The organism is Lysobacter rhizosphaerae (genome assembly GCF_054779795.1).
In genome coordinates, this window is record NZ_BAAGXO010000010.1 from 1 (window position 1) to 56607 (window position 56607).

Consider the following 56607-nt stretch of genomic DNA (forward strand, 5'->3'; position numbering starts at 1 on the left):
TCCTCCTGCGCGTCTAACGCCTGAATTAAGCCGAGCCGCGAAGCGGCTTCGGCTTGAATGAATTGTTAGACCGCTGGCCGTTAGCCGCAACCATCTTGTCCCTCGAAACCATCGGCAGCGTGGACCCAGACGGTCTTGCCATTTGCCAAGCGAACTTGAGCCCACCATTCGGACTTCAACTCTCGGGAGAGAGTACCCCAACAATACTTTTGGTCAGTGCACCGCTCGCCACCGGTTCCGCCGTAGGGGCTGAACCCTAAGTCCTCCGTGAACCTTTCGCCGTTGTACCAGACCGAGAACGCGCCCTCTCCGTAGTAGGTGTAAACCATGAGCTTGTCGCCGGGCTTGTATGGCGGGTGGCTGCGGCTAACAACAAAGGGCTGGCCAACGGTGCGGACGTACCCAGTTGACGCCGTTACCTCTGCACCTGGTGGGATAGTAAGCGTTGCACGCTTTGCGCTTGGGGAGGCAAATGCGGGGGTGGCTTTGGTGGCCGTCCAGCGGCCGTATTGACAGCACTCGAAGGGGCACGCGCCCTCATCTATGAACACCTTGGGCGGCTGTTCCTGTGCAGCGACACCAGCGGCAAATGAGAAAAATAGGATTGAAGCTGCAATTGATCGAATCATCTCAGTCACGTCCCTGATGAGTTGTGCAGCTGTCTAACGCCTGAATTAAGCCGAGCCGCGAAGCGGCTTCGGCTTGAATGAATTGTTAGGCGTTACCCGTTGAACTGGTTTACGCATGCTGGCTTGACTGACCTGGTGTCGGAGATTGGCTTGAGGACCCCTGCCTCCTCACGCATCACCGAGACATGGCACATTGACTCGGTCTGGTCGAAGGCCACCAGGTAGCTGCCGCCAGCCTCGGGCACAAATGTTTGGGTGAGCGTGCAGGTTTCAGTATCCGTAAAGCCCATGGCACCGGCTTGGTATGCGAATGTGACCACCGCCGCCTGACCTGCAGGCATAACGCGGCTCACGCCCGAATGCGGGTCGCCCTTTCCCTGTACTGCGGTTGTCGTGAACGTCGCCAGCCTCGTCCCGTTGGGACTTGGCTGGCAGCTTTCAGAGGCGAAGTTCTGGACTAGCACCCACGCGCCCGTGCGGATGCCGGACGCTGCAAACGTAACGGTCGCGGTGGCACCAGAGGTGGGCGGTGAATAGTGCGTAGCACAGCCCGCCAGCAGGACCAGGCCAATCGCTAGTACAGCCTTTTTCATCATTCCCCCTGAATTGTTGGTGTAACGCCTAACGCCTGAATTAAGCCGAGCCGCGAAGCGGCTTCGGCTTGAATGAATTGTTAGGCGGCAAGCCGTTAATGCGCAACGACCTGATCGCCGGTGTCTGGCGGAAATGTGTGCACGACGATAACGATCCCATCGAGTAGCGCCTGCTCAAAGTACTCAAGCCCACTCTCCGTGTCTGTCAGGTCGTCGCGCGTTACCCAATTAACGTCGTCGATAGCGTCGAATTGCCATCCGGCCTCTCGGACCTCGACTGTCGCGACTGCAATTGCGTCAGTCTCAGTCTTGGAGGTTGTGTACACATTGATATAAGCACCGCCAAACTCGAAGAACCTTTCGGACCCAGGGAGTGGTGACGCTTCAACTGTGACAACGTAAATGCCGTCCATGCCGCCTAACGCCTGAATTAAGCCGAGCCGCGAAGCGGCTTCGGCTTGAATGAATTGTTAGGCGCCTGCAGTAGGCCGCACGAACGCTCGCGCGATCCACATTGCAGCACCTGAAAGAAGAGCGCAAATTGCCAGAAAAATGGCGAGTGCGATGCCAACAATGGGCGGCTGATATAGGAGCCATGTAACAAGAAACTCGAGCCCGCTCAGAAGGAAGCACGCTGCCGCCAGGACATACCCCGCCTTGCGCCGCAGAGCCATAAGTGCCGCCGAGACAAGAAATCCAGCGCCGATAGCGCGAACAAGAATGTTATCCACCGTGAAGAATGGACTGCCTTCTGACGCCCCCAAGACGAGGTCAAGCACACCAACGCACATTGTGATTAGAAGAACAACTGCAAGGACGAGCCAGTGATACCAACGTGGGCTGTGCACTTTTGTCTCCTGCGCCTAACGCCTGAACTAAGCCGAGCCGCGAAGCGGCTTCGGCTTGAATGAATTGTTAGGGCTCACCTGCATGCGCTAAGCGCCCCGGTCTATGTCGATGATGTGGCGTGGCTGGAACCAGAGCTCCATGCCGGCTTGAATAGCGTCCGTGCAGTACGGGTCATTGTCTAGTGCGCCCAGATACCAATCGTCATGCCGGGCCTTAACGAGAACCCACATGCGCTCCCCGTGGTCCACGAGCTCGCCAGAATCATTCGGCGCCCGAATGTAGAAGCGGATCTTGACGAGGGATCCTGGCTCAAGGGACTGACGCTCGGCGAGCGGCGGAATCCAGAATGTTTCCGGGCTCTCCTGGTGAGCCACCTCGCCGTCATCTATCAGCCAGCCGTCGGCCTCTATCGATGTCAGGTGCGGATTGGTCACTAGTGAGCCCTAACGCCTGAATTAAGCCGAGCCGCGAAGCGGCTTCGGCTTGAATGAATTGTTAGCGCCCAGCCTTTGAGCGCCAGTACTCGAGGGCTGATCGTCTTGCGCCGATCTTAACGGGGTCACACCAGACTAGGTATCTGCGGTTCAAGTAATAGAGACCGTACGCCGGGATTGCGGTTAGAACCAGAAGCAGCCAAGGGTATGAGGAGACGATCGTCTGAAACGCGGGAATTTTTACTAGTTGCCAAGTGGTTATAGGCGCTACTAGCAGCGATGCAAGCAAGAAGAAGAATGAAAAGACCAAATATCGATAGGTCCAACGAGTAACAAGCTTTGGGCTATCGATTGACTCAGTAGACAGCTTCCACCTGGAGATGTGCCGCATGGCGATAAGGCCAGCGCAGCCGGAGATGAGAATGTGGCCTACAACGAACTCACCAAAGCTCATGGGCGCTAACGCCTGAATTAAGCCGAGCCGCGAAGCGGCTTCGGCTTGAATGAATTGTTAGATTGCGCCGCCATAACGCTTGGCGCGCCAACTCTTGACCTGCAGAACTATCAAAACCGTAAGTGAGCAGAGAGGCCACCAGGCTGCGCCAGCAATCCACAGGCCGAGGTCGGTAGGGATGGGCCAGCCGTCCGGCGAGCCCTGAAGGGTCGCGTAGCCTTGATCCTCAAGCACCTCCAGGCCTACTACCGTTGGGAAGTAAAGCAGCATTCCAAGCGGAGGCAGCAGTCGGACGGTAAGCCACAAAAGGGCAAGCAGTATGCCGCCGCTGGGCAATGAGATGAGTGCTTGACGAGCGATTGCCTTCATAGCGCGATCGAACGCCTGAATTAAGCCGAGCCGCGAAGCGGCTTCGGCTTGAATGAATTGTTAGGCCCCACGCCGAGATCTTTCTTGAAGCGGTAGCTAGTAGCCTCATACCCGACAGACTCGTAGAAGCCGTGGGCCCGCTCCAAGCGAAAGTTGCTGGTGACCTCAACCAAGCCACAGCCGCGCGATGCTAGAAGCGCCTCAGCAGCGGTTACAAGGACGCGACCGATACCCAAACCACGATTGTCCTGTGCCACGACAAGTGCGGAAATCCTGCCGACCGGCATCGGTCGGTGCAGTACCGGCATGACATTAGTTGTAATGACTCCCGCGATGCGCCCCTCAAGGGTGGCAACCAACGCCATGTCCTCTGCTGCGCCGAGGCGATCCAAGACCTCATGCGGCGAGCACGGGAAGCCTAACTCACCAAAGAGCTCAGACAACGCAACTGAGTCCCCTGGCTCGGCGGGTCTTACTTTTGGCAGCGAATCAGGTTCCATAGGGGCCTAACGCCTGAATTAAGCCGAGCCGCGAAGCGGCTTCGGCTTGAATGAATTGTTAGGCCTCACGCGACCACCTGTCACGCTCGGCCGGACTCGCCGCTGGCCCCCAGCCGTGCTCATCTGGATGATGCAGCGTAATGGCTCTGGCTAACACCGCGTCGGGGCTCAGTCCGGAGCGGCTAGCTGCCTCCGAGAGGTACTTGGCCACGATTAGCGGGCTCCAGGCGGCATACAACTGAGTAGCCGTGACCTCGCGGGCAGCGGTCAGTAGCTCACCTAGACCCTGCACTGAGTCGAGCGGGATAGGAAGCGGGTCGCCGAGGCCTGTGATCCGCAGACGTTCTACCTGTGCATCCCATGCGACTACAGACTCTGCAGTGACTGCGTCCTCCAGGTGTTGGCAGAACGCCTCTATGTCTGGATGGGAAATTTCACGGACGCTGCAAAAGTGACGCACGCATTGAGCGGCAGACCAGGATGCTGCTCTTACGGACGGCTGGGGCTTTTCCATGAGGCCTAACGCCTGAATTAAGCCGAGCCGCGAAGCGGCTTCGGCTTGAATGAATTGTTAGGCCACATGCCGAGGTGCCTCCAATGCGAGCATTTGTCTGCTGGGTCGATGTACTGCCCTCGCCAATCACCAATAAGAGGATCCCAAGCCCGCTCACCCATCAAAATGTGTCCGTCGATAAGCGAGAAAGTGACTGAGTAGTACTCGTTTGTGGCGCGGCGAGGGTCGTACTTACCGCTATCGAAGGTTAGTGATACGTAAGCCGGCAGGCTGCCGCGCGTGTGGTACCAAGAGCCGCTCGCTTGGAGTTCTGTGACGCCTCTTAGCTTGGCCAGGATGCACTGATTGAGCGAGACGTTGAAGCGTGGCGATTCAAGCGAGACTCGTGTCAGTGTCGTGGGGTTTCCGACGGCGCGAGAGATGGTGACCCGAACGGGGCCGTACTTGGCAGGAAGGTCGCCCAAAGTGCCATCTGCTTTGATCGGCAAGATGCGATCTTGGTGGGCCAAGGCCACGCCTGCTAAAAACCAGAGCATCAAGATCGCAGCAAATTTTCTCATGCGGCCTAACGCCTGAATTAAGCCGAGCCGCGAAGCGGCTTCGGCTTGAACGAATTGTTAGCCCTCTGGCCCGCTGACCTTGGGCATTGATTGCCAATAGGCGCCGAGAACGGAAAGGGGCTTGTCTGACGTGATGCGCACGGATCTTATGACAGTTCCCTCCGGGGCTTCAGCATTGCCAGCACTTGAACGGACAGTTCCGCGCTAGATGAAATGGCGCCATGCAAGTCCCAGGCTTGCCCAGCACTGCTAAGGTGATACTCCTGCCCGCTATCGGCAGTGAGCGTGGCTGAGATATTTGCCCCTTGTAGTAGGGACTCAAAGTCTTGATCCATTTGCGCCTGCGGCGCGGTCGGATAGTGCGTTTTCAAGACAACGCAGGCATTCGACATGCCTAGTGCCTTCATTTGCTCTTTGCTGGTAAAGGTCCGTCCTTGGGAGTCGAGATCAAACGGCCGCGAAGTAAGGGCGACTGTCTCCCATCCAGCGAAGCCCATCGCTGCTGTGTCCAGACGATCGCAGCCGGCTACCAGCATAAGAGGCAAAAGAATTAGTTGTCGCATCACTGTCCTCAGAGGGCTAACGCCTGAATTAAGCCGAACCGCGAAGCGGTTTCGGCTTGAATGAATTGTTAGGTGTGCTCGCTGCGGGCTGGGAGCACGGGGCCTTTCTGCGCGGACGTGTGTCGCAAACCTTTACTCCCTTAAAGTAGCTTACCCATTGATCCATTGCGGCCACGTCAGGAGCGCCATGCCATTGTCTAAAAAGGAAGTAACTTGAGTCCCTGCCAGAAAGAAACAACCACAAAGCCGTAGTTGATGAACCATCGGGTTGAGCGCACTCCCCGATCCACAACGAACGGTCGTAGCCATTCAACTTTGAATCCTCAAGAACTCGACCGCTGAAGCTAGCGCAAGACTCCCGGCCGCCCTTGAAATTGATCTCCCTAAAGCGAGTTGGCGGGTACCCGCCGCCGCCACGCATAATCACCGTTCGTGCGCGATCGGCACTCTCTTTCTTTCTCCAGTCAACAATCTCATTTCGGCCCTCAGTAGACTGCGTGGCAAGCCACACACCATCGGGCAACGGAAGTGGTTGCAGAAGATTTTCCCCGTCATGGAGTTGACCGGCAGCCCGGAAAGACAAGGACAAGGCCAAACATGCGGTTGTGATTAGCAGTACTGGAATCCTCATTGCACACCTAACGCCTGAATTAAGCCGAGCCGCGAAGCGGCTTCGGCTTGAATGAATTGTTAGCCATCGCCTACTGAAGCATGCGGTGACTATGGAAGAACTTTACGACACGGTAGAACGCCGGCGCAGACTTAGCCTTGCCGCCGAGCGGCAAGTAGATGGCGGAGATAGCACAGGATGCCATGGCCGCTATCAGAAGCGCCGGGAACACGAACACCGCAGAGAGCAGCGACCAGCCAGTCATCATTGACTCAGTAACAAATAGCAGGCCTTCCCGGTATGAGACTAAGTGGCTGGAGCACTGGCGATTCGAGAGCCACAGAAGCAAAGCGGTGAGAAGCGCTCCCGAAGCGGATGCGCCCCAGGCCAAGGAACTTCCGGAGCGCCACGGGGCCAGCAACAGGAAAGGCGCAGCTAGAAGCAGCCCGACGAATACGCCGAGATAGAGGTTGGGGAAGAGCCCGAACTGAGGACGATCGCTCATGCGATGGCTAACGCCTGAATTAAGCCGAGCCGCGAAGCGGCTTCGGCTTGAATGAATTGTTAGATTTCCAGCCGAGAAAATAGGCTGCAGGAATGAAGTAGAACGCCATCCAATGGCCGGAGAATCCTCGTGCCTCATTCACTTTGAAGGAGGAATACTCGGCAGCAGAAATCTCGCGGATGACCCGCCCGTGATCAAGCAATAGATATTTGCCGTCGCGGATTGCGGGGGAACCGCCATCGGTGCCTGCAATGAACAATGCGAAATTGATAGTTGCGTAAACGAATATGACGATGCCCAGAACAACGACCCAGCGAGGAAGACCTGCTGATATCTGTGATAAGGAGGGAGGGCGGCCGCCAAAGTCCCTGCTGGCGAAGAGAACGAACGGAGTAAAAACAGCAAATATGCCGAAGTGTAGGAGCCACACGCCAGGAAGCTGGGCTTTAACATTGACGCCAAAGAGTGCCGCAGCGTGCACAAGCGACGACGCCACGAAGCCCATGGATGCGACGGTGCCGATTAGTGGTCGGATGTAATTCATCATGGAAATCTAACGCCTGAATTAAGCCGAGCCGCGAAGCGGCTTCGGCTTGAATGAATTGTTAGGCCGCGCCATAGGAGCCCGCAAGATGCAAATGGATGAACCAAAGTATTGGCACTGTCCAAAGGGCGAAGGCCACGATGAGAACGGCAAGATGAGAAGAGGTAAGGCCGGAAGCCAGTAGCGGCCGCAGCCGAATCCGATATACGGCAACGGAAAAGCTGACTAACGATGCGATGAGCAGCAGATCGGCGACAAGCAGATTGGTCTTGCACAGGGTCAGCAAAATGCCTGCGGCGCCAATGTAGCCGCCAACCATGCGGAGCAGTGCCTTAGGCGCTGACGTTGCCACCCTTTCAGGCGGAGGTGAGGCCTCCGGCACATAGCGCTGGCGGGCGCGATCAAAGAGCCAGGCGCAGAGAAACATGCAAGCGAAGCCGGTTGCAAGGTACAAGAGTGGTTGATCAACTGAAGTCATTGGTGCGCGGCCTAACGCCTGAATTAAGCCGAGCCGCGAAGCGGCTTCGGCTTGAATGAATTGTTAGGGCCCACACCGAGGCCCCTCAATGACCAGCTCATATTTGCCGAGCGCAGACATAACCGCTGCAAGTGCGTTCTCGTTCGTTGGCGTGACCAAGCTTGATGTCATCGAAGCTGACGGGCTCAAAGTAAGTGCCGAACAACGCCAGAGAGCAATCGCTCAGGCCGAACAGCGAATCTCACAGGCCGTTACGGACTTGGCACATTCGTGACATGCGTCATGGTCGCAGGACCGTTCCTGCTATTTTCCAGTTTGTATTGCTGCCACCGGACTCGGCATCAGGCGACCACTTAGGAGGACGCGGGCATTGCGCGTCACAGCCGGCACCCGCGGATGTCCGCTAACGGCCAGAAGCGGACATCCGTGCGGGCTTTATTCGAGCCAGGCTGATTCATCCTCCGAGGCATCACGTCCGTGCAAGTCGCTCACGCAGGAATTCGATGAAACGCTGTGTCTTTGCAGGCAGCAGGCGGGTTTCGGTCATGGCGTAGACGGGCATCGGCCTGCCTTGCCAGCTGGGCATGATCCGCCGCAGCTTTCGGCTGGCCAGCTCATCGGCGACGATTTCTTCCGGCATCAGCACGATGCCCTGATCGAGCGTCGCCAGGCGTCGGATCATGCCGACGCTGTTGAGCGCGAACCGACTGCCTATCGTTACCGTGGCGGTCTTCTTGCCGTCGTGCAATATCCACGAACCGGTCTTCCCGATGTTGAAACACTCATGCCGTTCTAGATCAGCTGGCTTGCGCGGTTCGCCAGATCGTTCAAGGAGCCGGGCGAGGCATAGAGGTTGGGGGTGAGAGAGGCGAGCACACGTGCGATCAGTTGCGAGTCCTCCGATTCGCCCATGCGAATCGCCACATCAAAAGGTTCGCTGACCAGATCGACCCGGCGCGGCGTCAGGTCGAAGTCGAAGGTAATGCCCGGATAGAGTGCGGCAAACTCGGCGATCAGCGGCGCTAGGTAGGTCACGGCGAAGTCCACTGGCAGCGACGCACGCAGCACGCCACTAGGCTGGGCGAGCATCTCGCCGAGTTGCTCGTGCGCCAGTCGGGCCTCATCGACGATGCGCTTGCTTCGCTCGAAATAGATCTGGCCAGCCTCCGTCAGTTCGATCTTGCGCGTCGTGCGGTGAAGCAGGCGCAGGCCAATCGCCTTCTCCAGCGCATTGATCCGCCGAGACAAGGTCGAGTTAGGGATGCCCAGCGCGTCAGCGGCCGCGCGAAACCCCCTGGCTTTGACGACCTCCACGAACAAGGCCATGTCATTCAGCAACTCCATTGACTGCTCCATCTGTGCATCAATGTTCTTCAAAATACCATGTTTATCCCGCCAGTGAGGCGGAGCATGATGCCTCCATTGAACTTGGAGCACTCATCATGAAGCGAGACGACAGCGTGAATTGGCATCGCCGGGGTGCATTCGCCGGCGATTTCGAAGGCAAGCAGATCGCCATCATCGGTGGCACCGGTGGAATCGGCCGCGCCTTGAGCCGCCATCTGGCCGCGCTCGGCGCACGCGTCATCGTCGTGGGGCAAACCTTCCGCGATGCCGGCACGTCCGGGATCACATTCATTCAGGCCGACCTGAGCCTGATGCGCGAAGCGCAACGCGTTGCCGCGGAGCTGCCGGCGGAGACGCTGGACGTCGTGATCTTCACCATCGGCATCTTTGCAGCGCCGCAGCGCCAGGAAACCGCCGAGGGTATCGAGCGCGATCTGGCCGTCAGTTACTTGAACCGGCTTGTCATCCTGCGCGCCATCGCGCCGAAGCTGGGCACGAAGCGCCCCAAGTCGCCGATGAAGCCGCGCGTGTTCCTCATGGGTTATCCCGGCAGCGGCCAGATCGGCACGCCGGACGACCTCAATGCGGAGAAGTCTTACAAGGCGATGCCGGCGCACATGAACACTGTTGCCGGCAACGAGATTCTTGTGATCGACGCGGCCAAGCGCTATGCCCACGCCACGTTCTTCGGCCTGAACCCCGGTCTCATCAAGACCAACATCCGCGACAACTTCTTCGGCAAGGACTCGCTGAAGTCGCGCCTGATGGAAACACTGATCGGCTGGTTCACACCTACGGCCGACGCCTACGCCGAGCGGATCACACCATTGCTGCTCACGCCGGAGCTGGAGAGCCATAGCGGCGCGATGTTCAACAACAAGGGCCAAGCCATCCTTCCGTCGGCGGGGCTGAGCAATGAACACATACGCAAGTTCATGGGCGCATCAGAGGCATTGGTAGCCCATGCCGGCATCCAGGGCACCGCCTCGTAATCGAGCCGTCGTCCCTCTCCCCTCATTCGGAGTATTCCACCTTGAGCAAACTGTTCGATCCCGTCCGCGTCGGTCGCTATTCCCTACCTAACCGCCTAGTCATGGCGCCGATGACCCGTTCACGCGCACAGTTCGATGGCACGCCGGGCGAACTGGCCGCCACCTACTACGCGCAGCGTGCAAGCGTTGGGCTGATCGTCTCCGAAGGGACGCAACCGTCCGAGGATGGCCAAGGCTACCTGACCACGCCGGGCATCTATACCGACGCGCATGTAGCGGGCTGGAAGCAGGTCACTGATGCCGTTCACGCCAAGGGCGGCCACTTCTTCATCCAGCTAATGCACGCAGGGCGCATGTCCCATCCGGACAACACTGCGCACCATCGCCAAGGCGTCGCGCCGTCGGCAATCGCGCCTGGCTCGGGGATGTTCACGGCGAAGGGTATGCAGGACATTCCGGTGCCGCGCGCCCTTACTACCGAGGAAGTGCGTCAGACCGTCCAGGACTTTCGTTACGCGGCGCGTCGCGCGATCGAGGCCGGCGTCGATGGCGTAGGCATCCACGGCGCGAACGCGTACCTGATCCAGCAGTTCTTCGCCCCCAGCGCCAATACCCGCACGGATGAGTACGGAGGCACGATCGAGAATCGCGCCCGCTTCGCCATCGAGGTCGCTACCGCCATCGCCGAAGAGATTGGCGCGGATCGCACCGCCATCCGCCTGTCTCCGGGCACCTCGATGTGGGGCATTGATGAAGGCGCCCAAGGGCCGGATCTGTACCGTTACCTGGTCGCCGAACTCGACAAGCTGGGGTTGTCCTACCTGCATGTCATGCACCAGGGCAACGAGCCGCTGTTGGCCGACATCCGCAAGCTGTGGAAGGGCGCGCTGGTCTTGAACCGCCCGGGACGCCCACGCGAGCAGGTCGGCGCCGACGTAGCTTCCGGTCTGGCCGACTTGGAAGCGTACGGTCAGATGGTGTTGGCGAACCCTGATTTCGTCGAGCGGCTGAAGACCGGTGCGCCCATGAATGACGCGCGACGTGACAGCTACTTCGGCGGCGATGAGCAGGGCTACACCGACTATCCGACTTTGAAGCAATAGACACCTGAGGTACGCCTCACGCCCCCCGTGGCAGCGCCAAGTTCATGCTGTTTCGCGGGCGCGCCGCGCCCCCCACCGCACCTCGATCCAAGGAGGCCACATCATGGCTTTCGTACGTTTCAATGCTGAGAACGCGGCCCTGCTGCTGATCGACCACCAGGTCGGCACGATGAGCTGGGTGAAATCCATCCCCTTCGAGGAGATGAAGCGCAATGCGCTGATGCTTGCCAAGACCGCCAAGATCCTAAAGCTGCCGGTCGTGCTGACTTCCAGCATGGAAGGGCATGCGCAGGGGCCGTTGCTGAGCGAGCTGGAAAGCATCCTGCCAACCGAGTTCGCCGCCCGCATCAAGCGCATCGGGATCGTTAACGCAATGGAAGACGAGAGCTTCGTTGCGGCCGTCAAGGCGACCAAGCGCAAGAAGATCATCATTGCCGGTGTCACCAATGACGTTTGCACGGTCTTCCCGGCGCTCACCCTGGCGCAGGACGGTTATGACGTGCAGGTCATCGCCGATGCCGGCGGCTCGCCAAGCAAGATGGGCGACGAAATGTCTCTGCGCCGCATGGAAAGCCATGGCGTTACGTTGTCCAGCACAAACCAGGTGATCGCGGAACTGGCCGGCGACTGGGCCACCCCAGAAGGCGGCCAGATCGTGCAGGAAGTTGTCACGCCAGCCCTACAGTGATTCTGCTCCAGTACGCGGGTTGACCGATCCCCGACAAGGGTGCCAAGAACTGAAAGGGAGACCAATGATGGTCAAATCAGACCAACGCCCAGTCGCCGTAGTTGCCGGGGTCGGCCCTGGAAATGGACTTGCACTGGCCAAGCGCTTTGCCAAGGCGGGATATGCGGTGGCCCTGCTGGCACGCGATGCGTCCAGGGTCGACTCCATCGCTGTCGACATTGACCATGCACGGACCTACTCGTGCGACGTCGGCGACTCGACATCCGTTCGCGACACCTTCACCGCGATCCGCCAGGAAATGGGCGAGGTCGATGCGCTGCTCTACAACGCCGGATCGGGAGTGTTCGGCGATATCGACTCGATCAGTCCGGACCAGTTCGAGACGGCCTGGCGGGTCAATGCCTATGGCGCGCTGCTATGTTCGAAGGAGGTCATCCCGGCAATGAAGGCGCGGGGACATGGCGCCATTGTTTTTATCGGGGCTACTGCGTCCTTGCGTGGCAATACGATGACGGCAGCCTTTGCTCCTGCAAAGGCTGCTCAGCGCAGTCTGGCGCAATCGATGGCCCGATCTCTTTGGCCCAAAGGCATCCATGTCGCGTTGGTGATCGTCGACGGCATGGTCGAGAAGCCGGGGATCGAGGCTCATGTTGGCGACAGGCCGCTCGAGGCCCTGATCGACCCGGCGGCACTTGCTAATACGGTGTACGAGCTAACAGAGCAGGATCCGCGCGGTTGGAGTTTCGAGGTCGAGGTCAGGCCGGCGCTGGAGAAATGGTGAACCGGACCGCGATCTGCGGAAGTGTTGTCGAGAACAGGCATCCGACCGGGCTAGTAGGGACGGCGTTGAATGTCCGCTTTGGGTCGAAAGCGGACACAAGGAACGCATAAACGAGTTATGGGTTAAAGATGTGCTTGTCGCCACGGCCTGTGCCTGCAATTCGCCTGGTTTTGGAGGGCCCAGGCAACTCTCGTCATCCGCATCTAGGGTGGGTGACCTGTCTACGAACTGGCTTGCCAACCGCGGGGATACCAGCCGGGATACCGCTACAAAATCACATTCGCAATAAACAATGGAATCATAGGCTTATTTTCCATATTAGATTCCCTCCCCGGCCACCATTAAAAACATCAAGCCCCGCAATGGCTCACGCCAGTGCGGGGCTTTTCGTTTTCTGTGACCTCTAGCTGGCGGGACCTACTGATGCGCGTGAGCTTCGGCGTGCGTCAACGCGATGCGGTTTGCTCCGTCAGGATGTCGAACGCGCCGTTGCTTGTTCCTTCAGAACCGCCGGACGGGAAGACGGACGTAGATGGATCTACGTCCGCCCGATCTACGAGAGTCCACATTCCGTGAGGTACCACGCGGGCAGCGCGTGCGCGGCGCCCTGCCCGCTGGGCCGTCTGCGGTCAGCGCTTAAGCCAGCCGACCAGCTCAGGGTCGAGCAGCTTGGCGACGAGCTTCTCGTCCGGGAGGTTCGCAAACTCTTCCGGATCGGTCGCCATCACGACGCCCGTGTTTTTGAACTCCTTCGCGATCTCCTCGACGAACTCGAATTTCTCGTGCTCGCAGGCGCCGATGAACAGGAAGTAGACCTGATCGCCACGAGTTTCCGAGGCCCGCAGGACCTCGCGTGTACGGCGCTTGTCACCGTGGTAGTTGCCCGGATCGTTTTCGCCGTCAGTGACGAACAGCACGATGGAACGCTTCTTCGGACGCGGGCTCTCGACCTCCGCCTTGCGCTCGGCCGTCATGCCAAACACGCGTTCCCAGAAGCGTGGTTGCTTCACCGGGTCGCGACCGGGCGGATAAGGCATCCAGCCCAGCACGCGCAAGCCCTCCTCGAGCGGGTAGCTATAGGTGGTACCGCCCTTCCAGCCGGTCACCTGGTCGACCACATGGTCAACGATGTAGTTGCGTGCGTTGCTTTCGTCGATGGTGCCGAGATGGCGCACCGAGCGCTCGCCACCGCTGAAGGTGATGAGGTCGAACTTTCCATCCGGGTCCAGCACCTTGGCGAGCGGCACGAAGCGCTCCAGCAGGATGCTGGTCGTGCCTTCCTCGTGCTCGTGTTCGAAAGAGGCCGATACATCCATCACGACGATGAGCTCGGCCTTGATGCCAGGCGCGACGCCGGCCTTGTCGAGGGAGAGGCGGAAGGCGGCTGTCGACTTGTGGAGATCGAGCGCGAGTCGTTGAGACATGGATATTCCTAGATGTTGAGCTGGCTGAGGAGGTCCCGAAGCTGGTAGCTCATGTCACGGACTTCGGTGGGCGAGGCGCCCTTGGCGGAAAGGAGGGTGAGCAATGCGGACATTCCGGCGATGCAGCCGGGTAGCGATACCAGCGCTACATTCTGGATGGCGGCGATCAGCTGCAGCGGTTGCTGGAGCTGCATGCGGTAGATCGGGCTGCTCTGGCGCATCTGCGCAAGGGTGGCGTTCAAACTCATGCTGCGCTCGGTGAACAGTTGTGCCAGCTCGGGCGCCCTCGCAGCGAAATGCCCGGACAGGAACAGTGCGGCGAGCGCGGCGGATTCGATCTCGACCTCGATCCGGCCGATGGCATCGGCCTGCTGCTGTAGGCGTTCCTTGAGTTGCAGGAGCCGGTCGATCGCCGCTCCAGTGCGTTCGAGCAACAGGCGCAGCTCGTCCAGCGCGGCCGACAACTCGCGTGGCGTATCGATGTCGTTGCTCATGGCCTTCGCCACGCTGCCGAGTAGACCGCCCTTGCCGTGGCCACACACAGCCATCAGGTCGATCGCACCCAGGATCGCGGTCATGCGGCTGACCCAGGCGCGCGCCTGCTCGACCACGGGATCCTGCGCGAGCGAAAACGTCCCGGTCACGCGTTCGCCATAGGCCTTCTGCGCTTCGTGACCCCACAGGACCGCCTTGCGCTCGCTCATCCGCGAGTCGACGACTTCGCGGATCATTTGCAGGGCCGCCTGGCACACCGGCGCCGGGGCATCGGGCGCCAGCACTCGCAGCCCGGCGATGTCGACCTCGATGCGTTGGCGGCGTACGCCTGCCACGACGGTCGGCGTTGCGATGCCGGGCGCAGGCGGCAGATCCGGGGCCGGCGACGAAGCCTTGCGCTCGCGCGAACGTTTCTTCGGCGGCTTCATCACCGTCGGCTGCAACCGACCCGGCTGCGGTGGCTTTTCCTCCGTCACGCGATCGCTCAGCAGAAGTTGCCCAGGGCTTCGTTGAAGTCGCCCCTGAACCCCACGCCGACCGGGACATATTCCCAGCCGCCATTGCGGCCGAGCATCACCGAGCCCAGTTGGACTACGTTGAACTCGCCAAACTCGTCGGACAGCTTGTACTTGCCAAGGACGGTTCCGGACTCGTCGGAGATGGTGACGATGCACACGTCGATATCCGCGAACGCCGCTTCATCGTCGTCCTCGCCGTGCTCTTCCTCGTGCGCATCGCCGTGATCGGCCTTGTGCACGGTGGCGAACAACGGAATCTCGTTGACCTCAGGCGGCACCTTCGACCCGTCGATCGTCAGAACTTCGGCCCGCAGCCCCTGGCGCCGGACGTCACCCGAATGTGAGAGGCCGCCGGACGGGGTGGCGAAGGAACCGTCCTCGTTGTTGCGCAGCACGCCGCTGCGCGACATGCGCGTGGTGTTGTAGGTAGACAGGATGTTCTCCAGCGCGCCCACCTTGGCTCCGCTGCCGGAATTGACCGCCTCCAGCGCGTGCACGTCGACGTCGTCCTCGTGCTCGGCCTTGCAGTCCCACTCGACCTGCACGCTGAAGCGCACGCCCTTGTTCAACGACAGTTGCAGCTTGCGGACAGGAGCCGAATCCGGCTTCTGCAGGTTCAATGTCAACATCAGGTTTCGATCCTTATTCAGAACGCAGCTGGGCGAGCGCGTTGCGCGATTGCTCGAAGCTCGCGCGGGCGATATCGAACTTCTCGTCGGTTTCCTTACGGGTCGCCTTGACCAGTGCGTTGATTTCGCGAGTCGAAACGATGATCGCCTCGATCTGCTTGGCCTGCATCAGGCGGTTGTCGCCCGGTGCGCGCGCGGCGGAAACGGCGACGTCCTTGAGCGCATCGCCGCGCAGTTTCGTCAGTTGCTCGTCAAGCTTGGCTTGGCGCGCCGAGATCTGCTGCACGGTCTTGACCGCAAAGGCGCCCTGGATGGAAAGCAAGGCCATCTTGATTGAAGCGAATCGCGAGGCGACGGTCGTCGCCGTTTCCTGCAGCGTGGCCACACCGGCGTCTTCCACCTGCTGGATGACCATGCTGTCGGCAGGAAGACGCGTATAGGTGCCTTCCAGCGCCAGCGCGCGGCTGTCGAGCAGGCGCAGTTTGTCTTCGAGCTCACGCACGCGCGCCTGCGCTACCAGGTCGGCAGGATCCGCCGCTGCCGCCTGCGCCTGCACATGGGCGCGTGCCTTGTCCACGAAGGCACGCGCGACCGCGGCCTGCACGGTGAACTCGCCGAAGTGCTCGGCATACTTCTGCTTGAGCTGCCCGAGGCTGGTGAGCTCGGTGCTGAGCACCTGCATTTCCTTGTTGAGCTCGCCCTCGAGCTTCTGCATCTCCATCGCAAGCGTGCGCGTACGCCCGGTGATCAGCTCGGACAGCTGGTCCATGAGGTCCTGTGCGATCTCGTCGGCGCTCTTGCCCATCAGCTTCAGCAACAGCGCGCGGAGAGTGCCAAGCAACCCTCTCTTTTCGCCACTCTGCACCTTTTGCAGGATCTCCGGCAGATTGGCGTCGTCGACACCCTTCTGCAGGCGACTGAACAAGTCGAACACCTTGGCCGCCGACTTCTTGTCCAGCCGGGCGAGCATGCCGTCCAGCGTCCTGCCCAGGTTCTGCTCGGCACCGATGCCGATGGTGGCGATCTGGCCCGGACCGATCGTCTCGAAATCGAGCGCGGCCAGGGCGGACTCGGCCTGCGGCAGTTGGTGTTCGCGCAGCACGATCGCGCCGGTGTTCATGGGCGTGCCGATCGCAACGGGCAAGGTCGGCGAGGACGAAACTACGGGATCCGAAACGGAATCAGGCGTCGTGATGGGCAATGACATCGTGGTATTTGCTCCCTGCACGGCCGTTGCGGCCGTCATTGGTAATTTTATACAGGATCCCTCGGACAAGGCCCGGCGGATCAGTTCGGGTCCCGGTAGGCCAGCAAACGCAGCGCGTTAGCCACTACCAACAGCGTCGAGCCCTCGTGGAAAACCACGGCCCAGCCCATCTGCAGGCCCAGCACTGTCGCAGGGATGAGCACGGCCACCATGCCCAGGCTGGCCCACAGGTTCTGGCGGATGATCCGGCGCGTCTGCCGGCTCAGGCCCACCACAAAAGGCAGGTGCTCGAGGCGATCGCCCATCAGCGCAACGTCGGCCGTCTCGAGCGCGACATCCGAGCCCGCTGCCCCCATCGCGATGCCGATCGAAGCGCTGACCAGTGCCGGCCCGTCGTTGACGCCGTCGCCCACCATGGCTACCTCGCCGTGGGCGCGAAGCGTCTTGATCGTCTCGACCTTGCCTTCGGGCATCAGTTCGCCAATTGCATGATCGATGCCCAAGCTACGCGCCACGGCATCCGCCACGCGCTGATTGTCGCCGGACAACATCACCAGCTTGGTCACGCCGAGCTTGCGCAAACGTTCCATCACCGCGCGCGCGTTCGCGCGCGGCACGTCCATCAAGCCGATCGCACCCAGATAGCGTCCGCCTTGGCGCACGACAAAGACCGTGCGCCCTTCTGCTTCGAGTGCGTCGATACGCCCGGCCAGATCGTCCGGCAGCGGATTGCCTTCGATCTCCGCGAACAGCGACCTCTTTCCCAGATGGACGGCCTCGCCAGAAACGCGCGCTTTGAGGCCCCTACCCGTGAGACTGGTCAGGTCAGTGGCGACCGGAATCGGAGCGCCTGCCAGCCGTGCGGAACCGTCGCGCACCACGGCACCCGCGAGCGGATGCTCGCTGAGTCGTTCGACGGCGACCGCGGTCGCCAGCAGTTCCTGTTCGGTCGCGTCGCCGTAGGGCACGACATCGGTGACGCTGGGCTTGCCTTCGGTGAGCGTGCCGGTCTTGTCGAAGGCCAGCGCGTGCAGGACGCCGAGGATTTCAAGCGGGGCGCCGCCCTTGACCAGAACACCGCCGCGGGCCGCGCGTGCGACGCCGCTCAATACCGCGCTCGGCGTGGAGATCGCCAACGCACAGGGGCTCGCGGCCACCAGAACCGCCATCGCGCGATAGAAACTCGCACTGAATGATTCATCGATCACCAGGGGAGCGCAAAGCAGCAGCCCGACCAGTACCAGGACGGCAGGCACGAACAAGCGCTCGAAGCGTTCGGTGAAACGCTGCGTGGGTGATTGCTGCGACTCGGCAACCTGGGCCAGTTCCACCATTCGCGCCAGCGTGCTCTGGTCGGCGCGGCGAGTTACTTCGATTTCGAAAACCCGCCCAGCATTGATGGTGCCGGCGAAAACCCGATGCGCGGCCGCCACCGGATCCGGCCGTTGGCGCGCTGCCTCGACATCGGGCACCGGCAACTTGTCTACCGGAATGCTTTCGCCCGTGATCGCCGCCTGATCAACGGAGCTCTCGCCCAAGATGACGAAGCCGTCGGCGGCGATGCGCTCGTCGGGCTTCACGATCACTTGTTCCCCAATCTCCAGGGATTCCACCGGCACCTCGACGAGCTGGCCTGCGCGTCGTACCAAGGCGGTCTCCGGGCGCAGTTTGCCCAGGGCTTCAACCGCGCGCCGCGCGCGGCCCATGGCGTAGTGCTCCAGCGAGTGACCGAGCGCGAACAGGAACAGCAACAATGCACCCTCGGCCCACCGGCCTAGCGCCGCCGCGCCGATGGCCGCCACGATCATCAGCGACTCGATCTGGAATCTGCGCGCGCGCAGGTGCTCCCATGCCTCCTGGACGACGCCCCAGCCACCGGTCAGGTAGGTCAGCGAATAGAGAACGATAGCGGCGATGGCGCCTGCACCGACGGCGCGCTCGACCAGCCAACCGGCGACCAGAAAGCAGCCGCTCAACAGTGCGAGGTAGAGCTCCCCGAAGCCATCTCCGTGCGAATGCCCATGGCCCTCGTGGCCATGGCCTTCGTGACCATGGCGATGTCCATGTCCATGCCCGTCTCCGTGCCCGTGTCCATGTCCATGTCCATGCCCGTCTCCGTGCCCGTGCCCGTGCCCGTGTCCATGTCCATGTCCATGTCCATGCCCGTCTCCGTGCCCGTGCCCGTGTCCATGCTGGTGGTGGCCGTGCTGGTCACCATGACCGTGCTCGTTGCCATCGTCATGGCCGTGGCCATGACTGGAGTGCTGGTCCGAGCTGTGATTTCCGGCGCCCATCGGGCCTCCTGTGCTTGTCCGTCGACCCCTTCGGACTGAAGGAGTGGTTGGCGAAACGTAGCCAAAGCAGTCGAGCAACACAATTACAAATCACGTCGATCTGCGTGTCGGAGGTCCGCTTAGGGTCCGCCAGGCCAAGCCAGCGCCCTTGGAAGAACCAAAGCGATGCAGCCCAATGCTGTGCCCCCGGCGCATCTGACGGCGCCCGCGGCCGCGTTCGGTCGTATGTGGAGCGCGAACGCTACGCGGCACGCGAGATGCGGGAAACGATATCGAGCGCGACTGCTTCGGCTGTGCGGATGCCATCGACGCCGGCCGACAGGATGCCGCCCGCGTAGCCAGCGCCCTCGCCTGCCGGAAACAGGCCGCGTGTGTTCAGGCTGTGGCCGTCCTCGCCACGCGTGATGCGCACCGGCGAGGACGTGCGGGTCTCCACGCCAGTCAACACCGCGTCGTGCATCGCAAAACCGCGGATCTGCTTTTCGAACGCGGGCAGCGCCTCGCGGATCGCCGCGATCGCGTACTCGGGCAGCGATGGCGCGAGATCGCCCAGGCGCACGCCGGGCTTGTACGAGGGCAGCACCGTGCCGAACGCGCTCGACGCTCGACCCTTCAGGAAATCGCCCACCAGCTGACCCGGCGCTTCGTATTCGCCGCCGCCGAGCTCGAACGCAACGGCTTCCCAGTGCCGTTGCAGCTCGATGCCGGCGAGCGGACCCTCGCCGTAGCGCGCGAAATCCTCTGGTGTGATGCCGCAGACGATCGCTGCATTCGCGTTGCGCTCGTTGCGCGAGTACTGGCTCATGCCATTCGTGACCACACGCCCGGGCTCGCTGGCCGCGGCGACCACGGTGCCGCCCGGGCACATGCAGAAGCTGTACACCGAGCGGCCGTTGCGGCAATGGTGCACGAGCTTGTAATCGGCCGCCCCGAGCAGCGGATGCCCGGCCTGCGCGGCAAAGCGGGCGGTATCGATCAGCGATTGCGGATGTTCGATGCGGAAGCCGATCGAGAACGGTTTCGCTTCGACGAACACGCCGCGTGCATGCAGCATCGCGAATGTGTCGCGCGCGCTGTGGCCCAGCGCCAGCACGACATGGTCGGCGCGCAGCTGCTCGCCGCTCTCCAGCGTCACGCCGCGCACGTGGCGCGTGCCATCGCGGTCGGTCTCGACCAGCAGATCGTCGACGCGCTGGCTGAAACGGATTTCGCCGCCGAGGGATTCGATCGTCGCGCGCATCTGTTCCACCATGGACACCAGGCGGAACGTGCCGATGTGCGGCTTGCTGACGTACGCGATCTCTTCCGGCGCGCCGGCCTTGACGAATTCGTCGATCACCTTGCGGCCGTAATGCTTCGGGTCGCTGATCTGGCTCCACAACTTGCCGTCGGAGAACGTGCCCGCGCCGCCTTCGCCGAACTGCACGTTGGACTCGGGGTTGAGCACCTTCTTGCGCCACAGGCCCCAGGTGTCCTTGGTGCGCTCGCGCACGGCCTTGCCGCGCTCGAGGATGATGGGTCGGAAGCCCATCTGCGCGAGCACGAGACCCGCGAACAAGCCGCAGGGTCCCATGCCGATGACAAGGGGGCGCAGCGGAAGGCTCTCCGGCGCGCGCGCCACGAACTTGTAGCTCGTGTCCGGCGTGCGCATCACCTTGCCGCCGTCGCCGGTGTGCGCGAACCCGTCGGCCTCGTCGTCCAGCTGCAGCCGCCGCAGGATGTCGCCTTCGCGCGGCGTGTCCACGTCGACCGAATAGATCAGCACGATCGCGCCGCGTCGGCGCGCGTCGTAGCTGCGTTTGGCGACGGTGTAGCCGGCCAGCTCGGCGGCGGCGATGCCCAGTCGCGCCAGGATCGCCTCGCGCAGCGCCGCCTCGGGGTGGTCCAGCGGCAACTTGAGATCGGTCAGTCGAAGCATGCGGTGTATCCGAGGGCGTGGGTTGATCGCCGTCACTTTGGGGCAGCGGCACGGGCACTGAGCGCGGTGAAGCACCCGATATCCGAGGATGATCTCGGGCGTACCAAGTCAGTGGATGAGCTTAGACGGGAGGACGAATGTCCGCTATGGGTCGTTAGCGGTCACTGCCAACTCGCCGTCGCGGCCTGCTGATCTACGATCGCTGCCGGGCCCAGTCATTCTCCGGCCCCGCTCTTTCGGATCAGGTTGATCCCCTCCCGATACGTCATGACCTCGAACTGCGGGAATCGGCGCTTGAACTTGCTCGAATCAAACAGGTTGTCCTGCTCGTAGCGCGGAAGCAATTCCCGGATCTCCCTCACTTGTGGCGAGAAAATTCCCGCAGCCGCGAAGGCCCACTTGCCGATGACCTTGTACGACACGGGCCTGTCGAATGCTTCGCAGGCCATGGTGACGAACTGCCTGTACGTCGGTCGCTCGTCGCAGCAAGGCAGGTGCCAGGTCTGTCCGTATGCATCGGGTGTATTCCCGAGGATGGCCAATCCCCGGCTCGCATCGGGGGTCCAGATCAGCGTGCGCCTGGTGTCGTCGCGCACCGGGAGACGCGGCGCCTTGCCAGCCTTCAACTTGTCGGTCACTAGTGCGTTGGTGAAGCTCTGGGTCTTGCCAGGGCCATAGAACTCGGGCGCGCGACCAATGAGCACCGGGATTTCACCGCGCGCCACCTCCTCCAGCACCATGGTGGCCATGTGCGCACGTACGCGGCCTTTGCGTCCGACCGGCGCGAATCGCGTCTCCTCCGTCAGCAGCCTGTCGTCCTGCGGGTACATGTAGGTGTTGTCGAAGTAGGCGAACTTCGCACCCGTTGCCCGGCATGCATCGAGGGCGTTCTTCAGCATCGTGGGGAACTGCTTCTCCCACAGCTCGGTGTCCGGCGGCAGTCCGGCAGTGAAGTAGACGATGCTGCTGCCCTCGACGGCCTTTGCGGTCTGCCTGGCATCGAGCAAGTCGGCGGCCACGACGGCATCGGAGACGTTGACCTTGCGTGGATTACGACTGACCAGTCGCAGGTCGCTGGTGTGATTGCGTTGCAACTCGCGCGCCAGTTCCACGGCGATCTGGCCGTTCGCGCCCAATATCGTTTGCATTGTTACCCCTTAGGCATCAGCAGCACGCCCCGCATCCAGTGCGGGGCGTGCTCTTTCGTATCTGCTTCGATCATCGTTGCTGCAGGAAGGCCAGCAGATCGGCATTGACCTGGTCGGCATGCGTGGTGGGGATGCCGTGCGGGGCGCCCTTGTAGGTGTTGAGCTTGCCGTTCTTCACCAGCTTCGCCGACAGCACGCCCGAAGCCTGGTAGGGCACGACCTGGTCGTCGTCGCCGTGGATCACCAGCACTGGAATGGAAATGCCTTTCAGGTCCTCGGTGAAGTCGGTCTGCGAGAACGCGACGATGCCGTCGTAGTGGGCCTTGGCGCTGCCCATCATGCCTTGGCGCCACCAGTTCCAGATCACCCCTTCCGACGGCTTGGCGCCGGGGCGGTTGTAGCCATAGAACGGGCCGGCGGGAACGTCGTAGTAGAACTGCGCCCGGTTCGCGGCGACCTGCGCCTGGAAGTTGTCGAAGACCTCCTTCGGCGTACCGCCCGGGTTGCCCTCGGTTTTGACCATCAGCGGAGGCACGGCGCTGATGAGCACGGCTTTGGACACCTTGTCCTGGCCGTGCCGCGCGATGTAGCGCACCACCTGGCCGCCTCCAGTCGAATGCCCGACGTGCATCGCGCCGCGGATGCCGAGCTTCTCGACCACCGCCGCCACGTCGTCAGCGTAGTGGTCCATGTCGTGGCCGTCCCAAACCTGGGTGGAGCGGCCGTGGCCGCGGCGGTCGTGCGCGACGACCCGGAAGCCCTTGTTCACGAAGAACAGCATCTGCGTGTCCCAGTCGTCGGAACTGAGTGGCCAACCGTGGTGGAAATGGATGACCTGGGCATCGCGCGGCCCCCAGTCCTTGTAGAAGATCTCGACGCCGTCTTTCGTCGTTACGTATCCCATTGGGCTTCTCCTATGCAGTGCATGGGCGGGTGGTCGTCGATCCCGAAGGCGGGTTGCCCGGATTCGGGTTTGCGTGCGGATGAAGCGACGGGACGAGGTCGTCAGGAGGTCGATCCGCAGCCAGGGGGCAGAGCATGTCCTCTGGATCGTTGCGCCACTGTATGTTTAAAGTAAGCTTTAAGGTCAAGCATCCCGGGCGGGCACCATGAAGATCGGTGAACTAGCGAAGCAGACGGGTCTTGCGGCCTCGCGAATCCGCTTCTACGAGAGCGCTGGCCTGCTCCATACGGTGGCACGCCAGGCCAACGGTTACCGCGATTACCCGCCTGAGACGGCCTCGGTACTGCAGATCATCGACAGCGCCCAACGCGCCGGCTTCTCGCTGGAGCAGATCCGCCACCTTCTGCCGCTCAGCAATGGCAGTTGGGATCACGATGAATTGCTGGTGGCGCTCAAAGCCAAGGTCATGGAAATCGAGGCGTTACAGGTGCGCCTGAAGCAGAACAAGGCGCAACTGCTGATGGCCATCGACAGCATCGAAACCCGACCGGACGCCATCAACTGCGCGGACAACCGGATACGCGTGCTGGATCGGCTGCGCGACAAGGGCGTGGTGGCATCGCGCCGAAAAGTGGGGCGTGATCGCTGATGCGGCTTTCACCGGCTTGACCTTCAACTGCAGTTGAAGCCTAGCGTATCGAGCCGTTGATACCCACTACGGAGAGCTACCGCAGATGACTCGACGCATCCTCCATGTCGTCAGCAACGTCGCCCACTACGACGACCCGTCCCATCCGACCGGCCTGTGGTTGTCGGAATTGACGCACGCCTACGACTTCTTCGAAGAGAAGGGCTACGAGCAACGCATCATGAGCCCGAAAGGCGGCACCTCGCCCTTGGAGCCTCGTGCGCTCAAGTGGCCGCTGCTGGACGCTTCCGCTAAAGCCTGGCTGGCGGACAAGGAGCGGATGGTCCTGCTGGAGAACACTGCCCGCCCCGACGAGATCGATCCGGCAGACTTCGACGTGATCTATTTCACTGGCGGACACGCGGTAATGTGGGACTTCCCGGACAACGCCGGGCTCCAGCGAATCACGCGTGGAATATACGAACACGGCGGGGTCGTATCCGCGGTGTGCCACGGCTATTGCGGCCTGCTGAACACGAAGCTGTCCGATGGCTCGCTACTCGTCGCGGGACGCAGGGTCACGGGCTTCTCCTGGCGTGAGGAAGTCCTCGCCGGCGTGGCGAGGGACATGCCATACAACGCCGAAGAAGAGATGAAACAGCGCGGCGCAAGATACGAGAAGGCATTCCTGCCGTTCGTCCCGAACGCTGTCGTCGATGGCCGCTTGGTGACCGGCCAGAATCCGGCATCGGCAAAGGTAACGGCGAAGCGGGTGGTCGATCTCCTGTGACCGCTTTGGATCGAAAGCAACTCAAGGTGCCCCTTACGTGGCGCGCCGCGGTTATGCTCGCCGCATCCAACAGGCGGAGCAGCGGCATGAAGGCAGGAGTTTGGACTAGCGGGTTTGCAGTCATGGCGGCGCTGCTGCTGGGCGCCTGTTCCCACGGCATGGTCCGCCGCGTCTCCGAGCCTTCCGCACAGATCCAGCAACTCACGGTGCGCGCTGACGGCCGCTGGGCGGTGGAACTGCGGATCGAGAATTACAGCAGCATCCCGATGCAGTTCGACTCCGTCGACCTCGCGCTCAACGTTGGCGGCAACGACGCGGGCCGCGTGACGGCACAGCCGTCGATGTCGATCGGCCCGGAATCCGCCGACGTCGTTACCACCGTCCTCGCTCCGCAGGCCGCCGGCAAGCTTGCCGTGGCCGACGCCCTCGCCGCCGGGCGCAGCATTTCCTACACGCTCATCGGCACCGTCGCCGCAACCCCGGATGAAGCCCATCAGCGCAGCTTCGAGGTCAAGCACAGCAGCCAGCTCAGTCCCGCACCGGGCCTGCCGGGCGTGCTGCGCTAGAAGACAATAACGCGGCTCGCCGCGTCCCCAGCATGGGTGGCGCAGCGGAACCAGTAACCACATTCGTTGCACGGCGAAGTGGCGCAACGGTGATGGAAGCCAGCTGAAGCAGGGTTGCCGAAACAGCGCCGGGGCGACGCAGACCACGCCACAGGCGAGCATCGATGTGGCCCTGCGGCGGGCGTGCGCCACCAGGCGTGCCACCCAGGTGTAATCTGCACACCCGGCCGCGACGCCCGTGCAGTTTCGTTCTTCGGTACTACGATGACCGAGTCCGAATTCACTCTGAAGGCCATGCCGCCGCGCTTGCCGCGCGAGGCGCTGGAGCGCCGGCACCTGCAGCGCGCATGGGACCAGGTCCATGACCGCGCCGCGATCGTGATCGTCGCGCCTGCGGGCTTCGGCAAGACCACGGTGCTGCTGCAATGGCGCCGCCGCTGGATGGAGAACGGCGCGCTGGTCGCCTGGCTCGACGCCGACGACCAGGATGAGCCCGAGCGTTTCACCATGGCGCTGCTGTACTCGCTGCGCACTGCCAGCGGGCGCCCCGTCGATCCCGCCGCACAGTGCACGGTCGTGCCCGGCGTGGAGGCATTGACGAACCTGCTTTCGGACGTCGCGATGCGCGGCACGCAGACCGTGCTCATGATCGACGACGGCGAGCGCCTCCCCGAAGCAGCCGTGCGCACCGTGCTCCAGTACCTGCTGATGAACGCGCCGGCGAACCTGCATGTCGTGATTGGTACCCGCCGGCAGCTGCCGTTGCAGGTTGCGGAGCTGGCGGCCAAGGGCCATTACGCGGCGTTGGGAGCCGAGGACCTGCGGCTGCGCCTCGAAGAGTCGATGGAGATACTCGAACGGCGGTTCGGACCGCGCCTGGGCGCCGACGATCGCGCCCGCCTGCACGAGGCCACCGAGGGCTGGCCCATCGGCCTGCAACTCGCGATCGCCGCGATCGAGCCGGAACCGGACCTGGCCGCCGCCGTGCACGACCTGTCGGCGCGACGCGGGAGGACGCAGGAGTATTTCGTCGAAACGCTGCTCTCGCGCATGCCTTCCGGGATGGCGCAGTTCCTGGAGCGGGTCGCGATCCTCGATCCACTCAGCGTTGCCCTGTGCGAAGCCGTCACCCAGGATCCGCAGGCCGGAGCCCACCTGGAATGGCTGGCGCGCGAGACGCCGATGGTGATGGTCGGCGAGCAGCACGACTACGTGCGCCTGCATCCGATGGCGCGCGATTTCCTGCTGGGCCGCTTCGAGCAGCTGCCCAGTGAAGAGCGGGATGCCCTGCATGCGCGTGCGGCGCGCTGGTTCGCCGCCGCGGAGCGCTACCACGAGGCCGCGAACCATGCGCTGGCGGCAGGCCACGTCGCCGACGCCGAGGCGTGGGCGGCGAAGTCGTTGTGGTCGCTCAGCACCCGGGGACAACTGGCGGAGGCGCGCGAGTGGCTGGAGCGGCTGCCCCGGGAGCTGTTCGCCGGCGATCCCAATTTGCGGCTGGTGGCTGCCTCCATCATGGCCTTCAGCTATCGGAATGCCGAGGCGCAACGCTTCGCCTGCACGGTTCTCGACGACCCGACGACGGGGACTCTGACAATGGTGAAGGCGCTACGCATCGCCGCAGGCTCGGCCGCCTACGCCGACCAGCTCGACAAGATCCCGCCGCTGCTGCCGCGCTGGCCACCGCGCGAGGCCACGATTTCCCCGCTGTACACGGTGACCAGGCTCAATGTGCGGGCACTGCTTGCGCTGCATTCGGGCGAGACTGTGCAGGCACGCGAATGCATCGCCGAGGCCACCGGGCACGGCGACACCGGCTCGCTGCGGCTGGCTGCTGGAATCGGACGCATGCTGCTCGGCCTGAGCCACCTCTGGGACGGCGATGCCTACCAGGCCGAAGCCGTGCTGCGACCCGCGCTGTCCCGTGCCGAACGCGAGGATGGCCGGCGCAGCATGCGCGCTAGCCTGCTCGCCGCGGTGCTGGCCGAAGCGCTGGTGCACAGCGACCAGAACGAGGCGGCGCAGGCATTGCTGGCCAACCGTATCGACGTGCTCGAGCGCAACGGCTTCCCGGACACGTTGTTGTGCGCATACCGCAGCCTCGCCCGCATTGCGCTCAGCCAAGGCGACGAACGGCGCGCGCTGGGCGTGCTCGACGACCTGTGCGCGCTGGCCGAGCGAGGCCACTTGCCGCGCCTGCGCGTGCATGCACTGGCCGAGCAGGTGCGCATCCATGCCCTGCGCGGACACATCGAGACCATCGCGAGCCTGGTGGATGCGCTGGTCGCGATGGAACCGGTATTCCTCGAGCCGCCGCTGCGCTGGTTCCAGCCGCAATACCGACTGGTGGTCGCCATCGCCAAGGCCCACGCGGCGATCGTCCGCTACGATTCCGACGCAGCCGGGACGCAACTGGCCCTGGCCGATGCGCTGGCGCGCGAGCAGCATCGCGGCCACGACATGCAGACCACGAAGATGCTGCGCGCGGTCGTCGCCCACCAGCGCGATGCCGACCACGCGCTGCCGCTGATGGCCGAGGCGCTGAGCCTGGCGCAGCTGTCCGGCAACACGCGCCTGCTGGCCAACGCGCCGGCCACCGCCGTGGACATGGTGGACGAGCTGCGCGCATCGGGGTCGCGCGCGGCGCTGCGGCTGGTCGCGCACTCCGAACCGAAAACTCCGCCTGCAACGGCACGTGCGCCGCGCCAGGCTCCCGTGCGGAACGCCCTGCTCACGTCCAAGGAGTGGGAAATCCTGCAGCTGCTGCAGAACGGCATGAGCAACAAGCAGATCGCGCGCACCCTGGACGTGAGCGGCGAGACCGTGAAGTGGCACCTCAAGAACCTGTTCCTGAAACTGTCGGCCGGCACCCGCAAGCACGCCGTGGACCGCGCCCGGCTGCTCGGGATCGTCTAGCGCGCGAATGCCTGCGGCCCACGAGGCGCTGCGTTAGTGTAGGCAGGCGACCCGACAGGATCCGCATCGATGGCGCCGAGTCCAGGCTCTATCCTTGTGGCGCAGACTCCGGTTGCCCTGCGCGCGACGCGCGCGCCCCGCCCGACTCCCCATTCCACCCACGCGAATCACGGCCCCCTCATGAGCACCTATAAAGCGCCACTCAACGACATGCGATTCGTGCTGTACGACGTGCTTGGCGCGGAGCAGGAGTTCGCGCGCCTCGGCCAGACCGACGCGACCCGCGACGTGCTCGACGCCGTGTTCGACGAGGCTGCTCGCTTCACCGAAACCGTGCTCGCACCGCTCAACGAAACGGGCGACCGCATCGGCTGCAAGTTCGACAAGGCCACCGGCGCGGTCACCACGCCGCCGGGGTTCAAGCAGGCCTACGCGCAGTTCGTCGAAGGGGGCTGGACCGGGTTGGTATCGCCGGTGGAATTCGGCGGCCAGGGCCTGCCCTACACCGCGGGCGTGCCGCTGAAGGAAATGATCGACGCGGCGAACCTCGCGTGGGGCAATTTCCCGCTGCTGTCGCACGGCGCCACCGATGCCCTGCTCCACCATGGCGAGGACTGGCAGCGCGAGGTCTTCCTCAAGCCGCTGGTCGACGGCACGTGGACCGGCACGATGTGCCTTACCGAACCGCACTGCGGCACCGACCTGGGCCTGCTCAAGACCCGCGCCACCCCGAACGGGGACGGCACTCATTCCATCACCGGCACCAAGATCTTCATCACCGCCGGCGAGCACGACATGACGGACAACATCGTGCACCTGGTCCTGGCGAAACTTCCCGATGCGCCCGCCGGCAGCAAGGGCATCTCGCTCTTCATCGTGCCCAAGTTCAAGGTCGCGCGCGATGGCACGCAGGGCGACGCCAACGCGGTGCGTTGCGGCAGCATCGAACACAAGATGGGCATCCACGGTTCGGCGACATGCGTGCTGAATTTCGATGGTGCGCAGGGCTACCTGATCGGCCAGCCGAACAAGGGCCTGATGGCGATGTTCACCATGATGAACACGGCGCGCCTCGGCGTCGGGGTGCAGGGCCTGGGACTGTCGGACCGCGCCTGGCAGAACGCGCTGCGCTATTCGCGCGAGCGCTTGCAGGGCCGTTCGCTGTCCGGCGTGAAGTTCCCGGACAAGCCGGCCGATCCGATCATCGTCCAGCCCGACGTGCGTCGCATGCTGCTCACCTGCAAGGCGCTGGTCGAAGGCGGCCGCGCAATGAGTTACCACGCCGGACTGCAGGTCGATGTTTCCGAACGCGCGCCGACGCAGGAGGAACGCGAGCAGGCCGATGCGCTGGTCGGATTCCTCACCCCGATCGTGAAAGCCTGCCTGACCGAGTGGGGCATCGAATGCACCTACCAGGCGCTGCAATGCTTTGGCGGCCATGGCTACATCGCCGAGCACGGCATGGAACAGCTCGCGCGCGATGCCCGCATCACCACCCTGTACGAAGGCACCACCGGCATCCAGGCGCTGGACCTGCTCGGCCGCAAAGTCATGCAGCTGCAGGGCGCAGGCCTGAAGATCTTCCTCGGCATGATCACGCAGTTCTGCGATGCGCAGTCCGGCAATGAAGGCGTCGCCGAATTCATCGGCCCGCTGCGCGAGAAGGCCGCGCAGTGGCAGCAACTCACGCTGCAGGTCGGACAGCGCGCGAAGGCCAACCCCGAGGAAGTCGGGGCCGCGTCCTACGACTACCTGATGTATTCGGGTTATGTCGTTCTTGCCTACTGGTGGGCGCGCAGTGCCGCCGCAGCGGCCGCATCACGGCATTCGGATGCCTTCAAGCAGGCCAAGTTGGAAACGGCGCGCTTCTACTTCGCCCGCATCCTGCCGCGCACGCTGGCCCATGCAGCGGCAGTGGGCAGCGCTGCAAGCACGCTCACCGCGCTGGATGAAGCGGCCTTTGATGCTTGAGGAATACCGATAAGGACACCGATAAGAGCGCCGATAAGGCGGCCCGCGGATGGATTTGTGGCTGCGAGTACACAAAAAGTAAACAATGGCGTATAAGCTGGTGTCCCGATGGAGACCGACAGAGCCAACCTGAGGCTGGTCCGCACCGGAGATCACGCTGAGATACTGCAGCGTGACCCGGTCCTCCACTCGACGCCTGAATTTTCAGCCAGACCCTCCACGGACCGCCTCAATGCGGTCCGTTTGCTTTCTCTGGATGCGCACGGCCGCGTACTCGACTGGATGAGCTGGCAGGACGCCGCCTGCCTGTATGCGCGCGGCGCGGTGGCATGGACCCTCGGTGATCCCTGCCTGCAGGTGCACGGCGGCACCTGCCGCATGACAGGCATGCAGAGCCTGCTCGAACTGCATCCGATCGTCGCCGCGCGCGGACATGCGCGCGCGCACGCACTCGATCCGACGCCGGCATTGACCAACGCCGCCCTGTTCGCGCGCGACGCCTATCTGTGCCTCTACTGCGGCCACGACTTCAGCCGGCCGCACCTTACCCGCGACCACGTGCTGCCCGTATCCAAGGGCGGACGCGACGTGTGGGAAAACGTCGTCGCGGCCTGCTTCCACTGCAATTCGCGCAAGGGCAACCGCACGCCGCAACAGGCGGGAATGCCGTTGCTGGCGGTGCCGTACCGGCCGAGCTGGGTCGAGCACCTGATCCTCAGCAACCGCAACATCCTCGCCGACCAGATGGCGTTCCTGAAGGCGCAGCTGCCCAAGCGCACGCGCCCTCAACTCGCGGTGCAGTAACCGTCCACCCGCCCCGGCGGGATCCTACGCTCGAGCTCACGTGATCGCGGTCGCACCTGACCCGGGCGCGTCACAAGCTGACGTTTCCCGCGCGTTGACCGGCCCCATGCCGCCGCGCAACACTCAACGTCTTGTCACATTCAATCAAAACGGACTGGTCATGCTCCCGACTTTCGGCCTTACCGGCATGGACGCCAACACCGAAACCGCCCTGAAGTCCGCCTTCGCCGAAGCAAGCATGCGCCTGGGCGGCCGATGGCCGCTGGTGTCCGAACAGGACGCGACCCACGTCGTCGTCGACATGGACAGCATGTACGGGCCGATGAGCTGGCTGCGGCTGCACGGTGCGGGCAAGGTCGTGATCGGGTTGACCTCGGCGGCGCGTTCGCAGACCGACTTCCGCCTGGGCAAGCCCTTCGACGCCGAAGCCGTGGCACAGCTGCTGCAGCAGATCGCCCCCAGCGACGGCGCGGCGCCGCACGGGATCACCCCGGCCCCGGCACCGCAACACCAGTTGCCGGAAGAACTGGCCAAGCCGGTCAGCGAGGAAGCGGCAGCGCCGGACCAGCGTCCTTCCGCGGCCGTCAGCGCGACCCTGGAGACGCCGGCCGCTCCGCCCGCACGACCCGTCGAGGCCCCGAGCGCAGTGCCGCCTGCACCCAGCGCGACCGCGCCCGCGACGCCCGCTCCGGCCCCCGCCCCGGCCGCCCCGCCGCGCGATCGCACCCTGATCGACTGGCTGGCACCGGGTCAGCTGAATGGCCGCGTCCGCCTGCAGCGGGGCGGCACTGGCGTACTGCTGGACCTCGACAAGCACGAGTACTTCGGCCCGGCGACGCTCAAGCCGCTGGTGTCGCACGCCGAATCGATCCTGCAGGCCGGCGATTTCACCGCGGTGGATGCCGCCGCCTGGAACAGCGAAAGCACCATGCACGGCCAAGCCCAGCCCCTTTCCCGCCTGCTCTGGTTCTGCGCGCTGCAGGCCGGCAAGGGCCAGCTGATGCCCGGTTTCGATCCCGGCGCGCGCTATCGCCTGCTGAAATGGCCCCAGACCGAACGCGAGTTCCCCAAGCACTTCCGCATCGCCACCGCGATGATGAAGGGCCCGGCCACGCTGGACGAAGTCAGCGCCGCCTGCGGCGTGCCGGCCGCGGAAGTCGCCGACTTCGTCAACGCGAACCTCGCCACGGGCTACGCCGAGCCGTACCGCGATCCCGAGCCCGAGCCCGAGTCGCAGAAGTCGGGCGGCCTGTTCGGACGCCTGCGCGGACGCTGATTGCAAGGGACGGTTTGAAGAGGGCGGCCCCTGGCCGCCCTTTTTTTGGCCTGTCGCGGCCCGCTGGCCACGCGTGCTGGCTGCACCCGAGGTGACGACGCAACATCGGATTGCTTGCCCCCATACGGACCCGGCGGGACAATGACCGACTTGTCGTGCCGTTGAGCCCCTGCGTCCCCCGCATGATCGATCCGCAGCGCTATCCCCATCTTTCCCGCATCCAGGTTCCCGCCGACCTGCGCCAGTTCCCGGAAGAGGAACTGCGCGCCGTGGCCGATGAACTGCGCGCCTACCTGATCGAACAGGTCGCGATGGTCGGCGGTCACTTCGGCGCCGGCCTCGGCGTGATCGAACTCACCGTCGCCCTGCACTTCCTCTACGACACGCCGGTCGATCGCCTGGTCTGGGACGTCGGCCACCAGTGCTACCCGCACAAGATCCTCACCGGCCGCCGCGACACCATCCACACGGTCAAGCAGAAGGACGGCGTCGCGCCGTTCCCGAAGCGCGAGGAATCCGAATACGACACCTTCGGCGTCGGGCACTCCTCGACTTCGATCTCCGCCGCGCTTGGCATGGCAACCGCGCTCCAGCGCGCCGGTGACGATCGCAAGGTCGTGGCGGTGATCGGCGACGGCGCGATGACCGCCGGCATGGCCTTCGAGGCGCTGATGCATGCCGGCGGCATGGAACCGGAACCGAACCTGCTGGTCGTCCTCAACGACAACCAGATGTCGATCTCCGAGAACGTCGGCGGCCTGACCAAGATGCTCGGCCGCCTCACCGGCAGCCGCACCCTCAACGCCATCCGCGAGGGCGGCAAGAAGCTGCTCGGCGACAAGCACAAGCCCGCGGCCAAGTTCGTCAAGCGCTGGGAAGAACACTGGAAGGGCATGTTCGTGCCGTCCACGCTGTTCGAGGAGATGGGCTTCCACTACACCGGGCCCATCGACGGCCACGACATCAACGCGCTGCTCGCCGCGATGAAGACGCTCAGGACCCTCAAGGGCCCGCAGCTGCTCCACATCATCACCACCAAGGGCAAGGGCTACGAGCTCGCCGAAGGCGACCAGATCGGCTACCACGCCGTCGGCCCGTTCGATCCGAGCAAGGGCCTGGTCGCCAAGCCGGGCGCGAAGAAGCCGACCTACACCGATGTCTTCGGCGAGTGGCTGTGCGACATGGCGGCCGCCGATCCGCAGCTGATGGGCATCACGCCCGCCATGCGCGAAGGCTCGGGGCTGGTGCGTTTCAGCAAGGAATATCCGGAGCGCTACTTCGACGTCGCCATCGCCGAACAGCACGCGGTGACGCTCGCCGCCGGCATGGCCTGCGAAGGGGCCAAGCCGGTGGTCGCGATCTATTCCACCTTCCTGCAGCGCGGCTACGACCAGCTGGTGCACGACGTCGCCATCCAGAACCTCGACGTGCTGTTCGCCATCGACCGCGGCGGCGTGGTCGGCCCGGATGGTGCGACGCACGCAGGCAACCTCGATCTCTCCTATCTGCGCTGCGTACCGAACATGGTGGTGATGGCGCCGAGCGACGAGAACGAATGCCGGCGGATGCTCACCACCGGACACCGCCACGTAGGCCCGGCCGCCGTGCGCTATCCGCGCGGCACCGGTCCTGGCGCCGTGATCCAGCCGACGCTGGATACCCTGCCGATCGGCAAGGGCGAGGTGCGGCGCCGCGGTTCGCGCCTGGCGCTGCTCGCCTTCGGTGCGATCGTTCCCGCCGCGGAAAAGGTCGGCGAGGAACTCGACCTCACCGTCGCCAACATGCGCTTCGTGAAGCCGCTGGACCGTGAGCTCGTGCTGCAGCTGGCGCGGACCCATGACGGCTTCGTGACGCTCGAAGACAACGTCGTCGCCGGTGGTGCGGGTTCGGGCGTCGCCGAGCTGCTTGCGGCAGAAGGCATCACCCTGCCCGTACTGCACCTGGGCCTGCCCGATGAATTCCAGCACCACGCCAGCCGCGAGCAGCTGCTGGCCGAAGCGGGCCTGGATGCCGACGGCATCCGCGCGTCCGTGCTGAAGCGTTGGCCGCAACTGACCAGCACGCAGGCACGCGCCGCGGTCTGACGCCGACCGACGACCGCGTCATGGCGCGGTCACACGCCTGAAACGGCCGTTACACGCGCCCCGCGCAACCTCCCCAAAACCGGGAGTTGCGCATGCGTTACGCCATCGTCACCGAGACCTACCCGCCGGAAATCAACGGCGTCGCGCTCACCGTGCAGGGCCTCGAACAGGGCCTGCGAGGACGCGGACATGAGGTCACCCTGGTGCGTCCGCGCCAGGCAACCGAAAGCGCCGACACACCGGCGGCCGAGCACGAGTTCATCGTCCGGGGTGCGCCACTGCCACGCTATCCGGGCCTGCGGTTCGGGTTGCCCTCGACACGCAAGCTGATCGCGCAATGGAAGCTATCGCGGCCGGATGCCATCTACGTGGCCACGGAAGGCCCGTTGGGTTGGTCGGCATTGCGCGCGGCGCGGCGCCTGGGCATTCCGGCCTCGACCGGTTTCCACACCCGCTTCGACGAATACATGCGCGATTACGGTGCGGCGTTCCTGGCGCAGACCGCACTGCGCTGGATGCGCCGCTTCCACAACGGCGCCGATGCGACCCTGGTGCCGACGCGCGAGTTGCAGCAGTTCCTGCAGAGCAACGGCTTCAACGACGTGGTCCTGCTGCCGCGCGCGGTGGATACGACGCAGTTCGACCCCGCGCGGCGCGACAACGCATTGCGTGCGCAATGGGGCGTGGGCGAAGACGGACTCGTCGCCATCTACGTCGGCCGCATCGCGGCGGAGAAGAACCTCGATCTGGCCGTGCGTTCGTTTCGCGCCCTGCAGAAACAGCGTCCGGACGCGCGCTTCGTCTGGGTAGGCGATGGCCCGGCCCGCGCCAAGCTGCAGCAGGAGAATCCCGACTTCATCTTCTGCGGCATCCAGCGCGACGAGATGCTGGCGCGGCATTTCGCCAGCGGCGATTTCTTCATCTTCCCCAGCCACAGCGAAACCTTCGGCAACGTGACTCTCGAAGCGATGGCCAGCGGCGTTCCACCGATCGCCTTCGACTACGGCGCGGCGCGCGAGCACATGCGCGACGAAGTGCACGGTGCCGCGATCGCCGACGGCGACGACGAGGGCTTCATCCGCGCGGTGGTGCGTATCGCGACCCAGCCGGTGCTGCACGCGGCGATGAGCCGCGCCTGCCGCGAAGCCATGCTCGGCCTGCGTCCCGAACAAGTCGCCGCCGATTTCGACGCGTTGCTGCAGGCGCTCGTCGACACGCGCGCCGGCACGGAGTCCTTCCAAGCCGATCCGCAACCCGACCGGGAGATCGCATGAAGACGACCTTGCCCAAGCGTTTCCTCGCCAACGAATCGGGCTGGTGCCTGCGCGCCAACCGGCTGGGCGAACCAAACGGCTCGCGCGCTTATTTCGCCGCGATCAGCCGCCTCGGCGACGGCATGTTCTGGTACCTGCTGATGAGCGCGCTGATCGTCGCCGATGGCCTGCGGGGGTTGGCGGCATCCGCACACCTGGCTGCTACCGGCCTGATCGCATTGACGCTGTACAAGCTGCTCAAGCGCTGGACGCGACGCCCGCGTCCATTTGCCAGTGATGCGCGCATCCGCGCATGGGTGGCCCCGCTGGACGAGTTTTCATTTCCCTCCGGGCACACGCTGCACGCGGTGGCGTTCACCGTGGTCGCCCTCGCCCACTATCCGGTGCTGGCGTGGGTGCTGATTCCGTTCACCGCCAGCGTGGCGGCATCGCGCGTGGTGCTGGGCCTGCACTATCCGAGCGACGTGCTGGCGGCAACCGCCATCGGCGTGGCGCTGGCCAGCCTGTCGCTATGGCTGGTCCCGGGCGTGTCACTGTTTGCCTAGACACGATGAGGGCGCGGCTTCTCGCCGCGCCCTCTCGTTGATTCGGAGTGTGATCCGGCCAGATCAGATCGAAGCCGCCAGCGGCCGGCCCCTGCTGAGCTCATACCAGTCCACCTTGCGCGTGATCACCATGATCGCGGCGAGGATGACGAACAGCAGGCCCGAGCCCAGGACCAGCGCGTTGTCTTCCGACACCAGCAGCCCGTAGAGCGCGGCGTACAGCATCGCCAGCATCGCCGCGAAACCCAGGCCGCGGCCGACGCTGCGCAGCACCGCACTGAGGTAGAAGCCGAGCAATCCTATGCAGGCGGCGCTGGCGGCCAGGTAGGCCCAGGGGAACGGGATGTGTTCGCTCAGGCTCACCAGCAGCAGGAAGAAGATCGCCAGCGACAGGCCCACGAGTCCGTATTGCACGGGGTGGATCGGCAGCTGCTTGATCAGCTCGAACATGAAGAAGCCGACGAAGGTCAGCACCACGAACAGCAACCCGTATTTGCTCGCCCGGTCCGCCTGCGAATAGACGTTGACCGGATCGACCAGCGCGACGCCCACCGCGTCGATGCCACTGGTATCGAACGCCGGAGCACCATCGCCTTCTCCGCGCGTGTCGCTACGGCCGGTTTCCATGGAAGGCAACGTCTTGCCGGCCAGGAATTGCGCCTGCGCGCTCGATGCCAACGACGAGACTTCCCACTGCGCGGTGAAGCCCTTGCTGCTGACGCTGGGCTGGCGCGGCAGGAAGTCGCCGCCGAAGCGCGGGTGCGGCCACGCCGAGTCGATCTTGAACACATTGCTGCGCGCCAGCGGCACCAGCGCCAACGATTCGGTGCCTGCCAGCTTGATGTCCAGGCGCGTGTCGAACTGCAGCGGGGTGCCTGCCGCGGGCACGGCCAGGCGCACATGCACGCCGCCACCTTCGCGGCTGCCGAAGCCTTCCACGAGCGCCACGTCGCGACCGTCCACACGCAGCTGCGGCGTCCCCGCCAGGCCGCGCACATCGGCGATGCCGTAACTCAACCAGGGCCGACCGATCCTGCGCGGCAGCTCCGGATTCTCGTCCGCGGGAATGCGCACGTTGAATCCGGCCACGGCCAGCGCCTGCAGTTCGTACACGCGGACCTCGTGCAGGCCGAGCCGGCGCGTGTTGGGGATCAGCCTGCCCTGCACGTCCAGGCGATCCGGGAAGAAGGTCCAGCGACCCGAAGCCCCGTCGCGCTTCACCTTGCGGATGACCTCGCCCTTGTCGTTCTTCTCCTCGACTTCGACGGTCTCGACGTAGGGCACCACCAGTACCGGTCCGGAAAACGCCTGCGCCCCGGCGGAACTCCGCGCGATGTTCGCGATGGCCTGGGTGCGGTAGTACTGGCGCTCGCTGATCGTGCCGCGGATGAGCATCAACGGGATCATGATCGCGACGGTCATGCCGAACACGAACATCAGTTTCAATAACAGACGCATGGCTTCCTCCTGCCTCGGGCGATGGCCACAGGTTCGGCGGCGCCGGTGCGCGGACGATGGAGGAAGGGTGAAGCGGGAGTGAAGTCGCGCCGCGGCTACAGCGGGATCGACAGGCTTGCCTGCGCCCCTTTGGGGTCGCGGTTGGCGAGCATGGCCTGTCCGCCATGCAGCGTGGCGACCTCGGCGACGAAACACAGCCCGAGGCCGCTGCTGCGGCTGCCGCCCTGCGGGCGTGCCAGCGAATAGAAACGCTCGAACACGCGCGGCATCGCGTAATCGGGAATGCCCGGTCCTTCGTCGATGACGTCGAAGCGGATCGCGGCGGCATCGCTGCGGGCGCGCAACGTGATGTGGCCGCCTTCCGGCGAAAAATCCGCGGCGTTTTCGACCAGGTTGACCAGCGCCTGGCGCAGCAGGAAGGCGTCGCCGCGCAAGGGCGGCAGGTCGTGCGGTATGTCCAGGTCGAGCACGAGGTGGCTGCGCGCCAGCCGCATCGCGCACTGCTCGGCCGCCGAGCGGACCAGCGTGGGCACGTCGAGCGCCTCCGGGCTCTCCAGCCGTTGCCGGTGCTCCACGCCGGCGAGGGCGAGCAGCTTGTCGATCATCTGCGCCAGCCGATCGCTCTGCAGGCGGATGCTGGTGGCGAAGCGCGTGCGGTCGGCCTCCGCCATGGCGTGCTCGCCGGATTCCTCCAGCAGCTCGGCGCTGCCGCGGATGGCCGCGAGGGGGCTTTTCATCTCGTGGGTCAGCGTGTGCACGTACTGCTCGACGTACTGCTTGCCTTCGAGGCGATCGCGCATGGTTTCCAGGGCACGGCCGAGCTCATCGAACTCGCCCGCGGCCCTGGGCAGCGTCGCGCGCTCGCCGGCGGTGACCGCATGCGCGTAGCGGCGCAGGCCACCGAGCTGTCGCGACAGCCACCATGCCGCGACCAGGCCGATCAGCAGCGCCGCTCCCAGCAGCGCAAGACCCCAGCGCAACACCACCGCCTGGCTGCGCGCGATCACCGGTGCGATGGCGCGGTTGGGCTTGCCCACGGTCAGCACGCCCACGATGCGACCGCTGGCATCGTGCAGCGGCGCGGCCACGTGCATCACCGAGGAGGTTTCATCCTTCGGGTCGCTCGGCGTCGAACGCGCACCGTAGCCGCCGCGCAGGGTGAGGTACACGTCGTTCCAGCGCGAATAGTCCTTGCCGAGATCGCGTCCGTCGCTATCGAACACGACGATGCCGCGCGCATCGGTCACGTAGACGCGGTAGCTCGTGCCGTGCTTGCGCCGGCCCCAGATCTCCGCGTCGACCCTGCGCTCGCGCAGGGCACGCACCCGCCGGGCGAACTCGCCATCGTTGATGTGGCCGTCGAGGAAATCGGCCGTGGCCAGTTCCGCCAGCACGTTGGCGGTGTCGACCAGCGTGTCCTCCATGGCCTGGCGCACGCCAGGCTTCACTTCGGCCACGAACACGCGCATCAGCAGGAACGCCGCCAGCGCGACGATCAGGAAGTAACCCAGGAAGATGCGCAGGCCGATTTTCATGTCGCGCAGCTCACGCCGATTCCAGCGAGTAACCCAAGCCGCGATGCGTGCGGATCGGGTCCGCTTCGGGCGCCACCGTGCGCAGTTTGGCGCGCAGGGTCTTGATATGGGTGTCGATGGTGCGGTCGCCGCTGTCCAGCGCGTCCCCCCAGACGCGATCCATCAGCTGCGCGCGGGAGAGCACGGCGCCCGGCCGCTGCAGCAGCGCCGCCAGCAGGCCGTACTCGTAGCGGGTGAGGTCGAGCAGGCGGCCCTGGTAGCGGATGCGGTGTCCGTCGGCGTCGTGTTCGAAACCGCTCGCGCTGACGCCGAAGGCATTGCCACCGTGCCCACGCCGCAGCACCACGCGCACGCGCGCGACCAGTTCGCGCGGCGAGAAAGGCTTGGTGACGTAGTCGTCGGCGCCGATCTCCAGGCCGAGGATGCGTTCGGCCTCGGCATCGTGCGCGGTGAGGAAGATCACCGGCAGGTCGCGCTGCCTGCGCAGTTCGCGGCATAGCGCGAACCCGCCGATGTCGGGCAGGCCCACGTCGAGCAGCGCCAGGTCGAAACCCTGTTCGCGCACGGCGCGCATCGCTTCGCCGCCGGTGAGGCAATGCCGCGCCTCGAAACCCTCCGTGCGCAGCGCATACAGCACGGTCTGCGCGATGGCGGGTTCGTCTTCGACAAGCAGGATGCGCGGCATGCGGGCGACGGAAGGCGGCGGTGCCCCAAGAATAGAGCACGGCGCGGCGGCCATCGCGCTACCCTAGCGCCATGAATTACCGCCACGCCTTCCACGCCGGCAACCATGCCGACGTGCTCAAGCATGTCGCCATGCTGGCGATCTGCGACGCCCTCACCGCCAAGCCGGCCCCGCTGTTCGCGCTGGATACCCATGCCGGGCGCGGGTTGTACGCGCTCGACAGCAACTCCGCGCAGCGCACTGGCGAGGCCGAAGGCGGCATCGGCCGGCTGATGGCGGAAGCGCCGTCCGACCCGCTGATCAACCGCTACCTGCAGGCCGTGCGTGCCTGCCGCAACGAGCATGGCCGCATGGCCTACCCGGGCTCGCCGTGGCTGCTGGCGCATGCCCTGCGCGAGGACGATCGCGTCGCCGCCTGTGAACTGCACCCGGAGGAAGCGGCGCAGCTGCGCAGCAACTTCGGCCGCGACCCGCGCGTGGCGGTGCACGAACGCGACGGCTATGCGGCGATGAAGGCGCTGCTGCCGCCGCGCCTGGGCGAAACCCGGTTCGGCCGCGGCCTGGTCCTGATCGATCCGCCCTACGAAGCGCAGCTGGAGGAATTCGACACCGCGATCTCCGCGCTGCGCGACGCCCTGGGCCGATGGCCGCAGGGCTGCTATGCGCTCTGGTACCCGATCAAACTGCGCCGCGCACTGCAGCCGTTCTATCGGCGCGCGGCAGCCTTGCCGGCGAAATCGGCGCTGGTGGCGGAACTGCTGGTAAGGCCCGACGACTCGCCACTGAACATGAACGGCAGCGGCCTGCTGGTGCTCAACGCGCCCTTCCAGCTCGACGCGAAGCTGCGCCCGTCGCTGCAGGCATTGGCGAAGGTGTTGGGCGAACGCCAGGCGCAGGCGCGCCTGGAGTGGCTCAAGACGGCGGCCTGACCGCGCCGGCCGGGAAGTGCCGGACGGAATCAGCGTGCCGGCTGCGGTTTCAGGTCCGGCTCGAAGAAGCTCCAGCGCACTTCCGGGAACTGCGCCTTGAACGCGCGCTCGATCCGGTTGATCTCTTCGGCGAGCTGATGCGTGGTCGCCTGGCTGTCGCGCATCTCCGCCTGCACCGCGACCATCACCTCGTTGCCGAGCTGCAGCGTGATCAGGCTGATGACGCGGCCCACTTCATCGCGCGCCACCAGGAAATCGTGCATTTCCTGCTCGCGTATCGGATCCACGCTCTGGCCGATCAGCATGGCCTTCACCTCGATCGCCACGAACACCGCGACGACCACCAGCAGCGCGCCGATGGCGACCGTGCCGATCGCGTCCCACAGCGGATTGCCGGTGACGACCGACATGACCACGGCCGCCAACGCGAATACGAGGCCGAGCAGCGCCGCCAGGTCCTCGCCGAAGATCACCACCAGTTCGGCCTGGCGGCTCTGGCGGAACCACTCCCACAATGTGCGGGAGCCGCGAGCCTTGTTGACTTCCTGCATGCAGGCGCGCATCGACGTGGCTTCGGCGATGATGCCGAACGTGAGCACGCCCACGGCCCAGTACCAGTGCTTGATCGGTTCGGGATGCTGCAGCTTGTGGATGCCCTCGAACAGCGAGAACACGCCACCGACGCTGAAGAGCATCAGCGCGACCAGGAAGGACCAGAAATAGATTTCCTTGCCGTAGCCGAGCGGGTAGTCGGGCGACGGCGGTCGCTTGGCCTGGCGCAGCCCGAGCAGGAGCAGCACCTGGTTGCCGCAGTCGGCGACCGAATGCACGGTCTCGGCCAACATCGCGCTGGAACCGGTGAAGAACGCCGCTACGCCCTTCGCCACGGCGATCGCAAAGTTGGCACCGAGCGCGAAGAAGATCGCGCGGGTCGAATCACCACCACCGGCCATGCATCTGTTCCTTGTGTGCGTGCGGTTGCTAATGCGGTCGCTGAAAAGCCGGCGAATTCTAGCATCGCGACGATGCGGCCCCCGACTCACGCGGCGATGCGGACCCGCGACTGCGCGATGGCATCGGTGATTCCCGCCGCGGCTACGCAGGCGATCGAATGACCGCGCCCAGCGCATCAGGCCGCGCGTGGACTCATCGCCGCGATCGCCGCCACCAGCACGCCGCGATCACGGCCGCGAGATGTGAACGCCGTGCCGTCGCGCTCCAGGCAAGCATCGGCGGCCACGGTCAGCAGCCACCACGGAGCCAGGCACGCGGCGGCGACCCGGACGGCCCGCCAAGGCCGGGAAACCCGACAATGGGCCAGGGCGGGCCGGCCGGGAGCGCGGCGTCGGCGACCCCGAGGCCGCGCGTCGCCTCAGTCGGCGAGTTCCCGCTGGGTCTTCTTTGGCAGCCGGGCACGCACCAGTTCGTAGCTGCGACGGATGAGGCCGCGCAGTTCGGCGGCTGGCAGCGACTTCGCCGTGGCGATCTGCACCCAGTGCGCGCGGGCCATGTACGGCGCCGGGATGAAGCCCGGGCGCCCGGTGAACTCGAGGAAGCGCTCGTCCTCCACCTTGAAGCTGATCGAGCCCTTGTGCGGTCCGCGCAGGCACGTCACGCAGAACATCTTGCCGGCCACGGTGAAGACCAGGTCGTCCTCCCACTTGATCCCGGCCTCGACGCCGGGCCAGGCCGCGAGCCTGCGCAACGCACTTTCGTCCATCTGTAAACCACCCAATTGTGTGATGAAGTTCTAAACAATCAGTGTGCCAATATTGGCCCCATGACAGGAGCTTCCCCCCCGCGCGAGCGCCTCCCGCCCTGGCATGAACGGCTGACGCTGTCGAATGGACGGCAGGTGCTGATCCGCCCTATCCGCCCGGAGGACGGGGAGCCCCTGCGCGCCGGCTTCGCCCTGCTCGAACCCGACGAGATCCGCCAGCGCTTCCTGCACGCGATGAAGGAACTCTCGCCGGAAGCCGCCGAGCGCCTCACCCACGTCAATCCGCGCACCGAATTCGCACTGGTGGTGGCCGAGCCGCTGCCCCCGGGCGAAGCGCTGATCGGCGCGGTGGCGCGGGTGTCGATGGATCAGAACGGCCGCGATGCCGAGTTCGCGATCCTGGTGAGCCGCTACATCAAGCACATGGGCCTGGGGCGCTACCTGATGACGCGGCTGGTGAAATGGGCCAAGGGCAAGAAGCTGACCCGGCTCTACGGCGACGTCCTGGAAAACAATGCGCCGATGCTGTCGCTGGCCCAGTCGCTCGGCTTCGAGCGCGAATTCCGCCAGGAATCGTCAGGGCTGGTGCGGGTGACGCTGGAGTTGAAGCCGCGCAGCAGCACCCGGCTGCCGTCCGACCAGTGGTCGTCCGTCCACGCCCACCAGGGGCGTTGAACCTGCTTGAGGGAGATTGCGCGTGGAGGGGGGCCCGCACACGCGCCTGACCAACGCGTCCGCAGGTGATCGCCATGCCCCGCTACGTGATCGAACGCGACATTCCAGGTGTCGGCACCCTGTCTGCCGCCGAGCTGCGCGCCATCTCCCAGAAGGCCTGCTTCGTCCTCGACCAGCTCGGCCCGCAGGTGCATTGGGACTACAGCTATGTCACTGGCGACAAGGTGTATTGCGTGTATATCGCGCCCAGCGAAGACCTCATCCGCGAACACGCGCGCCGGGGTGGTTTCCCGGCCGATCGCGTTTCCGAGGTGATATCGGTCATCGACCCGGTGACGGCGGAATAGCGGCGCCACTGACCGCTCCCGACCGGGCCACGCGCCGGTAACGCCCCGGCCGGAGCCCCGCGCTAAACTGCGCGCCCCCTTGCCCCGCGCTGGACGCATCGACTGCGTCCGGCGCTGTCGTCGTTTTGCGCAGCGTCCATGAACGAATCCCTCCTTCCCCGCTTTCCCTCCCCGCCCCTGCCCAAGGCCGGCCAGCAGCGCGCCTGGTGGCGCGCGCCTGCGTCGCCGTCCGCGCTCGCGTTCCATATCGCTGCGGCGGCGATGGCGCACGCGGGGCCGGTGCTGGCGATCGCGCGCGACAACCAGGGCGCCAACCAGCTCGAATCCGACCTGCGCACGCTGGTGGGCAACGACGCGTCGCTGCCGGTGCTGCCGTTCCCGGACTGGGAAACCCTGCCCTACGATCAGTTCAGCCCGCATCCGGACATCGTCTCCCAGCGACTGGCCGCGCTGCATCGGCTGCCGGCGCTGAAGCGCGGGATCGTCGTGGTGCCGGTGCAGACGCTGCTGCAGCGGCTGGCGCCGCTCAGGCACGTGGTCGGTGGCAGCTTCGACGTGCGTGTCGGCCAGCGCCTCGATCTGGATGCCGAGAAACGCCGGCTGGAAGGCGCGGGCTACCGCAACGTGCCGCAGGTGCTCGACCCCGGCGACTTCGCCGTGCGCGGCGGCCTCCTCGACGTGTACCCGATGGGCGCGGATTCGCCGTTCCGGGTCGAACTGCTCGACGACGAGATCGACACCATCCGCGTGTTCGACCCGGAATCGCAGCGGTCGCTCGAGAAGATCGACTCGGTGCACCTGCTGCCGGGCCGCGAACTGCCGCTCGACGAGGCTTCGCTCAAGCGTGTGCTGGACGCGCTACGCGACCGCTTCGATGTCGACGCCCGCCGCAGCGCGCTCTACCAGGACCTCAAGGCGGGCCTCGCCCCCGCCGGCATCGAGTACTACCTGCCGCTGTTCTTCCAGCAGACCTCGACGCTGTTCGACTACCTCGGCGCGGATGCGTTGCCGGTGATCGGCGACGGCGCGCTGGAAGCGGCCGAACAATTCTGGAAGCAGACCGCCGAGCGCTACGAGCAGCGCCGCCACGACCTCGAACGCCCCCTGCTGCCGCCCAACGAGCTGTACCTGTCGCCGGACGCGCTGCGGGAACAGTTCAACCAGGGCGATCGCGTCGAAGTCTGCGGCGAGATGCACCCGCAACGGGACCGGGCCGTGGCGCTCGGCGACCTGCCAGCGCCGGCACTGCCGATCGCGGCGAAGGACGCCCAGCCGGCGGAAGCGCTGAAATCGTTCCTGCACACCTATCCGGGCCGCGTGCTGATCGCCGCGGATTCACCGGGACGGCGCGAGGCGTTGCTGGAGCTGTTGCAGGCGGCGCAGCTACAGCCGGCGGTCGTGCCGGACTGGCCCACCTTCGCGGCGAACAACGAACGCTTCGCGATCGCGGTCGCCCCGCTGGAAGACGGCTTCGCACTCAGCCAACCCGTGCTCGCGCTCCTCACCGAGCGCCAGCTGTTCCCCGAACGCGCCGCGCAGCCGCGCCGCCGCAAGCGTGCCGGCCGCGAGCCCGAAGCGATCATCCGCGACCTCGGCGAACTGTCCGAAGGCGCGCCGATCGTGCACGAGGACCATGGTGTTGGCCGTTATCGAGGACTCATCACGCTCGAAGCCGGCGGCATGCCCGGCGAATACCTCGAGATCGAATACGCCAAGGGCGACCGCCTGTACGTGCCGGTCGCGCAGCTGCACCTGATCAGCCGCTATTCCGGCGCCTCGGCGGAAACCGCGCCGCTGCATTCGCTCGGCGGCGAGGCCTGGACCAAGGCCAAGCGCAAAGCGGCGGAGAAGGTCCGCGACGTCGCCGCCGAACTGCTGGAAATCCAGGCCAAGCGGCGGGCGCGCGCGGGCCTCGCGATCGACATCGATCGCGCGATGTACGAGCCGTTCGCCGCAGCATTCCCATTCGAGGAAACGCCCGACCAGCACGCCGCGATCGAAGCCGTCATCCGCGACCTCGCCAGTTCGCAGCCGATGGATCGCGTCGTGTGCGGCGACGTCGGCTTCGGCAAGACCGAGGTCGCCGTGCGCGCCGCCTTCGTCAGCGCCGCGGCCGGCAAGCAGGTGGCGGTGCTGGTGCCGACCACGCTGCTGGCCGAGCAGCACTACCGCAACTTCCGCGACCGCTTCGCCGACTGGCCGCTGCGCGTGGAAGTGCTGTCGCGCTTCAAGACCAAGAAGGAGATCGAAGCCGAACTGGCCAAGGTCGCCGAGGGCAAGATCGACGTGATCGTCGGCACCCACCGCCTCCTGCAGGGCGACGTGCGCTTCAAGGACCTGGGCCTGGTGATCGTCGACGAGGAGCAGCGCTTCGGCGTGCGCCAGAAGGAGGCGCTGAAGGCGCTGCGCGCGAACGTGCACCTGGTGACGCTCACCGCGACCCCGATCCCGCGCACGCTCAACATGGCGATGGCGGGATTGCGCGACCTGTCGATCATCGCCACCCCGCCCGCGCATCGCCTGGCGGTGCAGACCTTCGTCGTGCCATGGGACGACGCCCAGCTGCGCGAGGCCTTCCAGCGCGAGCTCTCGCGTGGCGGCCAGGTGTACTTCCTGCACAACGACGTCGAGAGCATCGGCCGCATGCAGAAGCAGCTGGAGGAACTCGTTCCCGAGGCGCGCATCGGCGTGGCCCACGGCCAGATGCCCGAGCGCGAGCTGGAACGGGTGATGCTCGACTTCCACAAGCAGCGCTTCAATGTGCTGCTGGCCTCGACCATCATCGAGTCGGGCATCGACATCCCCAACGCCAACACCATCATCATGAACCGTGCCGACAAGTTCGGCCTGGCCCAGTTGCACCAGTTGCGCGGCCGCGTCGGCCGTTCGCACCACCGTGCCTACGCCTACCTCGTCGTGCCGGACCAGCGCTCGATCACCGCCGATGCGAAGAAGCGCCTGGAAGCGATCGCCGCGATGGACGAACTCGGCGCCGGTTTCACCCTCGCCACGCACGACCTCGAGATCCGCGGCGCCGGCGAACTGCTGGGCGAGGACCAGAGCGGGCAGATGGCGGAGGTCGGCTTCAGCCTCTATACCGAACTGCTGGAACGTGCGGTGCGCTCCATCAAGCAGGGCAAGCTGCCCGATCTCGACGCCCACGACGCGCGCGGCGCCGAAGTCGAACTGCACGTGCCCGCGCTGATCCCCGACGACTATCTTCCCGACGTGCACACGCGCCTGACCCTGTACAAGCGCATCAGCGGTGCGCGCGATGTGGAGGAGCTGCGCGAGCTGCAGGTGGAGATGATCGATCGCTTCGGCCTGCTCCCGGATCCGGCGAAACACCTGTTCACCGTGGCCGAGCTGAAGCTGCAATCCACCGCGCTGGGCATCCGCAAGCTCGATCTCGGCGACAAGGGCGGTCGCCTGCAATTTGTCGAACGGCCTACGGTCGACCCGATGGCGGTGATCCGGCTGATCCAGGGCCAGCCCAAGCATTACCAGATGGAAGGCCCGGACAAGTTGCGCGTGAAGCTGGAGCTGCCCGATGCGGCTTCGCGCGTCGCGGCGGCCCGCGGCCTGCTGACCATGCTCGATCGCGCGGCGTAATGCCCATGCCATCCTGCGGAACCAACGCAAAGGACAATCAGATGCTTTCCAAGCCCCGGGCAATCGCCTCCACACTGCTGCTTGCGGCAACGCTGCTTGCGGCGTGTGCGTCGCAGCCGCCGCACGCCGATGCCCTCACCTTCGTCCTCGTCCGCCACGCCGAAAAGGCCGATGACGGCAGCAAGGACCCACCGCTCACGACCGCGGGCGAAGCACGCGCGCAAACGCTGGCCGCAGGCCTGGGCGCGGCACCACTCCGCGCCGTCTACGCCACCGCTTACAAGCGCACGCAGGCGACCGCCGCGCCGTCCGCAGGCGCGCATTCGTTGCCGGTGACGACCTACGACGCAAAACTCCCCGCGCGCGATTTCGCCGCGCAACTCCGCAGTGAATACCACGATGGCACCGTGCTGGTCGTCGGCCACAGCAATACCGTGCCGGACATCGCCGCCGCCCTGTGCCAGTGCAGCGTGCTGCCGATCGACGACGCGGAATACGACCGCCGCATCACCATCCACGTCGATGCGCAGGGTCGCGCCGCCATGCAGGTGGACCGCTACTGATGATGACCGTCCCCGAATGGACCGGTGATGTCGCCGCCCTGCGTGCAGTGCAGGACGAGCTTGCGCAGCAAGTGCGGGTGAAGGATTCGTTCGCCAAGCCCCTGCGCACCATCGCCGGCTTCGATGTCGGATTCGAGGACGACGGTGCCACCACGCGCGCCGCGGCGGTCCTGCTCGACGCGAATACAATGCAGACGCTGGAAACACAGGTGGTGCGGCAGCCCACGCGCATGCCCTACATTCCCGGCCTGCTCAGTTTCCGCGAGCTGCCCGCCTTGCTGGAAGCCTTGGCGCTGCTCTCCACCGAGCCGGACCTGTGCTTCATCGACGGACACGGCATCGCCCATCCGCGGCGGCTCGGGATCGCCGCCCACTTCGGCGTCGCCACCGACCTGCCCACGATCGGCGTGGCCAAGAAGATCCTCATCGGCGAGTCATCCACGACCCTGCATGACATGCGCGGTGCGTTCACCACGTTGCGCGACAAGGGCGAGCAGATCGGCTGGTTGCTGCGGAGCAAGGTCGGCTGCCTGCCGCTGGCCGTGTCGCCGGGGCATCGCGTGGCCATGGCGAGCGCACCGGAAATGACGATGCGCTTCGTCACCACCTATCGCCTGCCCGAGCCGACGCGGCTCGCCGATCGCCTGGCGTCGCGCCGCGACGAATAGACCGTTGCGCATCCGTAACCGTTCGTCTCGCGGCCACGGTGCTAGCCTTGCCGGCAAGTCCCGCGACAGGAATTGCCATGTCCCGTTTCCTCGCCCTGGGTGTACTGGCGTTGTCAGGCTGTGCCAGTGGGGGTGTCATCACCACCGGCCAGGACTTCACGATGCGCGTGGGCCAGCACGTTTCGCTGCCTGACGCCTCGACACTGGGCTACACCGGCATCGCCAACGACTCGCGTTGCCCGCCCGACGTGCAGTGCATCCGCGCCGGCGACGCCGATGTCCTCTTCGAGTATTCGCCACGGGGCGGCGCCGCTACACGGGTCACCCTGAATACCGAGCGCCAGCGCACGATGCGCATCGGCGCGTGGCAGCTGCGGCTCATCGACATCGCCCAAGGCGACGCACCACGCGCCACCGTTCGCGTGGACTCGGGCAACCTGGAGGCTGCACCATGACCTTGATCATCGCCCCGCGCATTCACGACCTGGGTGGTTTCCAGGTACGCCGCGCCGTTCCCTCGCTGCAGGCGCGTTCGGTCGGCCCCTTCGTGTTCGTCGACCACATGGGCCCGGCGACGTTCGAAGCCGGACGTGGCGTCGACGTGCGCCCGCATCCGCATATCGGCCTGGCGACCGTGACCTACCTGTGGTCGGGCCGCATGACCCACCGCGATACGCTGGGCAGCGTGCAGGACATCGAGCCCGGCGATGTGAACTGGATGACCGCGGGGCGCGGCATCGCCCATTCCGAGCGCACTCCGCCGGCGTTGCGCGAACACCCGCATCCGCTGCACGGGCTGCAGACCTGGGTCGCGCTGCCGCGCGCGTACGAGGAAGCCGAGCCGGGATTCTTCCACCACGCCGCGGCGTCACTGCCGCAGCAGCGCCGTGAGGGGGCCTGGCTGCGCGTGGTCGCCGGCCGTGGCTATGGCGAGGAATCGCCGGTGCGCGTGTATGCCGACACGCTCTACGTCGCCATCGATCTCGACGCGGACGCCGAACTCGCGCTCGACGCCGACCACGTGCAACGCGCGCTCTACATCCTCGAAGGCGACGCACAACTCGATGGCGTCGATATTCCCGCGCAGCACCTGATCGTGCTCGACCCCGCCACCCGGCCGCGCCTGCGCGCGAAGACGCCGCTGAAGGCGATGCTGCTCGGCGGCGAACCGCTGGATGCCCCGCGGCACATGTGGTGGAACTTCGTGTCCAGCTCGAAGGAACGGATCGAGCAGGCCAAGCAGGACTGGGTCGATGGCAGATTCGGCGCAATTCCCGGGGAGACCGAATTCATCCCCTTGCCCGATCATTGACCGCATCTGGCGGCACAAACGCAAGCAATTGATTTAAAAGGTGAAATTCACCCATGAAACGGTTTCACGCGATACCATTGCCACATTCAGGGATGTGAAAAGCCGGAATTTGTCAAGCCCCTGAAACAGCGCTATGTTCGACCCAAGGTCGTCCGTTTCACAGACCTTTAACGAAGTCGCAAGATCGCCAGGGGGAAATTCTGATGAACAAGCCAGTTTGGCTACTGCCACTGCTGCTGCCGCTTGCGGGTGCCGCCGCGGCACAGGACGCGGGCGCATGCCCGTATCTCGCCGCCGATACCGGATTGACCTGGGAACACCGCGGCGCCGCCGGTTCCGACTTCTGCCGCGCCCTGCGCGCGGACGGCAGCGAAGCGTTCGGCATGACCATTGCGCATGACGCGCCGTTCAAGCCCAAGGGAGGCAATCGCGCCGAGCACGTGACCATCGATGGCCGCGATGTCACCTGGTATCGCACCGAAATCGCGGGTTCGCGTGTCCAGGCGCGCGAGACCCTGGTGCCGCTGGCGGACGGTCGTGTCGCCTACATCTGGGTGCAGGCGCAGACGCCGGAAGAGTTGAACCAGGTGCTGCAGCAGACGCAGTCGATGAAGTTCGACGCGACGCGACTCAGCAGCAACTGACGCAGTGCGGGGCAACAGGCGGCGCTGGCGGGTAAGACTGCCGGCGCCGTTTTCGTTTGCGGTCCTGGCGTAGCATCGTCACGGGACCGGCCCATCCCGGACCGGGCAGGGAGCAGTTCATGATCAATCGACTGGGTGCCGAACTGGTCGGCACGTTCTGGCTGGTGCTGGGTGGTTGTGGCAGCGCCGTGCTTGCAGCGAAGTTCGGCGGCGACGGCAATCCACTGGGCATCGGCCTGCTCGGCGTGTCGCTGGCCTTCGGCCTGACGGTGCTGACCGGCGTCTACGCCCTGGGCCATATCTCCGGCGGCCACTTCAACCCGGCCGTGAGCCTGGGCCTGTGGGCGGGCGGCCGCTTCCCCGCGCGCGACCTGTTGCCCTATATCGTCGCGCAGGTGGTGGGGGCCATTCTTGCCGCCTTCATCCTGATGCAGATCGCCAGTGGGACGGGGACGTTCACGGTCGATCCCAATGCCCCGGGCGTGTTCGCCAGCAACGGCTACGGGGCGATGTCGCCGGGCGGCTACAGCGTTGCCGCCGGTTTCCTGTGCGAGGTGACGATGACGGCGATGTTCCTGACGGTCATTCTGGGTGCGACCAGTCCACGCGCTCCGGCCGGGTTCGCGCCGATCGCGATCGGCCTTGCACTCACGCTGATCCACCTGATCAGCATCCCGGTAACGAACACATCGGTGAACCCGGCGCGCTCCACGGGCGTCGCGCTGTTCGCCGGTCCCGGCGCGCTCTCACAGCTGTGGCTGTTCTGGCTGGCACCGATCCTCGGCGGCCTGCTCGGCGGCTACCTGCATCGGATGCTGGAACGCGACTGAGCCCTGCTCACCCATCCAATACGACAACGGCCACGTCTCGCGACGTGGCCGTTTTTGTCTTCGCGCTTGCGCAACGCTGAGGCTCTTTAGAAGCGGCCTTCCTGGAAATCCACGAACGCCTGCATGACTTCCTGCTTGGTGTTCATCACGAACGGGCCGTAGCGCGCCACCGGCTCGCGCAGCGGTCGGCCCGCGACGAGGATCAGTCGCGTTTCCGGGCCGGCCGCCGAAACCCTGAACACGTCGCCGCCGCCGAGCACCGCCAGTTCGTGCGTACCCAGTTTGCGTGCGCCCTCACCGTCGCCAACCGTCGCTTCACCTTCGAAGACATACGCGAACGCGCTATGGCCCTCGGGCAGGGAAAAGTCCCAGCTCGCTCCTGCGTCCAGCGCGATATCGAGGTACAGCGGGTCGGTCGCGGGCTGCGCGATCGGTCCGCGGGTTTCGCCGACCGCACCAGCGATGACCTTCACGCTCACCCCCGCCGCCGGCTGAACAACGGGGATCCGCTCGGCCGGGAATTCCTGGTACTGCGGCTGCGTCATCTTGTCCTTCGCCGGCAGGTTCACCCACAACTGGAAACCGCGCATCCGGCCTTCGTGCTGCTCCGGCATTTCCGAATGCACCAAGCCGCGGCCCGCGGTCATCCACTGCACGCTGCCGGGCGTCAGCAGGCCTTCGTTGCCGTGGTTGTCGCGATGGCGCATGCGGCCGTCGAGCATGTAGGTGACGGTCTCGAAGCCACGGTGCGGGTGCTCCGGGAAGCCGGCGATGTAGTCCTCGGGGCGGTCGGTGCCGAACTCGTCCAGCAACAGGAACGGATCGAGATCGGGCAGTGTCGGCCCGCCGATGACGCGAGTCAGGCGCACGCCGGCACCATCGGACGTGGCCTGGCCGCGCAGCGTGCGCACGGTCCGGGCGTAACGGTCGGTAGTCAGAGTGGTCATGGAAAGCGCTCCTGTTGGCTGCGCACCAAAATGGCGCCGCCAGCGGTAACGGCCAGTGACGCCGCGGCGGAAGATCGTTCCGCCAATGGGGTCAATCCGCGGCCGGGGCGTGTCGGCTGTACACGTACACCGTCGCCGGCGGCATGTTGCGCAGGACGAAATCGCCGCGGTGCACCCTGAGCTTCAATTGGTCCACCACCGGCTCCGCGACCGGTGCCGCCGGACCATAGGTGAACTGCACGAAAACGCCGTCGGCGCCCATGCACGCGAACGCGGCCGAAAGGATCTCCTGCTGCAGGGGCTGCGGCATGGTCAACAGGCCCAGCCCCGAAACGATCGCATCCGCCGGGCCGTCATCGAGGAAGCCGCAGCCGTGCGCCAGTTCGCGCAGGGAACGCGCATCGCCGAGCACGATGTGCACGCCGGGGAAGCGGGTGTGCAGGTGGGAGTGCAGTTCCTCGTTGAGTTCCAGCACGAGAAGTTGCTTCGCATGGATACCGGCGGCGAGCAGCTCGCGCGTGATCGCTCCCGTGCCGCCACCCAGCTCGATCACGCGCCGCGTGCCTTCCGGCAGCTCGGCGATCATGGCGTAGGCCAGTTCGGAGCTGGACGGCACCACGGCTGCTGTCCGCAATGGATTCTTCAGCCATTGCCAGAAAAAGGTGAAGAATCCGTGGCGCGGTCGTTTCATGGCTTCACAGGCGCCTCAACTGCCAGCAACGGTGGATGCGGGCATCGCGCTCGAAATCGGCCGGGATGGTCTCGCGGCTGATCTCGATGCAGCGTGCGAACTGCGCAACTGCCGCTTCGTCCAGGCGGAAGCGGCGGAAGTTGTTGGAGAAGTACAGCACACCTTCGCGCGACAAGCGCGCAACGGCCGCGCGCAGCAGTTCCACGTGCGCCGCCTGCACGTCGAAATCATCGGCGCGCTTGGAATTGGAGAAGGTGGGCGGGTCGCAGAAGACCAGGTCGTATTCGCCTTCGTCGTGTTCGAGCCATTCCATCACGTCGGCCTGCACCAGCCGGTGCTTCGCGCCGCCAATGCCGTTTTCCTTGAGGTTGTCCGCGCACCATTGCAGGTAGGTCGCGGACAGATCGACGGTGGTGGTCTGCCGCGCGCGTCCCAGCGCGGCATGCACGGTGGCCGCGCCGGTATAGCCGAACAGGTTGAGGAAGCGCGCGTCCTGCGCCTCGTCGGCGATGCGCAGGCGCATCGGGCGATGGTCGAGGAACAGGCCGGTGTCGAGGTAGTCGAACAGGTTCACGCGCAGGCGCGCGTCACCTTCGCGCACGACGACGAATTCGCCGCGGGTGTCGAACTGCCCGTACTTGCTGCCGCCCTTGCCGCGCAAGCGCGTCTTCAATGCGATCTGGTCGCGGGGCACGGCGAACACCTCGCGTGCGGCCGCCAACGCCTCGTTGAGGCGGCGGCGCTGCACGTCCTGCGGAATGTCCGCGGGCGCGGCGTACTCCTGCACGTGCAGGAAGGTCCGGGGCCCGCTTCCGACCCCGACGGGCTCGTCGGTTTCGTAGACGTCGATCGCCGCCGCGTATTCGGGGAGGTCGGCGTCGTAGGCGCGGTAGCAGTGCACGCCTTCGCGCTCGCGCCAGGACTTGAGCTTGCGCAGGTTCTTGCGCAGGCGGTTGGCGACCATCTGCGCGCCGTCCGACAAGGCCTGCGGCTCGGCACTGCGTTCGCGCTGCGGCGGCGCGATGGGGTCGGCGACGATCAGCGTGCACTCGATCGCGCCGTTGAAGAGCTGGTACTTCTTCGATGCGCGCAGGCCGGTGGCGAAGGCAAGGTCGGCGTCGCCGCACAGCAGGCTCGCGCGCCACTGCGGCACGCCACGCTTCAAGGCGTCGCCCAATGCGCGATAGAGCGCCGGATCGGCGGCCAGGCGCGCATCGTAGGGAGGGTTGCACGCGACCAGGCCACGCGCGGATTGCTGCGGATCGCCTGCGGCAGCCAGCTGGCGGATGTCTTCCACCTTCCATGCGACCGCCTCCGCCACGCCTGCCACCAGCGCGTTCTCGCGCGCGGACCGGATCGCATGCGGATCGAGATCGCTGCCCTGGAATACCGGCCGCAGGGCGTCGCGCCCCCTGGACTCGCGTGCCTGCGCGTCGTCGAGCAACTGCTTCCAAGACTCGGCGTCGAAACCGCGCCAGCGCGTGGGCCGGAAGCCGCCCTCGCGCTGCAGGCCCGGGGCGACGTCGGCCGCCATGAGCGCGGCCTCGATCACCAGGGTGCCGCTGCCGCACATCGGATCGAGCAACGCGCCGCCTTCGGCATACACACGCGGCCAGCCGCCGCGCAGCAGCACCGCGGCGGCGAGGTTTTCCTTCAGCGGAGCCTCGCCCTGCATGCGGCGCCAGCCGCGACGATGCAGCGGACCGCCGCCCAGGTCGACCGACAACACCGCCCTGCCCTTGCGCACGACCAGGTTGAGGCGCAGGTCCGGCGCTTCCACGTCGACGTCCGGACGCGCACCGGTGCGCGCACGCATCACGTCGACGACCGCGTCCTTCACCCGCTGCGCGGCGTAACGCGCGTGGGTGATGCCCTCGCCCGACACATGCGCATCGACCGCGAGGGTGTCGCCGCTGGAGAGGTGTTGCGGCCAGTCGAGCTGGCTCACGCCCTGGTACAAAGCGTGCTCGTCAGGGCAGTCGAATTCCACAAGCGGCCACAGCACGCGGCTCGCCAGCCGCGACCACAGCACGGCGCGCTGCGCGTCGAGGAGCGAACCTTCCACGTTGACGCCGGCCATGGTCGCGGTCGCGCGCGCGCAGCCCAGCGCGATCAGCTCGTCGGCGAGCAGGTATTCGAGGCCCTTGCCGCAACTGGCGAAGAATTTCACAGCGACTCCAGGAACTGGCCGAACGCGCTCGCGCTGGCATCGACATGCGCCGAAAGGCGATGGCTGTCGTCCACCATCAGCAGGCGGGCGCGGCGTTCATGTGCCCATGCGACGACCTGTCCGGCGGGAATCAGCTCGTCGTCCCAGCCGTGGATGATGCTGGTCGGTATGCGCGCGGCCTCGATCGGATGCGCCGCATCCAGGGTGATGGGTGGCGCCATCAGGAACAGGCCCTTCACCGCGACCTGCATCGACGCCTTGCCGGCGATCCACGCGCCCAGGCTCGAACCCGCCAGGACCAGCGGCCCATGCGTCGCGGCTTCGCGCGCGATGCCGAGCAGGCGCTGCACGCGCGCGGACACGTCGCCAAGGTCGCTCACGTCGCGCTTCGCATCGAGGTCGGTGAAATCGGGACGTTCGGAAGTCCAACCCAGCCGCTGCGCGATGTCGGCCAGCGCGGTGACCTTGGTCGCGTCGGGACCGCTTTCGAAGCCGTGGCAGAGGATGCAGTGTCCGGGCATGTCGTTCCGTTGCGATTGGGTCTGGCATGCGCGGGTGCGCATGCAGGAGTGAATGACGCGGCGGCGCGTCAGGTCAGCGCGACCACCGCATCGCCGAGGCGGAACACGCCGCCCTCGATGATCCGCGCGCACAGGCCACCATGGCTGCGCATCGCGTTGAACCCGCCCGGACCGAGCGCCTTTTCCATGTTCGAACATGGATCACACTCGTCCGTGCCTTCCAGCACGACCGCCCCGATGCGGAAGCGGCGGCCCTTCAGCGCGATCAGGGGCAGGCCCGAGACCACGACGTTTCGCCGCAGCAGCGACGGCAACACGCTGGCGTGGCCCGAGAGCGCGGCGATCACCGGCAGGTGTTCGGCCTGGATCAGGGTGACCCCACGCTTGCCGCTGTCGCTTGCGTAACGGTCGCCGATGAGGCCCTTGCCGGCCACGGCTTCGACTTCCGTCATCTCGCGCATGGCCTGCGCACGCGCGGGACGCAACCCGATCCACTCCACGCGACCGGGGCGCGGCAGCGTGGCCATCAGCTTGCCCAGCTCGGTTTCATGCCTGTCAAGGCCGGCGGGTGGCAGGGTCATGGCGGGCCGGCTCGGGCCAGAGCGAGGGGAGCGGAGGCGAATGCTAGCATCCGCGGCATGTTGCCCGACCTGCCGCTCCCGCCAATCACCGTCGACCTGCTGCCCTACGAAGCCCGACTGGATGAACGTCCCCTCGGACAGATCGACCTGGTGGTGATCCACTGCACCGAGCTGCCCGACATGGCGATGGCGCGCCAGTTCGGCGAGCGCGTGCATTACGCCTCGGGCACCGGCAACAGCGGCCATTACTACATCGACCGCGATGGCACCGTTTACCAGTACGTGCCGCTGCAACGCATTGCCCACCACGTGCGCGGCTACAACGCGCGCGCGATCGGCATCGAGCTGGTGAATACCGGGCGCTATCCGGACTGGCACGATTCGCGGCACCAGGGCATGGGCGAGGCCTACACCGAAGCCCAGGTCGCCGCGCTGATCGGGCTGCTGCGGAAACTGCAGCAGGACGTGCCGTCGCTCACGCAGATCGCCGGCCACGAAGACCTCGACACGACCACCACGGCCGCATCCGACGATCCCTCGGTGCAGGTGACGCGCAAGCGCGATCCGGGCCCGCTGTTTCCCTGGCCCCGCGTGCTCGATTCGGTGCGATTGCAGCGCCTGCTGCCCTAGTGGCTCCGGATCGGGCGCCCCCCGGCCGATATAATTGCGCTCCCCCACGCAGGCGTCGCCCATGACCTCCCCTGTTTCCGAGCTCATCGAACTGCTCTCGCTCGAACGCCTGGAGGACAACCTGTTCCGTGGCCAAAGCCGCGACATCGGCACCAAGTACGTGTTCGGTGGCCAGGTGCTCGGCC

Annotated in this window: 54 protein-coding genes and 1 pseudogene (1 of these 55 only partly in view); 26 read left to right on the forward strand and 29 right to left on the reverse strand. The window is 65.3% G+C overall.

Annotated features, from left to right (window positions below; genetic code table 11):
• Positions 1-721 precede the first annotated feature (721 nt).
• The 10 genes and pseudogenes from ACYVGE_RS13585 to ACYVGE_RS13630 form a co-directional block, all read right to left on the reverse strand.
• Entirely contained in the window at positions 722-1222 is a 501-nt protein-coding gene (locus ACYVGE_RS13585; RefSeq protein WP_460730670.1) for a hypothetical protein, read from the reverse strand.
• 95 nt (positions 1223-1317) lie between these two features.
• A complete protein-coding gene (locus tag ACYVGE_RS13590) occupies positions 1318-1635 on the reverse strand; it encodes a hypothetical protein (RefSeq protein ID WP_460730671.1) in 318 nt (105 codons plus the stop codon).
• Positions 1636-2157: 522 nt separating this feature from the next.
• Entirely contained in the window at positions 2158-2505 is a 348-nt protein-coding gene (locus tag ACYVGE_RS13595; RefSeq protein ID WP_460730672.1) for a hypothetical protein, read from the reverse strand.
• 511 nt (positions 2506-3016) lie between these two features.
• Positions 3017-3328 (reverse strand): hypothetical protein, encoded by a 312-nt coding sequence (locus ACYVGE_RS13600; protein ID WP_460730673.1) that lies wholly within the window; start codon positions 3326-3328, stop codon positions 3017-3019.
• A gap of 20 nt (positions 3329-3348) precedes the next feature.
• Positions 3349-3828, reverse strand: a complete 480-nt coding sequence (locus ACYVGE_RS13605) for a GNAT family N-acetyltransferase (protein WP_460730674.1) — start codon at positions 3826-3828, stop codon at positions 3349-3351.
• A 531-nt stretch (positions 3829-4359) separates the two neighbouring features.
• The gene (locus tag ACYVGE_RS13610; protein WP_460730675.1) at positions 4360-4902 is read right to left on the reverse strand and encodes a hypothetical protein; all 543 of its coding nucleotides are present in this window, start codon (positions 4900-4902) and stop codon (positions 4360-4362) included.
• A 1264-nt stretch (positions 4903-6166) separates the two neighbouring features.
• Positions 6167-6580 (reverse strand): hypothetical protein, encoded by a 414-nt coding sequence (locus ACYVGE_RS13615; RefSeq protein ID WP_460730676.1) that lies wholly within the window; start codon positions 6578-6580, stop codon positions 6167-6169.
• Between the two features lie 19 nt (positions 6581-6599).
• Complete coding sequence (locus tag ACYVGE_RS13620) at positions 6600-7124, reverse strand: hypothetical protein (RefSeq protein ID WP_460730677.1); 525 nt, start codon at positions 7122-7124, stop codon at positions 6600-6602.
• 61 nt (positions 7125-7185) lie between these two features.
• A complete protein-coding gene (locus ACYVGE_RS13625) occupies positions 7186-7602 on the reverse strand; it encodes a hypothetical protein (protein WP_460730678.1) in 417 nt (138 codons plus the stop codon).
• 469 nt (positions 7603-8071) lie between these two features.
• Positions 8072-8958: pseudogene (locus ACYVGE_RS13630) on the reverse strand (LysR family transcriptional regulator).
• On the opposite strand from ACYVGE_RS13630, the gene ACYVGE_RS13635 reads away from it, so the two are divergent.
• The 4 genes from ACYVGE_RS13635 (at position 8946) to ACYVGE_RS13650 (ending at position 12513) form a co-directional block, all read left to right on the forward strand.
• Positions 8946-9941 carry an SDR family NAD(P)-dependent oxidoreductase gene (locus ACYVGE_RS13635; protein ID WP_460730679.1) on the forward strand — a complete coding sequence of 332 codons (996 nt, stop codon included), beginning with the start codon at positions 8946-8948 and terminating at the stop codon, positions 9939-9941. The pseudogene ACYVGE_RS13630 and the gene ACYVGE_RS13635 overlap by 13 nt on opposite strands.
• 41 nt (positions 9942-9982) lie before the next feature.
• On the forward strand, positions 9983-11044 hold the full coding sequence (locus ACYVGE_RS13640) for an alkene reductase (protein WP_460730680.1): 1062 nt from the start codon (positions 9983-9985) through the stop codon (positions 11042-11044).
• Between the two features lie 103 nt (positions 11045-11147).
• Positions 11148-11732 (forward strand): isochorismatase family protein, encoded by a 585-nt coding sequence (locus ACYVGE_RS13645; protein WP_460730681.1) that lies wholly within the window; start codon positions 11148-11150, stop codon positions 11730-11732.
• Between the two features lie 67 nt (positions 11733-11799).
• Positions 11800-12513 (forward strand): SDR family NAD(P)-dependent oxidoreductase, encoded by a 714-nt coding sequence (locus ACYVGE_RS13650; protein ID WP_460730682.1) that lies wholly within the window; start codon positions 11800-11802, stop codon positions 12511-12513.
• Between the two features lie 629 nt (positions 12514-13142).
• On the opposite strand, the gene ACYVGE_RS13655 is transcribed toward ACYVGE_RS13650, so the two are convergent.
• From ACYVGE_RS13655 to ACYVGE_RS13695, 9 genes are all read right to left on the reverse strand, one after another.
• Complete coding sequence (locus ACYVGE_RS13655) at positions 13143-13937, reverse strand: VWA domain-containing protein (protein ID WP_460730683.1); 795 nt, start codon at positions 13935-13937, stop codon at positions 13143-13145.
• A gap of 8 nt (positions 13938-13945) precedes the next feature.
• A complete protein-coding gene (locus ACYVGE_RS13660; protein ID WP_460730684.1) occupies positions 13946-14908 on the reverse strand; it encodes a hypothetical protein in 963 nt (320 codons plus the stop codon).
• An 8-nt stretch (positions 14909-14916) separates the two neighbouring features.
• A complete protein-coding gene (locus ACYVGE_RS13665) occupies positions 14917-15579 on the reverse strand; it encodes a TerD family protein (RefSeq protein WP_460730685.1) in 663 nt (220 codons plus the stop codon).
• Between the two features lie 13 nt (positions 15580-15592).
• Positions 15593-16786 (reverse strand): hypothetical protein, encoded by a 1194-nt coding sequence (locus ACYVGE_RS13670; protein WP_460730686.1) that lies wholly within the window; start codon positions 16784-16786, stop codon positions 15593-15595.
• 80 nt (positions 16787-16866) lie between these two features.
• A complete protein-coding gene (locus ACYVGE_RS13675; protein ID WP_460730687.1) occupies positions 16867-18762 on the reverse strand; it encodes a heavy metal translocating P-type ATPase in 1896 nt (631 codons plus the stop codon).
• Positions 18759-19040, reverse strand: a complete 282-nt coding sequence (locus ACYVGE_RS13680) for a hypothetical protein (protein ID WP_460730688.1) — start codon at positions 19038-19040, stop codon at positions 18759-18761. Before ACYVGE_RS13680 ends, ACYVGE_RS13675 begins: the two co-directional genes overlap by 4 nt.
• Positions 19041-19321: 281 nt before the next feature.
• On the reverse strand, positions 19322-20998 hold the full coding sequence (locus tag ACYVGE_RS13685; protein ID WP_460730689.1) for an NAD(P)/FAD-dependent oxidoreductase: 1677 nt from the start codon (positions 20996-20998) through the stop codon (positions 19322-19324).
• Positions 20999-21213: 215 nt separating this feature from the next.
• Positions 21214-22146 carry an NAD-dependent epimerase/dehydratase family protein gene (locus tag ACYVGE_RS13690; protein ID WP_460730690.1) on the reverse strand — a complete coding sequence of 311 codons (933 nt, stop codon included), beginning with the start codon at positions 22144-22146 and terminating at the stop codon, positions 21214-21216.
• A 70-nt stretch (positions 22147-22216) separates the two neighbouring features.
• Complete coding sequence (locus ACYVGE_RS13695; RefSeq protein WP_460730691.1) at positions 22217-23050, reverse strand: alpha/beta fold hydrolase; 834 nt, start codon at positions 23048-23050, stop codon at positions 22217-22219.
• A 205-nt stretch (positions 23051-23255) separates the two neighbouring features.
• Here ACYVGE_RS13695 and ACYVGE_RS13700 point away from each other — a divergent pair, with 205 nt between their 5' ends.
• The 10 genes from ACYVGE_RS13700 to ACYVGE_RS13745 all read left to right on the forward strand — a co-directional run bounded on the left by ACYVGE_RS13700 (position 23256) and on the right by ACYVGE_RS13745 (position 35904).
• A complete protein-coding gene (locus ACYVGE_RS13700) occupies positions 23256-23699 on the forward strand; it encodes a MerR family transcriptional regulator (protein ID WP_460730692.1) in 444 nt (147 codons plus the stop codon).
• An 85-nt stretch (positions 23700-23784) separates the two neighbouring features.
• Positions 23785-24468: a type 1 glutamine amidotransferase domain-containing protein gene (locus tag ACYVGE_RS13705; protein WP_460730693.1), complete on the forward strand. Its 684-nt coding sequence runs from the start codon at positions 23785-23787 to the stop codon at positions 24466-24468.
• An 86-nt stretch (positions 24469-24554) separates the two neighbouring features.
• Positions 24555-25034, forward strand: a complete 480-nt coding sequence (locus tag ACYVGE_RS13710; protein ID WP_460730694.1) for an LEA type 2 family protein — start codon at positions 24555-24557, stop codon at positions 25032-25034.
• 264 nt (positions 25035-25298) lie between these two features.
• Complete coding sequence (locus ACYVGE_RS13715) at positions 25299-27950, forward strand: LuxR C-terminal-related transcriptional regulator (protein WP_460730695.1); 2652 nt, start codon at positions 25299-25301, stop codon at positions 27948-27950.
• Between the two features lie 180 nt (positions 27951-28130).
• Positions 28131-29921: an acyl-CoA dehydrogenase C-terminal domain-containing protein gene (locus tag ACYVGE_RS13720; RefSeq protein ID WP_460730696.1), complete on the forward strand. Its 1791-nt coding sequence runs from the start codon at positions 28131-28133 to the stop codon at positions 29919-29921.
• 165 nt (positions 29922-30086) lie between these two features.
• Positions 30087-30725, forward strand: a complete 639-nt coding sequence (locus ACYVGE_RS13725; protein ID WP_460730878.1) for an HNH endonuclease — start codon at positions 30087-30089, stop codon at positions 30723-30725.
• Between the two features lie 160 nt (positions 30726-30885).
• Entirely contained in the window at positions 30886-32001 is a 1116-nt protein-coding gene (locus tag ACYVGE_RS13730; RefSeq protein WP_460730697.1) for a hypothetical protein, read from the forward strand.
• Positions 32002-32183: 182 nt separating this feature from the next.
• Positions 32184-34085: a 1-deoxy-D-xylulose-5-phosphate synthase gene (gene dxs / locus ACYVGE_RS13735; protein WP_460730698.1), complete on the forward strand. Its 1902-nt coding sequence runs from the start codon at positions 32184-32186 to the stop codon at positions 34083-34085.
• Positions 34086-34177: 92 nt separating this feature from the next.
• Positions 34178-35359, forward strand: coding sequence for a glycosyltransferase family 4 protein (locus tag ACYVGE_RS13740; protein WP_460730699.1), 1182 nt, complete (start codon positions 34178-34180; stop codon positions 35357-35359).
• The gene (locus tag ACYVGE_RS13745; protein WP_460730700.1) at positions 35356-35904 is read left to right on the forward strand and encodes a phosphatase PAP2 family protein; all 549 of its coding nucleotides are present in this window, start codon (positions 35356-35358) and stop codon (positions 35902-35904) included. Before ACYVGE_RS13740 ends, ACYVGE_RS13745 begins: the two co-directional genes overlap by 4 nt.
• A 63-nt stretch (positions 35905-35967) precedes the next feature.
• Here the strand turns inward: ACYVGE_RS13745 and creD are convergent, their stop codons facing one another.
• The 3 genes from creD to creB all read right to left on the reverse strand — a co-directional run bounded on the left by creD (position 35968) and on the right by creB (position 39582).
• The gene (gene creD, locus ACYVGE_RS13750; protein ID WP_460730701.1) at positions 35968-37362 is read right to left on the reverse strand and encodes a cell envelope integrity protein CreD; all 1395 of its coding nucleotides are present in this window, start codon (positions 37360-37362) and stop codon (positions 35968-35970) included.
• Between the two features lie 95 nt (positions 37363-37457).
• On the reverse strand, positions 37458-38897 hold the full coding sequence (creC, locus tag ACYVGE_RS13755) for a two-component system sensor histidine kinase CreC (protein WP_460730702.1): 1440 nt from the start codon (positions 38895-38897) through the stop codon (positions 37458-37460).
• 10 nt (positions 38898-38907) lie between these two features.
• Positions 38908-39582: a two-component system response regulator CreB gene (gene creB / locus ACYVGE_RS13760; protein ID WP_460730703.1), complete on the reverse strand. Its 675-nt coding sequence runs from the start codon at positions 39580-39582 to the stop codon at positions 38908-38910.
• Positions 39583-39653: 71 nt separating this feature from the next.
• Between creB and ACYVGE_RS13765 the strand changes: the two genes are divergently transcribed.
• Complete coding sequence (locus ACYVGE_RS13765; protein WP_310053576.1) at positions 39654-40511, forward strand: 23S rRNA (adenine(2030)-N(6))-methyltransferase RlmJ; 858 nt, start codon at positions 39654-39656, stop codon at positions 40509-40511.
• 29 nt (positions 40512-40540) lie between these two features.
• Here ACYVGE_RS13765 and ACYVGE_RS13770 read toward each other — a convergent pair whose 3' ends face one another.
• Together ACYVGE_RS13770 and ACYVGE_RS13775 are read right to left on the reverse strand one after the other, a co-directional pair.
• Positions 40541-41464, reverse strand: coding sequence for a cation diffusion facilitator family transporter (locus ACYVGE_RS13770; RefSeq protein ID WP_460730704.1), 924 nt, complete (start codon positions 41462-41464; stop codon positions 40541-40543).
• Positions 41465-41883: 419 nt separating this feature from the next.
• Entirely contained in the window at positions 41884-42231 is a 348-nt protein-coding gene (locus tag ACYVGE_RS13775) for an MmcQ/YjbR family DNA-binding protein (RefSeq protein WP_460730705.1), read from the reverse strand.
• A gap of 60 nt (positions 42232-42291) precedes the next feature.
• On the opposite strand from ACYVGE_RS13775, the gene ACYVGE_RS13780 reads away from it, so the two are divergent.
• The 9 genes from ACYVGE_RS13780 to aqpZ all read left to right on the forward strand — a co-directional run bounded on the left by ACYVGE_RS13780 (position 42292) and on the right by aqpZ (position 50882).
• Complete coding sequence (locus ACYVGE_RS13780) at positions 42292-42906, forward strand: GNAT family N-acetyltransferase (RefSeq protein ID WP_460730706.1); 615 nt, start codon at positions 42292-42294, stop codon at positions 42904-42906.
• Between the two features lie 74 nt (positions 42907-42980).
• Positions 42981-43253, forward strand: a complete 273-nt coding sequence (locus ACYVGE_RS13785) for a DUF4242 domain-containing protein (protein WP_460730707.1) — start codon at positions 42981-42983, stop codon at positions 43251-43253.
• Positions 43254-43391: 138 nt separating this feature from the next.
• The gene (mfd, locus tag ACYVGE_RS13790; RefSeq protein ID WP_460730708.1) at positions 43392-46865 is read left to right on the forward strand and encodes a transcription-repair coupling factor; all 3474 of its coding nucleotides are present in this window, start codon (positions 43392-43394) and stop codon (positions 46863-46865) included.
• Positions 46866-46906: 41 nt separating this feature from the next.
• A complete protein-coding gene (locus ACYVGE_RS13795; protein WP_460730709.1) occupies positions 46907-47428 on the forward strand; it encodes a phosphoglycerate mutase family protein in 522 nt (173 codons plus the stop codon).
• On the forward strand, positions 47428-48096 hold the full coding sequence (nfi, locus tag ACYVGE_RS13800; protein WP_460730710.1) for a deoxyribonuclease V: 669 nt from the start codon (positions 47428-47430) through the stop codon (positions 48094-48096). The genes ACYVGE_RS13795 and nfi overlap by 1 nt, the downstream gene beginning before the upstream one ends.
• A 77-nt stretch (positions 48097-48173) precedes the next feature.
• Positions 48174-48551, forward strand: coding sequence for a hypothetical protein (locus tag ACYVGE_RS13805; protein WP_460730711.1), 378 nt, complete (start codon positions 48174-48176; stop codon positions 48549-48551).
• Complete coding sequence (locus tag ACYVGE_RS13810; RefSeq protein WP_460730712.1) at positions 48548-49408, forward strand: pirin family protein; 861 nt, start codon at positions 48548-48550, stop codon at positions 49406-49408. Before ACYVGE_RS13805 ends, ACYVGE_RS13810 begins: the two co-directional genes overlap by 4 nt.
• Before the next feature lie 203 nt (positions 49409-49611).
• Positions 49612-50052 carry a hypothetical protein gene (locus tag ACYVGE_RS13815; protein WP_460730713.1) on the forward strand — a complete coding sequence of 147 codons (441 nt, stop codon included), beginning with the start codon at positions 49612-49614 and terminating at the stop codon, positions 50050-50052.
• Positions 50053-50171: 119 nt separating this feature from the next.
• Entirely contained in the window at positions 50172-50882 is a 711-nt protein-coding gene (gene aqpZ / locus ACYVGE_RS13820; protein ID WP_460730714.1) for an aquaporin Z, read from the forward strand.
• A gap of 86 nt (positions 50883-50968) precedes the next feature.
• On the opposite strand, the gene ACYVGE_RS13825 is transcribed toward aqpZ, so the two are convergent.
• From ACYVGE_RS13825 to ACYVGE_RS13845, 5 genes are all read right to left on the reverse strand, one after another.
• Positions 50969-51829 carry a pirin family protein gene (locus tag ACYVGE_RS13825; RefSeq protein WP_460730715.1) on the reverse strand — a complete coding sequence of 287 codons (861 nt, stop codon included), beginning with the start codon at positions 51827-51829 and terminating at the stop codon, positions 50969-50971.
• Between the two features lie 91 nt (positions 51830-51920).
• Positions 51921-52520: a class I SAM-dependent methyltransferase gene (locus ACYVGE_RS13830; RefSeq protein WP_460730716.1), complete on the reverse strand. Its 600-nt coding sequence runs from the start codon at positions 52518-52520 to the stop codon at positions 51921-51923.
• Positions 52521-52524: 4 nt separating this feature from the next.
• Positions 52525-54690: a bifunctional 23S rRNA (guanine(2069)-N(7))-methyltransferase RlmK/23S rRNA (guanine(2445)-N(2))-methyltransferase RlmL gene (gene rlmKL / locus ACYVGE_RS13835; RefSeq protein WP_460730717.1), complete on the reverse strand. Its 2166-nt coding sequence runs from the start codon at positions 54688-54690 to the stop codon at positions 52525-52527.
• On the reverse strand, positions 54687-55211 hold the full coding sequence (locus tag ACYVGE_RS13840) for a hypothetical protein (RefSeq protein WP_460730718.1): 525 nt from the start codon (positions 55209-55211) through the stop codon (positions 54687-54689). The genes rlmKL and ACYVGE_RS13840 overlap by 4 nt, the downstream gene beginning before the upstream one ends.
• A gap of 68 nt (positions 55212-55279) precedes the next feature.
• Positions 55280-55792 carry an MOSC domain-containing protein gene (locus ACYVGE_RS13845; RefSeq protein ID WP_460730719.1) on the reverse strand — a complete coding sequence of 171 codons (513 nt, stop codon included), beginning with the start codon at positions 55790-55792 and terminating at the stop codon, positions 55280-55282.
• A gap of 57 nt (positions 55793-55849) precedes the next feature.
• Between ACYVGE_RS13845 and ACYVGE_RS13850 the strand changes: the two genes are divergently transcribed.
• On the forward strand, positions 55850-56422 hold the full coding sequence (locus ACYVGE_RS13850; protein ID WP_460730720.1) for an N-acetylmuramoyl-L-alanine amidase: 573 nt from the start codon (positions 55850-55852) through the stop codon (positions 56420-56422).
• 61 nt (positions 56423-56483) lie between these two features.
• On the forward strand, positions 56484-56607 hold the 5' end (the start) of the coding sequence (locus ACYVGE_RS13855; protein WP_460730721.1) for an acyl-CoA thioesterase. Its footprint extends 794 nt past the window's final position; the window shows 124 of its 918 coding nt (coding positions 1-124); the start codon lies at positions 56484-56486; the stop codon falls past the right edge of the window.

Excerpts from the sequence above, each read along its gene's own strand:
- ACYVGE_RS13585 (WP_460730670.1), bottom strand. The coding sequence starts at position 1,222 with ATGAAAAAGGCTGTACTAGCGATTGGCCTGGTCCTGCTGGCGGGCTGT.
- ACYVGE_RS13590 (WP_460730671.1), bottom strand. The coding sequence starts at position 1,635 with ATGGACGGCATTTACGTTGTCACAGTTGAAGCGTCACCACTCCCTGGG.
- ACYVGE_RS13600 (WP_460730673.1), bottom strand. The coding sequence starts at position 3,328 with ATGAAGGCAATCGCTCGTCAAGCACTCATCTCATTGCCCAGCGGCGGC.
- ACYVGE_RS13605 (WP_460730674.1), bottom strand. The coding sequence starts at position 3,828 with ATGGAACCTGATTCGCTGCCAAAAGTAAGACCCGCCGAGCCAGGGGAC.
- ACYVGE_RS13610 (WP_460730675.1), bottom strand. The coding sequence starts at position 4,902 with ATGAGAAAATTTGCTGCGATCTTGATGCTCTGGTTTTTAGCAGGCGTG.
- ACYVGE_RS13615 (WP_460730676.1), bottom strand. The coding sequence starts at position 6,580 with ATGAGCGATCGTCCTCAGTTCGGGCTCTTCCCCAACCTCTATCTCGGC.
- ACYVGE_RS13620 (WP_460730677.1), bottom strand. The coding sequence starts at position 7,124 with ATGAATTACATCCGACCACTAATCGGCACCGTCGCATCCATGGGCTTC.
- ACYVGE_RS13625 (WP_460730678.1), bottom strand. The coding sequence starts at position 7,602 with ATGACTTCAGTTGATCAACCACTCTTGTACCTTGCAACCGGCTTCGCT.
- ACYVGE_RS13645 (WP_460730681.1), top strand. The coding sequence starts at position 11,148 with ATGGCTTTCGTACGTTTCAATGCTGAGAACGCGGCCCTGCTGCTGATC.
- ACYVGE_RS13650 (WP_460730682.1), top strand. The coding sequence starts at position 11,800 with ATGGTCAAATCAGACCAACGCCCAGTCGCCGTAGTTGCCGGGGTCGGC.
- ACYVGE_RS13655 (WP_460730683.1), bottom strand. The coding sequence starts at position 13,937 with ATGTCTCAACGACTCGCGCTCGATCTCCACAAGTCGACAGCCGCCTTC.
- ACYVGE_RS13665 (WP_460730685.1), bottom strand. The coding sequence starts at position 15,579 with ATGTTGACATTGAACCTGCAGAAGCCGGATTCGGCTCCTGTCCGCAAG.
- ACYVGE_RS13670 (WP_460730686.1), bottom strand. The coding sequence starts at position 16,786 with ATGTCATTGCCCATCACGACGCCTGATTCCGTTTCGGATCCCGTAGTT.
- ACYVGE_RS13680 (WP_460730688.1), bottom strand. The coding sequence starts at position 19,040 with ATGGCCACGGCCATGACGATGGCAACGAGCACGGTCATGGTGACCAGC.
- ACYVGE_RS13685 (WP_460730689.1), bottom strand. The coding sequence starts at position 20,998 with ATGCTTCGACTGACCGATCTCAAGTTGCCGCTGGACCACCCCGAGGCG.
- ACYVGE_RS13690 (WP_460730690.1), bottom strand. The coding sequence starts at position 22,146 with ATGCAAACGATATTGGGCGCGAACGGCCAGATCGCCGTGGAACTGGCG.
- ACYVGE_RS13695 (WP_460730691.1), bottom strand. The coding sequence starts at position 23,050 with ATGGGATACGTAACGACGAAAGACGGCGTCGAGATCTTCTACAAGGAC.
- ACYVGE_RS13700 (WP_460730692.1), top strand. The coding sequence starts at position 23,256 with ATGAAGATCGGTGAACTAGCGAAGCAGACGGGTCTTGCGGCCTCGCGA.
- ACYVGE_RS13705 (WP_460730693.1), top strand. The coding sequence starts at position 23,785 with ATGACTCGACGCATCCTCCATGTCGTCAGCAACGTCGCCCACTACGAC.
- ACYVGE_RS13710 (WP_460730694.1), top strand. The coding sequence starts at position 24,555 with ATGAAGGCAGGAGTTTGGACTAGCGGGTTTGCAGTCATGGCGGCGCTG.
- ACYVGE_RS13715 (WP_460730695.1), top strand. The coding sequence starts at position 25,299 with ATGACCGAGTCCGAATTCACTCTGAAGGCCATGCCGCCGCGCTTGCCG.
- ACYVGE_RS13720 (WP_460730696.1), top strand. The coding sequence starts at position 28,131 with ATGAGCACCTATAAAGCGCCACTCAACGACATGCGATTCGTGCTGTAC.
- ACYVGE_RS13730 (WP_460730697.1), top strand. The coding sequence starts at position 30,886 with ATGCTCCCGACTTTCGGCCTTACCGGCATGGACGCCAACACCGAAACC.
- dxs (WP_460730698.1), top strand. The coding sequence starts at position 32,184 with ATGATCGATCCGCAGCGCTATCCCCATCTTTCCCGCATCCAGGTTCCC.
- ACYVGE_RS13740 (WP_460730699.1), top strand. The coding sequence starts at position 34,178 with ATGCGTTACGCCATCGTCACCGAGACCTACCCGCCGGAAATCAACGGC.
- ACYVGE_RS13745 (WP_460730700.1), top strand. The coding sequence starts at position 35,356 with ATGAAGACGACCTTGCCCAAGCGTTTCCTCGCCAACGAATCGGGCTGG.
- creD (WP_460730701.1), bottom strand. The coding sequence starts at position 37,362 with ATGCGTCTGTTATTGAAACTGATGTTCGTGTTCGGCATGACCGTCGCG.
- creC (WP_460730702.1), bottom strand. The coding sequence starts at position 38,897 with ATGAAAATCGGCCTGCGCATCTTCCTGGGTTACTTCCTGATCGTCGCG.
- creB (WP_460730703.1), bottom strand. The coding sequence starts at position 39,582 with ATGCCGCGCATCCTGCTTGTCGAAGACGAACCCGCCATCGCGCAGACC.
- ACYVGE_RS13765 (WP_310053576.1), top strand. The coding sequence starts at position 39,654 with ATGAATTACCGCCACGCCTTCCACGCCGGCAACCATGCCGACGTGCTC.
- ACYVGE_RS13770 (WP_460730704.1), bottom strand. The coding sequence starts at position 41,464 with ATGGCCGGTGGTGGTGATTCGACCCGCGCGATCTTCTTCGCGCTCGGT.
- ACYVGE_RS13775 (WP_460730705.1), bottom strand. The coding sequence starts at position 42,231 with ATGGACGAAAGTGCGTTGCGCAGGCTCGCGGCCTGGCCCGGCGTCGAG.
- ACYVGE_RS13780 (WP_460730706.1), top strand. The coding sequence starts at position 42,292 with ATGACAGGAGCTTCCCCCCCGCGCGAGCGCCTCCCGCCCTGGCATGAA.
- ACYVGE_RS13785 (WP_460730707.1), top strand. The coding sequence starts at position 42,981 with ATGCCCCGCTACGTGATCGAACGCGACATTCCAGGTGTCGGCACCCTG.
- mfd (WP_460730708.1), top strand. The coding sequence starts at position 43,392 with ATGAACGAATCCCTCCTTCCCCGCTTTCCCTCCCCGCCCCTGCCCAAG.
- ACYVGE_RS13795 (WP_460730709.1), top strand. The coding sequence starts at position 46,907 with ATGCTTTCCAAGCCCCGGGCAATCGCCTCCACACTGCTGCTTGCGGCA.
- nfi (WP_460730710.1), top strand. The coding sequence starts at position 47,428 with ATGATGACCGTCCCCGAATGGACCGGTGATGTCGCCGCCCTGCGTGCA.
- ACYVGE_RS13805 (WP_460730711.1), top strand. The coding sequence starts at position 48,174 with ATGTCCCGTTTCCTCGCCCTGGGTGTACTGGCGTTGTCAGGCTGTGCC.
- ACYVGE_RS13810 (WP_460730712.1), top strand. The coding sequence starts at position 48,548 with ATGACCTTGATCATCGCCCCGCGCATTCACGACCTGGGTGGTTTCCAG.
- ACYVGE_RS13815 (WP_460730713.1), top strand. The coding sequence starts at position 49,612 with ATGAACAAGCCAGTTTGGCTACTGCCACTGCTGCTGCCGCTTGCGGGT.
- aqpZ (WP_460730714.1), top strand. The coding sequence starts at position 50,172 with ATGATCAATCGACTGGGTGCCGAACTGGTCGGCACGTTCTGGCTGGTG.
- ACYVGE_RS13825 (WP_460730715.1), bottom strand. The coding sequence starts at position 51,829 with ATGACCACTCTGACTACCGACCGTTACGCCCGGACCGTGCGCACGCTG.
- ACYVGE_RS13830 (WP_460730716.1), bottom strand. The coding sequence starts at position 52,520 with ATGAAACGACCGCGCCACGGATTCTTCACCTTTTTCTGGCAATGGCTG.
- ACYVGE_RS13840 (WP_460730718.1), bottom strand. The coding sequence starts at position 55,211 with ATGCCCGGACACTGCATCCTCTGCCACGGCTTCGAAAGCGGTCCCGAC.
- ACYVGE_RS13845 (WP_460730719.1), bottom strand. The coding sequence starts at position 55,792 with ATGACCCTGCCACCCGCCGGCCTTGACAGGCATGAAACCGAGCTGGGC.
- ACYVGE_RS13850 (WP_460730720.1), top strand. The coding sequence starts at position 55,850 with ATGTTGCCCGACCTGCCGCTCCCGCCAATCACCGTCGACCTGCTGCCC.